This window comes from Lysobacter luteus (genome assembly GCF_907164845.1).
Lineage (GTDB): Bacteria > Pseudomonadota > Gammaproteobacteria > Xanthomonadales > Xanthomonadaceae > Novilysobacter > Novilysobacter luteus.
Genome location: NZ_OU015430.1, coordinates 1,064,195 through 1,121,865, shown reverse-complemented (window position 1 = coordinate 1,121,865; position 57,671 = coordinate 1,064,195). Strand labels below are relative to the sequence as shown.

Genomic DNA, 57,671 nt, shown 5'->3' with positions numbered 1-57,671 from the left:
GCCGACCCGGTGGCCGTGGTCGTCGTTGACCCGTTTGAAACGGTCGACATCGAAGAACACCACCGACAGCGGCGTGCCATTGCGATGCGCTTCGGTCACCGCGGCCGACAGGCGCTCCTGCATCGCCGGGCGGGAAAGTGCGCCGGTGAGTGTGTCGAACGTCGCCAGGCGGCTCACGCGGTCGCGGTCACGGCGCACTTTCTGCAATGCGTCGGTCAATCCGATCATGGTCACCGTCCCGGCGAGTACGAGTGCGGCGGGCAGCGCATAGCCCAGCCACGCCGGTGCCACCCACAGTCCGAGTTCCGCCACACGGCCGGCCACCAATAGCGCGAGCACCGGCAACCAGGCCATCAGCAGGAACCCGGCGGCACGCTCGCGGCGAATCGTGCCGCGGACACAGGCGACGAGCAGTGCCGCGGTGGCAGCCAGCGTCGCCGCGTGGCCGAACGACAGCACGCCGCGGGTGACGCCCGCGACCGTCGCGACGACCAGCAGCAGCAGTACCCCGAGGCATCCGGCCACGATGCGCCACAGCATCGGGTTGCGGTCTCGCAACCGCAGCCCGTGGGCCAGGAAGGCCAGCGTCGCGCCGCTCGCCAGCAGGCCGGTGAGAATCGGGCTGCGCGGATCCTCGCCGAGCAGTCCCGACAGGCCGGGGAGCAACCGGATCTCGCCGCCCTGCGTCGCGAAGAATGCGAGCTGGGCGGCAAGCGTCAGCAACAGATACGCATAGCCCCGCTCACCGATGCCCAGCCAGAACCCCAGCGCAAGCATCATCAGCAGCACGAATCCGACCAGGCTGGCAGCGCGCCACGCGACGTAGGTGAGGTCGCGGTGGTGCAGTTGCGCCAACGGTTCGATGCCGACAGCCATGGCGACCGGGGCCAGCGTGCCGACGCGCAGGTACACCGCATGCCCGGCACGCAGGCCGTCCCGGAGTGGCACCACCGAGGCACGCGACGAGAAACCGGACGGGATATCGACGCCACCGGTCTTGGCTACTACCGGCATCGACGCGCCGGGCAACCAGGCTTCAATGCGCGCCGATTCGGGCGTCCCCAGCACGATGTAGGGCTGGTGCTGCGCGGGGACGGCATGCGTGGACACGAGTCGCCACCAGCCTGCGCGCGGGCCGGTTTCGCGGATGACGCCGCCGGGGACAACGGCGAACCGATGGTCGAGCGCGCCCCCGAGCACCTCGAGCGGAACCGGGTCCGCATCCAGCCGCGACAGCTCCAGGCCGGACGTGGCCAGCGGCGCCGCGCTGCGGGCATGCGACGGCCACACGGCCGCGGCCAACGAGGCGAACGCCAGGCAGCCACAAATCAACAAGATCCACCGTTGCAGGGGCGTCCCCATACCCATCCCGGCCGCACGATCGAACGAGCATACCCCGAACAACCGGCGCGCAAGCGCTACGCAATCGGCACGCGATTCCGGCCATCGGGCCACACCTACGCCGGCGGGAAGCGCCGCCCAGGCGGGCGACAAACATCAGGCTGGGGCGCCGGCTCCGCTCACGCGCGCGACGGCATCGTGCGCATGCAGGCTTTCAAAATGGGCGACGTCGGCATCGAAGCGCTCGATGCGGCGGTCGCCGGACAGCACCGCGGCGACGCGGCGTGCGGCGTCCTCGCAGAACATCAGGTTGGCGGCGTTGAGCCGCGCGAAAGCCTGCTCGTCCTCGCGCTTGACCGCGGTCTGCACAGGGGTCGCGAGCGCCTGTTCCAGTGCATCGATGAGCGCGGTCAGCGGCAACTCGTCGAACGCAGGGCGCAGCTCGACCCGCACATCGGCGCGGCTGCGCTGGGCATGCGGCGTCGCCGCCAGGCCACGCTCCGACGCCAGCCAGTCATGGATGGCGCCCGCCAGCGGACGGGCATCGGCGAAATCTTCGGCGAAACGGTCGGCATTGAGTTGGCGCGACAGCGCCGCCGACGCCGGACAGGTGCTCGAGTATTCGACCGCAAAACGCAGCGCCAGCTTCAGGTGGCCGTCGATGAGGCTCGCATCGATCTCGACCGGGTAGCGCTTCCAGCCGGCGTTGCCACTGGCCAGGGCGGGACGCAGCAGCATCTGGTCATAGCGCAGCACCAGCCGTGCCGCGCCGGACAGCCCCGACTGGGTGTCGACCAGGGTCTGCAGGACGCGGCGAAGGCCGGCCGGTGTGACCACCTCGGTGGCGAAGGCGTGCTGCAGCTCCAGGTAGAGCCGCGACATGTGGATGCCGCGTGCGTCGGGGTCGAGCAGGTCGACCGACACGTCCACCGACGCGGCGACCTGGATCGCCTCGCCGGCGTGGCCAGCGACACGCAGCGGCAGCGCGATGTTGGACATACCGACCCAGTCCAGCGGACGGGCCAGCGCGGCGGCGTCGTGGGCGACGTCGGGCAGGCGGCGGGGCGTGATGGTGGGAGTGTTCACTGGACCGGGGTGGGGGCGCGAAAGCGGGTTTGCAACGCGTACATTCTACCGGCCGCGTCCCTGCACCCTGCCCTGGCCGCTGGAACGCTGCGTCGCAGGGCGTCAGCCACGGGCCGCGCGCCAGCCCGCAAACAGCGCCCGCCAACCGGGCAGCGGGGTGGTGGCGTCCCCACCCGCGAGCCGCCCACGCGCCAGTGCAGCCCACAGTCGGCGCGGACGCGTACCGTCCGCGCCCGGCCACTGCTGCCGCAGGCGCGCCATCCACAGCGGTCGGGAGTCCGCCTCGCCGGCGCGGGCGATGACATCCAGCGGTACCCCGGCATCGCCGGCGATCAGCAGGCGCGCCTGTAGCAGCGTCGCCGCGACGACATCGGTGCCGGAGCGCCGTGCCGCGCCATCGACTGGGGCCGCGGGGGCCAGTGGAGCGGCGGCGTCGGACGTACCAGCAAACAGCACCTGCTCGATGTCCGCGACCGCCCGGGCGAACGGGGCCAGCGCGGCGAATGCTTCCGCCGGGTCGCCCGGACGCTCACGGCTGTTGCCGAGCGACGGCAGCGCGGCCGCCAGCGTCGTCCACGGCGCGGGTTGGCGCTGCAACGCGGTGCCGAGTGGATGCCGCCGCGCACCGCGGGTCCAACCGACCAGCTCTTCCTGCCACCAGCCCAGCTTCGCTTCCCCGGGGATGGGATCGGTCCCGCCCCAGGCCGCGTCGGTGAGCTCCTGCAGCAGCGCCGCCCAGGCCGAAGCGAGCTCGCGCTGCCCGGCGGGGACGAACACTTCCACGACCGCCCACTCCGGCCAGCGTGCGCGCCATTTGTCGATGAAACCCGCCAGCGCGGCGCCGGGTTCCTCGCGCACATCGATCGGCACGGCCCCGGACTCAGACATGGCAGCGAGGCCAGGCCATGGCGTTGCATAGATCGTGCGGGCGGTCGACGAGGACATCGCCCTGCCAGGCGAACGGATCGTCCTCCGACAGGCGGTAGCCCCATAGTGCGACCACCGACGGCATCCCGGCGGCGCGCGCGGCGACGATGTCGCGCTCGTCGTCGCCGACATAGATGCACTGCGCGGGGGCGAATCCGATCCGCTCGGCCGCGACGCGCAGCGGCAGCGGGTCGGGCTTGCGCGCCGGCAGGCTGTCGCCGCCGATCAGCACCCTGCAGCGGTCCTGCCATCCCAGCATGGGCAGCAGGGGCGCGGCCAGGTACTCGGGTTTGTTGGTCACGATGCCCCACACGCAGCCGGCCTGTTCCAGCCGGCCGAGCATGGTTTCGATGCCATCGAACGGGCCGCAGTGCCGCCCCAGCTCACTCTGGTAGACATCGAGGAACTCGGGGATCCAGCCTTCCCACGCCGCGGGGTCGAGGTCCGGGAACGCGGCCTGCACCATCGCCCGCGACCCCTTGGACACATGGGGGCGCAGTTCGGACAGGAGCATCGGCGCAATTCCGCGCGCCGCGCGCATCGTGTTCACGGCCGCGAGCATGTCGGGGGCGCTGTCGAGCAGGGTGCCGTCGAGGTCGAACAGCACCGCGCCGGGGAATCGGTCGGTCATGGAGGGGGATCACTCGGGCTTGCGGGCGCAGGCCAGGTAGTTCACGTCGGCGCGCGGGATCAGCCGCGCGCTGTTGCGCCAGGGCTCGTACATCAGGCCGCTGACGTCCTCGAGCTGCAGCCCGGCGTCACGCAGCCAGCCGGCCAACTCCGACGGGCGGATGAAATCGCGATAGCGATGCGTGCCCTTCGGCAGCAGGCGGGCGATGTACTCGGCGCCGACGATCGCCAGCGCGAACGCCGCCGGGGTGCGGTTGAGCGTCGACAGGTACAACCGACCGCCCGGCCGGAGCAGTTCGGCGCAGGCGCGGATGATCGCCGCCGGGTCGGGCACGTGCTCGAGCATTTCCATGCAGGTGACCGCGTCGAACGATCCCGGGGCTTCCGTGGCCAGCGCTTCGACCGGCTGCTGGCGGTAATCCACCGACACCCCGGTTTCGAGCCCGTGCAGCCGCGCGACCTTCAGCAGCTCCGGCGACAGGTCGATCGCGGTCACCACGGCGCCCTCGCCTGCAAGCGCCTCGCTCAGCAGCCCGCCGCCGCAGCCGACGTCAAGCACGCGTGCGTCGCGCAGCGTGGTCCGACCGGTAACGTAGGCCAATCGGACCGGATTCATCGCGTGGAGCGCCTTCTGCGGCCCCTCCGGGTCCCACCACCGCTGCGCCAGCGCACCGAACTTGTCGAGCTCGGCCTGGCTGAAGTTCTGGTTGGCGAACGGTGCTGCGGTCATGCTGATTCCCCTGCTTCGGGATGCGGTACGGGAGGAAGCGTGGCGTCAGGCGCGGACCGCGGCGATACGGTCGCGCCACTGCCGCGCGTTGGCGATCAGCTGTTCGATGTCCAGGTCGACCAGCTGGCGGTCACTCAGCTTCGCCCGCCCGCCAATCCAGACGTCGGTCACCTGGTGGCGGCCGGTGGCATACACCAGTTGCGAGACCACGTGGAACAGCGGCTGGCTCTCGAGCTGTCCGAGGTCGACACAGGCCAGGTCCGCCTGCTTGCCCGGCTCGATCGAACCGATCGACCGCTCCAGGCCCATCGCCCGGGCACCGCCCAGGGTCGCCGCGCGCAAGGCGCTGGCGGCGCTGAAGGCCGCCGCGTCGCCCGCAACGGCCTTGGCCAGCTGGGCGGCGGTGCGCATCTCGCCGAACATGTCGAGGTCGTTGTTACTGGCGGCGCCGTCGGTCCCGATCGCGATATTGACGCCGGCCTGCTCAAGCCGGCCGACCGGGCAGAACCCCGACGCCAGCTTGAGGTTGGACTCTGGACAGTGCACGACGCTGACGCCGCGCCGGGCGCACAGATCGATCTCGGCGTCGGTCAACGCGGTCATGTGCACCGCCATCAGGCGGTCGTTCACGAGTCCGAGCCGGTCCAGGCGCGCAAGCGGACGCTGGCCGTACTTTTCGCGCGATTCCTCGACCTCGTGGGCGGTCTCGTGGGTATGCAGGTGGACCGGCAGGTCCAGCTGGTCGGCGAGCATGCGGATGCGTTCGAAGCTCGCATCCGACACCGTGTACGGCGCATGCGGCACGAAGGCCATCGTCACCAGCGGGTCGTTGCGCCACTGGTCGTGGACTTCGCAGGCACGGTCGAAGTACTCGTCGTCGGTACTGGCCCACGCGGTCGGGAAGTCGATGACCGGAAGTCCGACAACGGCGCGGAAGCCGTGGCGCTTGTAGGTCGCCGCCTGCGCGTCGGGGAAGAAGTAGTTCTCGTTGGCGCAGGTGGTGCCACCGCGCAGCATCTCGGCGATCGCCAGGGTCACGCCGTCGCTGACGAACTCAGGCCCGATCACGGCCGCTTCCACCGGCCAGATGTGCCCCTGCAGCCACTCCATCAGCGGCAGGTCGTCGGCCACGCCGCGCAGCAGCGACATCGGGTTGTGGGTGTGCGCGTTGACCAGACCGGGGATCAGCGCCGACTGCGGGCGCGACACCGTGCGGGCCGGCTGGAACCGCGCCCGCGCCTCGGCGGTCGGCAGGACCGCGACGATGACCCCGTCGGTCACCGCCACGGCGTGGTCGTCGAGGACCGCGCCGTGCGGCTCGACCGGCACCACCCAGCCCGCCTCGATCAGCAGGTCGCAGGGCTGGGGGTTGGAGGGCGCCATCACTTGACCCGGCTGACGTACTCGCCGGACCGCGTGTCGACCTTGATCACCTCGTCCTGGCCGACGAACAGCGGCACGCGCACGACCGCGCCGGTCTCCAGCGTCGCCGGCTTGCCGCCGCCACCGGAGGTGTCACCACGCACGCCCGGGTCCGTTTCGGTGATCTTGAGTTCGACGAAGTTCGGCGGATTGACGAAGATCGGCACGCCGTTCCACAGCGTCACTACGCACTCTTCCTCTCCCTTGAGCCACTTGGCCGCGTCGCCCACGCCGTTCCGGTCTGCCTGGACCTGCTCGAAGCTGGTCGGGTCCATGAAGTGCCAGTGCTCGCCGTCGGCGTACAGGAACTGCATGTCGGTATCGATGACGTCGGCGGCCTCGACCGAGTCGGTCGCCTTCATGGTGATTTCCTGCACCCGGCCGCTCTTGATGCTGCGGTACTTCATGCGCGTGAACGCCTGACCCTTGCCCGGCTTGACGTACTCGGTGTCGGTGATGATGCACGGGTCGTTGTTGACCAGGATCTTCATCCCGTTCTTGACGTCGTTCATGCCGTAAGTGGCCATGCTGGAGCTCCTGGGTGTAGATGAATGTGTGGAGACGGTGCCGTGCCGCCCGGTGCCTGTCGCGGGCGGCTAGAATGACGGGCTGCCTCCGCTCCGACCGGAGCGCAAGCAGCACAGGACCCGAATGATACCCGCAGCCCCGGCCCGCCCGCAGCCAGTCCCCCTGCCCTCGCCACGCTGGCAACAGCTCTGGCGCGAGGCGGTGCGCGACCCGGCGGAGCTGCTCGCCATCCTCCGGCTGGACCCGGCTGGTCTGGGGGTTTCCGACGCCGCGCTGGCCCAGTTTCCATTGCGGGTGCCGCGCGGCTTCGTCGGCCGGATGCACGTCGGAGACCCGGGCGATCCGCTGTTGCGCCAGGTCCTGCCACTGGACGCGGAGATGCGGCCGATGCCGGGTTTCAGCCTGGACGCGGTCGGCGATGGCGCCGCACGTTCGGGCCACGGGGTGATCCAGAAGTACCGCGGCCGCGCCCTGCTGGTCGCCACCGGCAGTTGTGCGATCAATTGCCGCTACTGCTTCCGGCGCCACTTCCCGTACGCCGAGGAAACCGCCGCGGCCGGCCATTGGCAGCAAGCGATCCGTCTGATCCGCGCCGACACCAGCATTGACGAGGTCATCCTGTCGGGCGGCGACCCGTTGTCGCTGGCGACCACCAAGCTTGCCGAGCTGACCGACGCGCTGGCCGACGCCACCCACCTGCGCCGGTTCCGCATCCACACCCGGCTGCCGGTGGTGCTGCCCGAGCGGGTTGACGATGCGCTGCTGGCGTGGATCGGCGACCTGCCGTGGCCGGTGACGGTGGTGCTGCACGCCAACCACGCCAACGAGTTCGACCCGGCCGTGGACGCCGCGATGGCGCGCCTGCGCGGCACCGGTGCGACCCTGCTGAACCAGGCGGTCCTGCTGCGCGGGGTCAACGATTCGGTCGACGCCCTGTCGGACCTGTCCACGCGTGGCTACGAGGCCGGCGTGCTGCCGTACTACCTGCACCAGTTGGACAGGGTCCAGGGCGCCGCCCATTTCGAAGTCGACGACGATCGCGCCCGCGCCCTCCACGCCGGGCTGGCGGCCAGGCTGTCCGGCTACCTGGTGCCGCGCCTGGTCCGTGAAGTGGCCGGTGACAGCGGCAAACGACCGCTCAGGTGACGGGCCTGGCCGTTTCCCGCCCCACTTGACGTAGCAACCCTTGAAGGGCGTCACGGACCGCTGCCCCGGCAATCTGTCATAAGCAGTAGGGTGGGAGCGCATTCCGGCGCAGCCGGTGGTGGGGACACGCCACGGCAATCGAGGCGTGCCACCGCGACCCGGCGGCACGCAAGGGGGAGAACATGCTTACATATGCACGTGGCGACGCTGCCGTCGCGGACACGTTCATGGCGGCTCCGTCGCGGACCGCCATCCGCCCTGTGCCGTCCGCCCCACCCGCGAATCCGGACGGAGACCTTATGCAATCTGCGAAAGACATGGTGTTGCGGCTGCTGATCGTGGACGACAGCGTGGAGGCGGCCGAAGCCATCGTCAGTGGACTGCGCAATGCCGGCATCGCGGTCCGGCCCAACCGCCCCGAAAGCGAACAGGCGCTGGACGACCTGCTGGCCGGTCCGCCCGTCGAGCTGGTCCTTGCCGCCGAAGATTGCCGCACCCTGCCGCTGGCCGCAGTCATGCAGCGCATCGATGCCACCGGCAAGGACCTGCCGGTGATCCTGCTGGCCGACGCGGTCGACGACACCCTGCTGCTCAACGCCACCGCCGCCGGCGTGGCCGGCATCGCCCTGCGTCGCAGGATCGACCAGGTCGAGGCGGTCGTGCGCAAGGAATGGACCGCGCTCGAAGCACGCCGCGCACTACGCAAGCTCGAGTCGCAGGTGCGCGAGACCGAGCGCCGCTGCGATGCCCTGATCGACTCCTCGCGCGACCCGATCGCCTATGTCCACGAGGGCATGCACATCCGCGCCAACAGCGCGTACCTGGAGCAGTTCGGGTTCGACTCGTTCGAGGACATCGAAGGCATGTCGCTGCTCGACATGGTCGCGCCGCAGCACGTCGACGATTTCAAGCAGCTGCTCAAGCGGCTGAGCAAGGGCGAGGCCCCACCGCCGCGACTGGAGATGGAGGCGCGTACGCTGGATGGCGAGAGCTTCCCGGCGGTGATGGAGTTCGCGGCGGCCAGTTACGAAGGCGAGGCCTGCCAGCAGGTGATCCTGCGCCGGCAGGAGTTCGACCCCGAGCTCGCCCGCGAGGTGGAGGAGCTGCGCCAGCGTGACCAGGTCACCGGACTACTCAACCGCTCGACGTTCCTGCGCCAGCTCGAGGATGCGGTCAGCGACGCCGCCCGCGACGCCGGCCACCACGCCCTGTTGCTGGTCGAGCCCGACCACTACGCCAAGCTTTTGCAGGACTTGGGGCTGCACGCAGCCGACGATCTGATCGCCGCCTGTGCGCGACGCCTGCAGGGTGCGCTGGGGCCGGACGACGTCGCCGCGCGCTTCGCCGAGCACCAGTTCGCGGTACTGCGCCGCGGCAGCGACTACCACGGCACCGTCGCCCTCGCCGAAGCCGTGCGCGCGGCATTCGCCGCCGCGGTGCTCGAAGTCGACGACCGATCGCTCAATGCCACCGCCAGCGTCGGCGGTGTCCAGATCGGCCAGAAGATCGCCAGCGTCACGGCGGTGCTGGCCAAGGCCCACGATGGCGTGCAGTCGGCCGGAGGCGTAGGCGGCAATCGGGTCGAAATCTTCGACCCGGGCGCGGTCGACCGCGCCGAGGAAGAACGCGTCGAGGCGTGGGTCAACCGTATCCGCGATGCCATCGACGGCGACGGCTTCGTCATGCATTACCAGCCGCTGATCGGCCTGCACGGCGCGCCCGACGAGATGTACGACGCCTACCTGCGCATGCAGGGCGAAGGCGGCGAACTGGTCCAGCCGCTGACCTTCCTGCAGATTGCCGAGGAACACGGCCTCCTGTGGGAGATCGATCGCTGGGTGGTGAGTCGCGCCATCGCCGACATCGGCGAGCGGCTGCGCGGCGGCCACCGGACCACCCTGCTGGTGCGCATCAACGAGGTGTCGCTGCAGGACGACAGCCTGCTCCAGCACATCCGCGAGCAGCTGGCCAAGCACGGCGCCGAAGGCCACCTGCTGGTGCTGCAACTGCCCGAGTCGAAAGTGTTCACCCACCTCAAGGCGGCGCAGGCGTTCCAGGAACGTGCCGCCGCGCTGGGCGTCCGGGTCGGCCTGGAGCAGTTTGGCAGCGGCCTGAACTCGTTCCAGCTGCTGAGCCACTTCAATGCGGACATGCTCAAGCTCGACCGCGCCTTTACCGAAGAGCTGGCCACCACCCCCGAGCACCAGGAGCGCATCCGCGAGATCGCCAGCAAGGCCCGCGAGCTGGGCAAGCAGACGATCGCCAACTTCGTCCAGGATGCCAGCAGCATGACGATCCTGTTCGGCGCCGGGATCGACTACGCCCAGGGCCACTTCCTCGCCCAGGCGGGTCCGCAGATGGATTACGACTTCAGCTGAGGCAGTACGCCCGGCAAGAAAAAAGCCCGCCGGATGGCGGGCTTTCTGTTGACGCCGCGACGGTCAGGCCGCGGTGCGTACCGAGTCCGACATCCGGCCCAGCGCGGAGATGCGCTCCTCCAGCGGCGGGTGGCTCATCATCAGCCGGCGCAGGCCGTGGCCGACCGCACCGCTGATGCCAAACGCGGCGACCTGCTTGGGCAGCGTGCTCTCACCGTAGGTCTTCGACAGCCGCTGCAACGCCGCGATCATCTTGTCGCGACCGGCCAGGCTGGCCCCGCCCGCGTCGGCGCGGAACTCCCGGTGCCGCGAGAACCACATCGCGATCATGCTGGCGAACAGGCCGAACACCATGTCCAGCACGAACACGATGATGTAGTAGCCGAAGCCCGGCCCGCCTTCGCGGTTGCCACTGATGTAGCTGTCGATCACGCGGCCGACCACCCGCGCCAGCACGATCACGAACGTGTTGAGCACGCCCTGGATCAGCGCCATGGTGACCATGTCGCCATTGGCGACGTGGCTCACCTCATGGGCGAGCACCGCCTCCGCCTCGTCGCGGTCCATCGCCCGCAACAGCCCGGTCGAGACCGCCACCAGCGAGTTGTTGCGGCTCGGGCCGGTGGCGAACGCGTTGATCTCCGGCGCATCGTAGATGGCGACCTCGGGCATGCGGATCCCCGAGTTCTCGGCCTGGCGGCGGACGGTGTCGACCAGCCACTGCTCGGCCTCGTTGCGCGGCTGCTCGATCACGTGGGCACCGGTGGACCGCTTGGCCATCCACTTGGACAGCATCAGCGAGATCATGGAGCCGCCAAAACCGAACAGGGCAGCCATCACGATCAACGCGCCGTTGTTGCCCAGGCTCACGCCGAACACGCCCTGCAGCACGCTCAGGACGATGCCCAGCAGCACCATCACGGCCAGGTTGGTTGCGAGGAAAAGCGCGACGCGCTTGAACATGTCGTTACCCTTGCGCGCACCATGCGCGATTGGAGTGAAAGTGTGGCAGGCTCGGCGGGAATTCAAGATGACCGGCGGCTGCCGGAATCGGCAAACCGCACCCGCGTCGCGACCGCCACACCGCCCACGTGCCCTCGTCCGACCCCAACGACCACCCCGCCGGCATCGTTCATCGCGGCCGGTTCGCCCCGTCGCCCACTGGCGACCTCCATGCGGGCTCCCTACTGGCCGCGCTCGGCAGCTGGCTGTTCGCGCGCCGCGCCGGAGGCGAATGGCTGGTCCGGATCGAAGACCTGGACCCGCCGCGCGAGGTCGCCGGCGCGGCCGACCGGCAACTCGCCGCGCTGCAGGCGTTCGGGCTCGAACCGGACGGACCGGTGGTCCGTCAGAGCGCCCGCGGAGCGCTGTACCAGGACGCGCTGGAGCGGCTGATGTCATCCGGCCACGCGTTCGAATGCCACTGCAGCCGCACGGACCTGGCCGCGAACGGCGGCATCCACCACCAGTGCGTCGCGACCCGTCGTCGCGCGCGCCCGGCTGTGCGCTTCCGTGTGCCGGCCGGCTCCCGCGTGGCCTTCGACGACCTGGTCCGCGGCCGGCAGGCGCAGGACGTGTGGGCCACGGTGGGCGACTTCGTACTTCGCCGCGCTGACGGCTACTGGGCCTACCAGCTCGCCGTGGTGGTGGACGATGCCGACCAGGGCATCACCGAGGTGGTCCGCGGCGCGGACCTGCTCGATTCCACCGGCCGGCAGATCCTCCTCCAGCGCGCGCTCGGGGTAACCGTGCCCCGCCATGCGCACCTGCCACTGGTGACCGGTGCGGACGGACAGAAGCTGTCCAAGTCCGAGGAGGCGTGGCCCGTCGACCCGGCCGACCCGCTGCCGGCACTGCGGCATGCCTGGGCGAGCCTGGGCCAGGACCCGGCCGTGCTGGCGGAGGCGACCTCGGTCGCGGGGTTGCTGGCCTGCGCACGGGCCGGGTTCCGCCCCCAATCGATCGGCACAAGGCCGGTGGGCCCTGTCGTCGACATTGGCCGAGGTGCTCTCCCGTCCTGACCTCCGCAGCGCGCAACGGACAATTCACAAAGCGGGGCTAGACTGCCTTCGGGCACGGGGAGGGAGAACGACATGCAGTCTCGCGTTGCACTGGTCACCGGTGGCACCGGTGGCATTGGCACCTCGATCGTGAAGCGGCTGGCCGCGATGGGCCACCGCGTCGCGACCAATTACCGCGACGAATCCCGTGGGCGCGAGTGGCAGGCGCGGATGAAGGACGCCGGCGTCGACGTCGCGATGGCGCACGGTGACGTGTCGTCGCCGGAGGACGCCGAGCGGCTCGTCCGCGACATCGAACAGCAACTCGGCACGGTCGAGATCCTCGTCAACAACGCCGGCATCACCCGCGACTCGACCTTCCACAAGATGACGCCCCAGCAGTGGAACGACGTCATCTGCACCAACCTCAATTCCTGCTTCAACGTCACCCGTCCGGTGATCGAAGGGATGCGCGCGCGCAAATGGGGCCGGATCGTCCAGATCAGCTCGATCAACGGCCAGAAGGGCCAGTACGGGCAGGCGAACTACGCCGCGGCGAAAGCCGGCATGCACGGGTTCACGATCTCGCTGGCGCAGGAAAACGCGAAGTTCGGCGTGACCGTCAACACGGTATCGCCGGGCTACATCGGCACCGACATGGTGATGGCGGTACCCGAGGAGGTGCGCAACAAGATCGTCGCGCAGATCCCCACCGGCCGCCTCGGCACGCCCGACGAAATCGCCTACGCCGTGGCGTTCTTCGTGCCCGACGAGGCTGGATGGATCACCGGCGCCAACCTGTCGGCCAATGGCGGCCAGTACATGGGCTGGTAGTGTCGCCACAAGTTGCAAAGCGGCGGCGGCGTGGGCCATGCTGCAGAGCATCATGAGACAGGGCACCCGCTCCATGGGCCAGACGCGCGTCATCAAGAAATACCCCAACCGCCGTCTCTACGACACGGAGATCTCCAGCTACATCACCATCGAGGACGTACGCCAGCTGATCGTCGATGGCGAGGAGTTCGAGGTGCGTGATGCGCGATCGGGCGAGGACCTGACGCGCCAGGTGTTGCTGCAGATCATCGCCGAGCACGAACAGGACGGCGAGCCGATGCTCTCCACCCAGTTGCTCAGCCAGATCATCCGCTTCTACGGCGACTCGCTGCAGGGCTTCATGGGGACCTACCTGGAGCGCTCGATGCAGGTGTTCCTCGACCAGCAGCAGCAGTTCCGCCAGCAGATGGGCGGCATGATCGGCCAGACGCCCTGGACGATGATGAACCAGCTGACCGAGCGCAACCTGTCGATGTGGAAGGAGTTCCAGCAGAACCTGACCGGCGGCGTCGGCCAGAACGCCGCCACCGGCAAGAAGCCCGAAGGCAAGCGCTAGGCCCTACTGCAGCGTCTGTCCCGCGCAATTGCGCTGATGGAACTCGAGCGCCTGCGGCATCAGTGACTGAAGGGTTTGGATGCGGTTGGCCGGATCGGGGTGGGTCGACGCGAACTCGGGCGGCTGCTGGCCGCCACTGGAAGCCGACATCCGCTCCCACAACGGGATCGCCTGCCGCGGGTCGTAGCACGCCGCCGCCGCCAGCATCAGCCCGACCTGGTCGGCCTGGGTTTCGTGGCTGCGCCCATACGGCAGGATGAAACCGTACTGCGCGCCAGCGCCCAGCGCGGCCATGACCGCCTGTTGCTGCTGGGGATCCATCCCGCCGATCGCCATGCCGGCCGCCATTTGCCCCATCTGCACGAGCTCCTGCTGGGCAATTCGCTGCGAACCGTGGCGCAGCAGTGCGTGGGCGATCTCGTGCCCCATCACCACCGCCATCGCATCCTCGGTCTGCGCCACCGGCAGCAGGCCGGTATAGACCGCTATCTTGCCGCCGGGCAGGACGAACGCATTGGCCTGGTCGGACTGGATCACCGCCACGTCCCATCGGAAGTCCTGATGGATGGTCGGCGCTTCCTGCTGGTGCATCGCGGCCAAGTCTGCAGTGACCTGTGGCACTTTCGTGATCAGGCGTTGAGCGATGGCCCTGATCTGCTGGCTCACCTGCGCCTCGGGCGACATCAGCGCACCCTGCGCCTGGGCATCGCCCAGCACCTGCTGGAACGCCTGCGCACCCAGTTGCACCTCCTCCTCCGGGGTGGCGCCGTAGTGCGCGGTCTCGCCCGTGTACGGATCGACCTTGGCGCTGCCGAACCATTGCCAGGCGGCGTAGCCGGCAAACAGCAGCAGGATCCACCAGCGGATGCCGCCACCGCGCCGACGGCCGGTGGCAGGTTGACGGCGACGCAGGCCGCCCAGGGAACCGATCGCCATCTACCGCTCCTCCCATGCCAGCCCGGTGCGGGCGGACGACTGTCCTTCAGATTTCGCGTACGACGCGGAAGCCGACGCGCGCATTCGTGGTGTTGGCATCGCTGCCCAGCCGCCATGCCGAGCGGGTCTGCGCCGGCGAACTGGCCCACGAACCACCCCGCACCACCCGCGTCCTGCAGCCCGGATTGAACCAGGCCCTGCCGTCGGCGGGTGCGCGCCGGTAGCTGTCATGCCAGCAGTCGGCCACCCACTCGCTGACATTGCCCGGCACATCGTGAAGGCCGAATGCATTGGCCCGGTACGAGCGCACCGGCGCAGGACCCCACGCGCCATCGTCGAGTCCCTTGAACGCGTTGCGCCACTGCCGGCCACTGGGCGAGGTGTCGCCGCCACCAGTGAAGTTGCCAGCCCCCTCCGGCGGCGCGCCATCACCCCAGGGAAAGCGGCCCTGGCTGCCGGCGCGGAGCATGTACTCGAACTCGGCCTCGGTCGGCAGCCGGTAGGTGTGGCCGGTCTGTTCCGAAAGCCATCGCGCGTAGGCGTCGGCGTCGTGAGCACTGACGTGCACCACCGGCAGGTGGTCGGCGGCCGGCTTGCCGGCGTAGTCCGAGCGCCAGTCCACGCCGCTGCGCCGGACCAGGTTGCCGCTGCGCTCGTCGTAAGCGGTCGAATAGCCGCGCCGGGTCGCGCGCGGCTCGTAGCCGGTGGCGGTGATGAACTGGCGGAACTCGCCCACCGTGACCTCGTTGCGCGACACCGCAAGGCCCCGCTCGAACCGGATCGTGCGGGTCGGCTGTTCGGCGTCGCTGGCATCGCGTTCGCCGTCGGCGGCGCCCATGCGGAATGCGCCGTGGGGAATCACCACCATCTCCGGTCCGCGACCCGCCCGGTCGAGCGCTTCGGTGAATGCCTGGCCGGGCCGGAACAGACCGTAGTGCGTGGCCATCTCGATCCGCTCACGCAGGTCGACCGCCGCCGAATCGCCCGGTGGCGCGATGCGCAACAGTTCTGCCAGGTGTTCGCGCGCGGTGCCGATGTCGGCGCCGTTGGCTAGTGCCGCCACGCCGAGGTCACGCAGCTCACGCACGCGGGCGCCGCGATGCCTGGCCAAACGCAGGCGCGCCTGGTCGACGGTCTCCAGCCCGGGCCGGACCTGTGCGGCGCGATCCAGCCACCGGGTCGCCGCGTCGTAGTCATCCCGCTCGGCCGCCAATTCGGCCTGCCGGATGATCGCGCTTTCGGTCGCTGCCAGCCCTTGCTGCGCACGGGCGTCCCCTGGCCTGAGCTCGAGTGCGGCCCGGAACTGCGCGACCGCACCATCGCTGTCACCGCCACCATCAACGTCGATACCGAACCGGCGCTGGTTGAGCGCTTGCTCGCCGCGCAGGTTGGCCTGTTCGGCCTGCACCGCCTGCTCGACCGTGGCGAGGTAGGTTTCCACCGCGGGATCGGAAGGCGCGAGTTCGCGCGCGACCGCGCCGACCTGACGGGCATGCCCCAGCGCCTCGCGGTCCTCGTCGATCGCCGCGAGTGCGGCGTTGCCCTGCTCGATCAGGACACCACGGGCGCGTTCGAGCCCGGTCGCCACGTCCGGGTCGTCCGGCAGGTGGCGAGACAATGCCAGGTACAACGGGATCGCGTCGTCGGCATCGCCGAACAGGTCGCCGGCCTCCAGCGCCTCGGCGGCCCGGGCCTTCGTTGCTTCGACGTCGCTATCGTCAACCTCGACCGCCGGCGATTCCCACTCGGGCACCGGCGCGACCTCCTGCCTGGGACCCACCGCAACGATCGGGGCACGCTCGCCACCGGCTTGCGCGGCGACGTCCGGCTCTGCCGCGTCGTCGCCGTGATCCCCCGAGCATGCGACCAGCAGGACCAGCCACGCAGCCACCAGCGCGCACCGCAGGCCTGCGCCCGGGCGCGTTCGTCCGGCGAAACGCCTTGCTGGAGCTGGTGCGCGCAATCGTCCTCCTGCTGGCGGTCGGCACCCTGAAGGGCCCGCCGAAAGTAGGCTATTGTCGCCCGCCGGGGCAACTTCGTCCGTTTCCGACCCGTACCCACGTGCCAAACCCAGATTCGACCGCCCACCCCACGCCCGAGTGGGTCACCGACCCTGCCGTTCTCGCCGCCCGCTTCTCCCCACGCCCGCGCCGCATCGCGATGGACACCGAGTTCATCCGGGAGCGGACGTACTGGCCGCAATTGGCACTGGTGCAGATCGCCCTGGAAGGCGACGCGGGGCTGGAAATCCTGCTGGTCGATACCCTCGCCCCGGGCATCACCGATGCGTTGGCACCGATCCTGGCCGACACGTCGATCCTCAAGGTGATGCACAGCCCGAGCGAGGACCTGGTCGCCTTCAAGCGCGCGTGCAATGTCGTCCCGAAGCCGCTTTTCGACACCCAGCTCGCGGCCGCGCTCGCGGGCGTCGGCGGCGGTCTGGGCTACCAGAAGCTGGTCGAGCAACTCACCGGCGTTGCCCTCGCCAAGGGCGAAACCCGCTCCGACTGGCTGCGTCGACCGCTCTCCCCCGCCCAGCTGGAATATGCCGCCGACGACGTGCGGCACCTGTTCGAAATGCACGACGTGCTCGACGGCATGCTGGGCCAGCTGGACCGGCGCGGCTGGCTGGAAGACGACGCGACCCGCACCGTGGCGAACGCGGAGAACGAGAGCGCCGAGCGTTGGCCGCACCTGTCGATGCGTACCGCCCAGTTCCTCGACCTCGACGGCCAGCGCCGGTTGATCCGGTTGCTGCGCTGGCGCGATGCCCACGCCCGCGACAGCGACCGGCCGCGCAGCTGGATCCTCGACAACGAGCTGGCGATCGCCTTGGCACGCAATGCCCCGGTCGACCGGGCCACGCTGCAGTCGCAACTCGATGCCCACCCCAAGGCCCCGCGAAAGCTTGGGGATGCCATCTGGCGCGCGCTGACCACGCCCCTTGACGACGAAGCCCACGCTCCCGACAGCCGCATTGCCGAGAAGCGGGACAAGGAGCGCGTACGCCAGTTGCAGAGCGCCGTCGCCGCACGCAGCGCCGAGCTGGGCCTGCCCGATGGCCTGCTGGCCTCGCGCCGCTACCTGGAAGCCCTGCTCGATCACGGTGAGTGGCCCGATGCGTTGTCGGGCTGGCGCCGCGAGTTGCTGGAGCCGACGCTGGCACCCTTGCTCGACCATTGACCGCCGGCCCGGGGGCTGGCGCGGCTGCGTCCGGGCCGCTAGAATTGCCGCCTCGTGGGGCGGTAGCTCAGCTGGGAGAGCGTCGCGTTCGCATCGCGAAGGTCAGGGGTTCGATCCCCCTCCGCTCCACCACGACATCCTGAAAAAGCCCCGCCTCGTTCGGGGCTTTTTCGTGGGCAGCGACAATGGTGTCCGGACGCAAGTCGTAGTCGCTCCCGTACGCATATTCGCGGACGAGCGCAGCAGCGATGCGTTGAAACCGACCCCATCACCGGCGTGGCAATACCGGCAACTGGACAGTGGCCCCTGCTCCACCCTTCATCGGCACCTGCCCCGCCTTCACGGTGAAGGTGCCTGGGCATTTGAAGGTGATGTCGCCGCCGTCGAGCACGATTTCCGCCTGACCCGCCTGGAGGACGATGCGGCTCTTGGCGAGGACATCGATCCGGTCGTCGTTGGCGGTCAGCGTGACGCTGCTGTCGGCGAGCACCTCCAAGGGGCCGTCGTGGGCCTGGAGGCTCAACGGGCCGTTGCCCGCGATGGCCTTGATCGGGCCGCGCTGTGCAAAGAGGGCGACGTTGCCGCCGCTGACGCCGGCGATCGTGTGGCCGGCGGCGAGGTGGGCGTCCTGCTGGGCGGTCAGGTGGGTATGGCCGCCGGCGTAGGCAACCGCACTGGCCGGAGTTGCAAGCGCGACGGCGTCGGGCGATTCGGCGATCAGGACGGGCGCGGCGAACCGCTCGACGGGGTCGCCGCCGTCACGCTGGCCGTTCGCCGGCTTGGTGGCAGGCTGGCCGTTGACGGTGGCAGCGTGTCGACCGTCCTGCTGCGGGTCGATGAGGCGGATCAGGTCGGCCTGGCACGCGTTCGTGTCCGACGTCTCGATGCCGGCTGCTTCCGCGGCGTCGCCCAGTCGCTGCGCGGTGCGAACGGCACCCTTCAGCTGGCTGACGGCCTCGGCGATGTCGAGCTGGGTCGAGGTCGCGGCCGGTCGCGCCGTCGTCGACAGCAGCATGCCCTCGCCCGCCCGCAAGTTGGCCCAACCCAGGGTGGCCAGGTCGAAACCTTCGCCGCGGAAGCGGCCCCGCGAATCGTTGCGGTGCTCGACCAGATAGCCGAGCTCCAGACGGCTGTCGGTCAAGCTGGTATGCAGGCGCTGGCGCAGCTGGCCGGTGGCGTCGTCGATCACCCATTGCTGGGTGCCGCTGCCATCGTGCGACTGGCTGTGCAGTCCCGACAGGCTACCGCGGTGGTTGCTGCCCTCGGCGAGCGCGAACGGTGGGGCGACCTCGCCGTTGTAGAGCTGGCCGGTGATGACGGGCTGATCGATGTCGCCGTGCATGAATTCGACGAGGACTTCGCTGCCGACCCGCGGCAACAGATGGGAGCCCCAATTGGGGCCGGCCTGCCACTCGGCCACCCGCACCCACGTGCCGGCGGTGTCGTCGCCGGGCGCGTGACCGTCCGGATTCGCGGTGGAACCGGTATCCGTCAGCCCCCCGCGGTTGGGTGCTATGCCGCGCTGCCAGGGAAACTGGATACGGACCTGATGGTCGCGGGTGCTGGTGACGCTGCTGCCCGGTAGCCCGACGACGCGTGCGGTCTGGGCGCCCGGGGCAGTCGGCCGGGGACGCGACACCGGCACGATGGCCGTCCCCAGCGGCACGGCGACGAAACGATTGCGATAACTGCCGCGCTCCAGTTCGGCGTGGCCCAGCAATGGGGCGATACCACTGCCCAGGTTGTTGGCCGCGACGTGCTCGACCGCCAGTGGCACGAACCGCTCGCCGGACAGGCCCGGATGCCCGTCCAGGGTGAATGCCATGCCCGGGGCGAGGCCCCGTCCGCTGCCCGAGCCGTGGTGCAGGACCTGTGGCAGGCGCAGCGCGTCCAGCCGCAGGCCGGCTTCGCGCTCGGCGTCGTCGCGGGTGGCGAATCGCCCACTGCGCGGCACCGTGTAGACCTCCAGCGTCGGGACGTGTGGCCCTGCGGCGTCACCGGATACTGCGGCCGACACCGCCTCGACCTGGGCGGGGTCCCAACTCGCCGTGGTGAACGCGTTGGCGGTGATCTGCCGCTGCGCGGTGAAATGGCTGATCGCGTCCTCCGACTCGGCGATGTCGGTGCGGTGGAAACGCAACACGGCAGGCGTCGCCTCCGGTGCCTCCGCATCGCGATCGAACACCACCAGCGCGTGGCTGGCTTCGCCCGCACCGGCCTCGCCCTGCACGTGGTCGAAGCGCCACGCCAGTCCGGCGTCGGCCAGCAGACGGAACACGAAGGCGTGGTCACTCTCGCGGTACTGCGTGGTGATCGGGCGGACCGGCAGCGACCGGGTCACGTCGACCTTCAGCGCCGCATGCGGGTAGTCATCGAGGATGCGTTCCACCACGCCGAGCGCATCGAGGTCCTGGAAAACCAGCGCATTGCGCCGCAGCCGCAGCAGCGCGGTCCAAGGCTCCATCGTGAGCCGGTGCCTCGCCAGCCCGCCATCGCTGCCCAGCGAGGCCACCCGCGTGCAGTAGCCGTGCCAGTATCGGCGCCCGCCGTCGGCCACCTGCAACCGCAGCGACAGCGGTTGGCCGATCAGCGTGGTCGGTTCGAACGCGGCCGACCCGGACAGGCAATCGATCTCGAACCGGAAATCGGCGCAGACCGCCTCATGACCGGTGAATCGTTCGGCCATCAATCGAACGCCCGGCCCAGCGGCGGGCAGGTCGAGTTCGATGAGGCGGGTGTCGTGCACGGGCAGTGCGCGGGCGAGCGCCGGCGGCACGTCGGGGAAAGTCCAGTCCATGGCGGTTCAACCAAATCCGTTTGGTGGTCCTGCATCCATGCCGGCGCGTACAGGCCAGCGGCGCGAGGATACCACCGGCCCGCGCCGTCACGCGGGCCGCCTGCGTCAGTCGCGCAACCAGGGTTCGGCGATGTCCAGCGCCATCCGGTAGGGCTCGGGGTCGTTGCGGTTGGTCAGCACGATCACCGTGAGCCGCTGCTCGGGCCAGCGCACCAGCACGTTGCGGAAGCCCATGGTCTCGCCCGAATGCCACAGGCTCTGGCCGGTAATGCGCCACCCGTAGCCGTATTCAACCGTCGGGTCGTCGGTCGTCGTGGCAGAGGTGAACGCCAGCGCGCGCGAGGTGCGCGAAAGCAGGCGGTCGTCGTACAAGGCCGCGTCCCAGCGGGCGAGGTCCTCGATCGAGGAGTAGATGCCGCCGTCGCCCAGCACCGCGCTGGTCTGGCTCTGGTCGGTGCGTTGCCAGGCGCCGTCGACCAGGCTGTAGCCCCAGGCGCGGTTGGGCACCGGGGGTCCCTCGCGCACGTACGCCAGGGTGTTGGCCATGCCCAGCGGCAGGAAGATCCGCTCGCGCAGGAAGGTCGGGAAATCCTGCCCGGACGCCCGCTCCACGATCAGTGCTAGCAGCGCATAGCCGCTGTTGCTGTACCGGTAGTCGCTGCCGGGCGCGAAATAGGTGCGGTCCTGCGACTCGAGCAGCCTTAGCACGTCGGCGTCGCGCAACTGCCAGGTCATCGATTCCGGGATGACGTCCTCGTAGTCCACCAGCCCGGAGGTGTGGCTCAACAGGTGGTGGATCGTGACCGGTGCGGTGGCTTCGGGTAGCGACGGCAGCCACGTGCGGACCGGATCCTCGATCTCCAGCCGTCCGTCCTCGGCGAGCAGCAGGATCGCCGCGGCCGTGAACTGCTTGCTGACCGATGCAAGCCGGTAGTTGGTCGACGGCGCCGCCTGCATGCCGGACTCGAGGTCGGACATGCCCCAGGCTCGGCGGATCGCGGGCTGGCCGTCATGCAGCACCAGCACCGATGCGCCGGGCACGGTACCGGCGTAACGCTCCATGACCGCGTCGACATGGGCGATACGCTCGGCGGAGGTAGTGCAACCGGCCATCAGGGCGGCGGACGCAAGCAGAGTAAAGGATGCACGCATCGCCCTAGCCTCCACTCGCCGATGGCCCGGCACAGTCACCGGTACGGACGAACGCGAGGTCTTCGTAGTCGTAACTGAAGTCCGCATCGGGATCGACCTTGGCCATCCCCAGCCGGCGGATGCCGGCCTCCTGGCTGAAATCGGCCCAGGCTTCGGCATGGTCGGCGTGCCAGTCGACCAGGTAGCGGTCGCCCACGCGCATCAGGTCGCCGCTCAGGCGCGGCGACTTGGCCGAACGGAACGCCACGCGGTCGTCGACCGCGCAGATCGTGACGTCGCCAAACCACGGGTCGCGCCAGGTGCCGAGCCACGGTGCCATCCCGGCGGCCGAAGCCGGCTGGCGGGACGAGGTGTCAGGCACGACGGCGGCGGCATCGGCGCCTGATTGCCGGGCCTGCAGCGCGGCAACGACCGCGCCGAGGTCCCGCCCTTCCCCATCCGGCGTCAGGTGTTCGACCAGCACCTGGTTCAGCACCGTGCGCGCCTCGTCGGCATCGCCGTTGATCATGAACACGAAGCCGCTGTCGAGGTCAGGCAGCAGGTGCAACTGCGAATACATGCCACCCAGCGTGCCGGTGTGCGACACGCTCCACTCCCCGTCGACATCGGCCAGGCGCCAGCCATAGCCGTAGGCGTAAAAGTGGGTGTCGTCCCAATCGCGGCGTCGCTGGGAGACCGGCATCGGCGTATGCGCCGTCCACAGTGGCAGGCGTTGCTCCGCCGGCAGCCACGCCAGATGCGCAGGCGTCGGCGCCAGCCAGTTGCCGGCCCACGCCAGCATGTCGTCGAGGCTGCAGCGGATGCCCCCGGCGGCCGCCGACGTGATGGCCGGGACCTGGGGCGGGTCGAGCCGCATGGCCACGTTGCCCGCATCGACACGGGTATGCGGCTGGGCCACGTTGCCGGTGGCTTCCCGGTCGAACGCACCCACGCGACATCGCGTCAGGCCCAGCGGCGCGAACACCTCGCGTCGCACCAGCTCCTCGTACGAAGCGCCGCCGGCCGCGGCGGCCACTTCGCCGGCGACCACGTAAAGCAGGTTGTCGTACGCGTAACCCGAACGGAAACTCTGCTGCGGCTGGAGGTGCGCCAGGCCGGCGAGGATGTCGTCGCGGGTGAAGTGGTTCGGCTCGGGCCACAACATCAGGTCGCCGGCGCCTTCGCGCAGGCCGGCGTTGTGGATCAGCAGGTCCCGTACCTGGATCTCGCGGGTGACCCACGCGTCGTGCATGCGGAACTGCGGCAGGTGCTTGACCACCGGGTCGTCCCACGCCAGCTTGCCGGCGTTGACCAGCCGCGCGAGCACCGCGGCGGTCATCGCCTTGGTGTTGGATGCGATCTTGAACAGTGTGTCCGCATCCACCGCTTCGCCGGAACCGGCGACGGTCTCGCCGCGGGTGCCGCGGTAGACCACTTCGCCGTTCTCGATCACGCCCAGCGCCAGCCCGGGCAGGTCGTAGTGCGCCATCACGTCGTCGACCACGCGGTCATAGAACCCCATCGCGCCGCGGGCCTGGCCGAGGTCGGCGGCCTGCTGCCAGACGCGCAGCAGGTTGCCGCCCCACAGCTGCGCGATCTGCGTGTCGTCGAAACCACGTCGACGCAGGCCGTCGGTGACGTTGGCGGTCTCGGTAGCATCCATCCACCCGGTGATGCCACCTCCGCCGTCGAAGTCCGACGCAATCCCGACGTGGTCGATCCCCGCAACATCCACCACGTGCTCGATGTGGTCCAGATAGTCTTCCAGCGTGGCGATCGGGTGCTCCTGTTCGATCCGCGCCACGCCGGCAACGTATGCCGGCAGGTGCTCGTGCAGCTCGCTGTCGAACCCGTCAGCCCCGGCTTCGCGCGCGACCTGCGCCTGCAGTGCCGCCTCGGCCGCTTCGCGGGCCGGGTCGAGCTTCAGGAAGTAGGTGTAGGCGACCACCTGCACCACCCCGCCCTGCGCGCCGATCGCGCGCAGCAGGGAGTCATCGAGGTTGCGCGGATGGTCGGCCAGTGCCCGCGCCGAGGAGTGCGATGCAATCACGGGGGCCGCGGACAACGCCAGAACGTCGCGCACGCACGCATCCGACGCATGCGAGACGTCGACCATCATCCCCAACGCGTTCGCGCGCCGCACCACCTCGCGCCCGAATGGGCTCAGGCCAACGTCGCCCGCTGGAACATCGCCGAACTCCGGTCGGGCACCGGAACTCGTGCACAGGTCGTTGTGACCGGTGTGGGTGAGTCCGATATAACGCGCGCCCCGACGGTAGGCGGCGTCGAGATTGCCGATGTCGAGGCCGAGCGAGTAGCCGTTCTCGATCCCGATCATGGCCGACAGCACGCCGGCCGCGTGGTTGGCGCGCACCTGCGCCGGCGTCGTGGCCAGCCGGATCCGGTCGGGGTAGCGCTCGAGCATCGTCTCAATGGCCGAGTACTTGCGCTCCGCCTGTGCGATCGCCTCGGTGTAACCCTCCGGCGTGCGCGGGCCCTGCTCGACGTAGATCACGAAGAAGGCCGCATCGAGGCCGCCGCGCTCCATCTTGCCCAGGTCCACCTTCAGCGCGGTGTCGGTGCCGACGTCGAAGCGCGCGTCGCGCATGTAGTCGGCCGGGATGTCGACGTGGGTGTCGATGGTCAACGGGTCGGCAGCCCGGGCATCGCATGACAACGCCAGCGCGAGTGCGCACAACGGAAGGAACGGTCTCATCGCAGGCTCGGCCTCCTGGGCGGACCGGCCACGTGGCCGTTGCCCGCGAAAAAAGATGGCGGCCCGCCGCTGCAGGCCGCCAAGGGGGTGAGGCTCAGTACGACAGGGACAGCGTCAGCTGTGCATAGCGCGGGGACTGCAGGAAGCGCTCCTGGCCGAAGTACGGGTCGCGGCTGCCGACGCCGGGCTCAAGCTCCTGGTAGACCCAGATCGGCTTCTGGTCGTTGAGCAGGTTGTAGACCGCCAGCTTGGCCTGGAAGTCGGCCAGGCCGAACGAGCGCTGGTAGGTCACGCTCGCGCCGATATCAACGGTCCACGGCATCCGGCCGGCGTCTCCGCGGGGCGAGTGCTCGAACACGCGGTCTGCGGTGCTCCAGGTATCGCCTTCCTCGGCATCGGTCGGACGGGTGCAGTTCTCAACGCACAGGTAGTAGCTGTGGTAGCTCTTCCAGTTGTACGGGTTGCCGACACCGAACGCGGTGATCGGGCCGCCGGACTTGGCATCGACCGTGGCGCCCACGCGCCAGTTGTCGGTCACCGCGTAGGTGCCGCGGAGCTTGATCTGGTGGCGGTGGTCGTTGGCCAGCGGGCCGTAGCCGTCGAGGTTGACGAACGGGTCGTCGAAGTTCTCGGTGCGACCGGTATCGCCGAAGTTGGTATCGGTGTTGACCGGCCCCTCGGCGTTGCCCTCGTTCCACGACAGCGTGTACGAGCCATTGAACATCCACTTCTCGTCCCACGCGCGGTCGACCTGGAACTCCAGCGCCTTGTAGGTGCGCCGCGGCTTGACCCAGCCGCGCTGGCCGGTCGGCGTGGAGTCGACGTACTCCCATTCGCCGTCGGTGTAGACGTAGTTGTCGGCCTCGGTCCAGTACCCCGCCTGCGCGGTGTCGATGGTGAGGTAACCGTCATCGACGCCGTCGCAGTCGGTGTCGCCCCAGATCGTCAGCTCCTCGCCCGGGTTGGCCATCACCCAGCTGCTGCCGACCCGCCCGCAATGCGTGGCGGTGATGTTGATGTCGTCGATGGCGTTGTTGAGCTTGCGGTAGATGCCGCGCACGCCCCACGACCACGCCTGGCTGAGCTGCTGCTGGAAGCCGAGGATCAGCTCGTCCTGGTAGACCTGGTCCATGTCGGCGTCGACCTCGGCGCGCAGGTCACCGACGGTGCCGTCACCCTGGCTGTTGTCGAAGCCGAACTGCTCGCCAAGGATCGGGAACGCGTACTCAACCCCGTTGTGCTCGCGGATCTCCCAGCCCTCGAAGCCGTAGAACGTCCGCGCGTCGAGCAGCGCGCCACCCTGCTTGATGTTGATGACGTTGGCGACCGGCAGGAAGTAGCGGCCGACGTTGCCGAACAGCTTGGTGGTGCCGTCGCCACGGACGTCCCACGAGAAGCCAAGCCGCGGCGACCACATGTCGTCCATCTCGATGTAGGTCGCGCCCAGGCCGTCCTTGTTGTCGAAGGCCTCGTTGCGGATGCCCATGTTGAGCACCAGGTCGTCGGTGACCGACCAGTTGTCCTCGATGTACCACGCGTTGTTGGTCGACTCGAAGTTGCCGAAGATCTCGTACTGGCGCGCACGGACGTAGGCGAAGTAACCGTCCGGGACGATGCCCGCGTCGGGGATCTGCGCGCCGGGCGTGGTCGCGGTGACGCCGTACTGGATGCCGCCCGGGCCCGAATAGGCCTGGCTGAGGTCGGAGGTGTTGCTCTCGCGGTCCAGGCCGAAGCGGAGGCGGTGGTCGCCCAGCGACCATTCGAAGTCCACGCGCGTCTGCTCGCGCTCGTCGAGCCGGTCGTAGATGCTGAGGTTGCTGGTGCAGCCCAGCGGCACACCGGGATCCGGCACGCCGGTGCCGGCGGAGACGAAGTTGCAGGTGGCGTCGTTGGGCGACGCGCCGATGTCCTTGCGCTCGGTCTGGCCGTGCAGGACCTTCATCGACAGGTTGTCGGTGAGGTAGGACGTCCAGGTCAGCGCCCAGTTGGTGCCGCCCGCCTCGGTGTAGCGGTCGCTGATCTTGTCGCCGATCTCATCGGTGTCGAAGTCGTAGGCGTAGGTGCTGCTGTCGAGGCGGTTCTCGTTGGAGAACGCCATCAGGCTGAGCAGGTTGTTGTCGGTGACCTGCCAGTCCATGGTCGCGCCCCAGAACCCGTCGTCGGAGGTCCCGCGGGTGAAGCTGGTGCCGACGTTGTTGGTGCTCTCGGGCTCGACCTGGCGGCCTTCGTACATCGCGAAGAAGAACAGGCGGTCCTGCACCAGCGGCCCAGAGGCCCAGATGTTCATCCGGGTCGAGTCGGTGGTGTCGTGGCTGCGGGTGAGGTAGCGCTCGCCCTCGAAGTAGCTGTCGCGCCGGGAAGACTCCCACTCGCGCGGGCCGAGTACGACCTTGCCGCCGGAATGGAACTCGTTGGTGCCCGACTTGGCGACCGCGTTGACGACACCGCCGGTGGTCCGGCCGAACTCGACCGAGTAGCCGCCGGTCTTGACCTGGAACTCCTCGTAGAAGTCGAACGGCGCCTCGGAGAAGCCGATGCGGTTATAGAAGTCGGTAACGTTGAGGCCGTTGACGTAGAACGCGTTCTCCGCCACGGACGAGCCGCCGAACGAGATGCCGCCGAAGCCGGCGCTGCCACCGGCCACGCCCGGCGCCAGCAGTGCCACCGAGCTGACGTTGCGCTCGACCGGCAGCCGCTCGATCTGTTCGGCGGTGACGTTGGTGGCCGATTCGGTGGAACTGACGTCGACCGCATTGATGACCCGCGACCCGATCACCTGCACCGCGCCGAGGCTGGTGACGTCGTCGCTGGCGCCGACGTAGGTCGCACTGCCGAGGCCGACGCGCACCTGCACCGGTTCGCCGACGGGCTCGCCATTGGCGCTGGCCTGCAACTCGTACGTTCCCACCGGCAGGTACGAGAACCGGTAGTTGCCGCTGGCATCGGCGGTGACCGTGCGGCTGAAGCCGGTCTGGGGATTGCGCACGGTGACCTGGGCGCCCGCCTCGGACACGCCCACCACCGCGCCGTCCTGGGCCATCGCCACCGGCGTCAGTGCCGCGAGGCAGAGCCCCATGGCGATCGAAAGCGCGCTTCTGTGCAGGTTCCTGTTCTTCATGCCCCCTCCGGCGTTCTGGTCGGTGATCGGCCTGCGCTTGGCAGGGCCGTCGCGTGGATTGATCGAAGTGATTCAGTCGTTGCTGCGCGCCGTCCTGGCGGTGTCGGGCAGGATCCGTGCTTCGAAGTCGTAGTCCCACTGGTCGAAGTACAGGTTGCCGCCGTCCCACTCGACCTCGCCCCGCTGGGAGTCGACGGTCTCGGAACGGAAATGCTGCTTGGCCGGGACAAACCCGGTGCCGTAGTCATCGTTGAAGGCGATCCGGTAAGCATCCAGGCCACCCAGGTAGAACCATTCCAGGTCGGCACCACTGTCGGCGGTCGCGCCTTCGAACCGGCCGGTGGTCACGTCCATCGGCACCCAGCCGTACGGCGCCAGGTACATCCAGCCCCAGTCGTGCAGGTTCCAGTAGTCGCCTTCGGAATAGACCATGCCCGACTGCCAGCGCGCCGGGATGCCGTTGAGGCGCAGCAATGCCATCAGCAGCAGCGTCTGCTGGCCGCAGTCGGCGTGGCCGGCGTGCAGCGCGTAGTCGCTGATGTTGGTGATCGTCGAGTACTCGCGCGCACCGGCCCAAGGAATGTCGTCGACCGCGGCGAACAGCTTCTGCGCGATCCGGTACGGGTTGGTCTCGCCGTTAACGAACTTCTCGGAGAACGCACGCAGCGCCGGGGTGAACACGATGTGCGGCGGGCGCTCGCCCAGGTGCGCGGCCAGCTCGGCGGTCGCCGGGGCCGGGACCACCTTGTCCGGGTCGATGGCGTGGCGCTGGGCCAACAGCGTCAGTTCGTAGTCGATGGAGAACTCGGTCGGCTCGCCCGCGCGAGCCACCTGTTCCATGTAAACGGTACGTTGCGCGGTCGGCTCAGGTGCGACGGTGGCTTCTGCCGGGATGCTTCCAAGCAGGCGGATGTCCTGCTGCTGGCCGGGGATGTCGCGCGGAAACGGGATCCACGCCCGGACCGTCTCGCCGGCGGGCACCGCGTCCGCGTCGACCGTGATCGACTGGGTGACCTGCACCCGCCGCGGCAGCACGCTGGCCTGCCCCGTCTCGCGGGCGGCCTCGACGACAGCCGCGTGGTGGGCATTGGGAGACTCCATCGGCCCTTCGCTGAAGGGTGCCGGATCGGCGCGGCGCGCGGCCGCTTCAGGGCTGAGGCGGAACAGGTTGGGCACCGCGCGCGCGAAATACAGCGTGCGCCCGTCGATCACCCGGTGTTCAATCAGGTTGGCCGCCTTCCAGCGGGCGAACTCCGCGTCGCCCAGGTCGGGGATCGCCTTGCGCAGCCGGGAGAGCACTTCGGCCTCGTCGAGCCGGAAGTCGATCAGGATGCGACGCATGCGCTCGCGTTGGAACAGCAGCGCATCGCGGTCAGCGACAGTGAGTGCCGGGTCGGCAAGTGCGGCGTCGATCGCGGTTTCGGCCGCCTTGAACCTGTCGCTATCCACCATCGACACGACGGAATCCAGCCGCTGGTTCCCAGCGGGAGTGTCCGGTTCGGCCGCGACCGATCCGAACGCCAGCACCGCTGCCACGAACGCGGCGCAGGCGATCAGCCCGCGTCCCGCGCGGGGTCTGATGTGTTTTGCGGCGGTGACGTCCCGAACCCAGTCCACCCGTTGCTTCCCCTACGGATAACCATTCGTGAACGGTGTGTAGCACGCGACTTGGATCGGGTCAATAAATTATTCCTGTTTGCTGTGATATAAGAATCGCGTATTCCGCAGCGCACAAACGACCGACATGGGGGAAGACGTCTTGGGGACCGGACCCACCCACCCGCGCGACCGGGCCCTCGCCTTCACCGGCGAGGCAGCCCCGTATCCTGTTGGCAGCCCTTCGCACCTGGGCGGCGCGCGCCGCCGACATTCCATGAAGAATCGCCTGCACCCGTTCCTCGCGGCCCTCGCGCTTGCGTTGCTGGTTGCCCAGCCGCTCGCCGCCAGGGAGCCGGTCACCGCCATCCCGGCACACGGCGTGGTCGGCATCCAGCCGGCGCACCTGACCCCGGCGTTCTGGCTGGAGCGGCTGGAAACGCCCGATGCCGTGCTGATGGACCGCAACGCGATCCAGGCCCAGAACACCCGCCTATGGGCGTTGGACGGCTCGATGCACGACCTGCGTGCACTGCCCGGGACGTTGGATGCCGGCACCGTGCGCGCCTTGATCGAGGACCTGTCCGAGCGTCCCAGCAGCGGACGGTGGGACGTCGAAGGCCGGCCGGTGCCGGACACGGTGCTGGATGCGATGGTCGACAACCTCGCGCTCGACGCCATCCCCGCGAGCCAGCCGACGCGCCACGGCCTCGTGGTGCACCGCGCCGCACTGCGCACTTTCCCGACCGCGCAGCGCATGTTCAGCCGCGCGGGCGAGACCGATATCGACCGGCTGCAGGAAAGCGCGCTGTTCCCCGGCACCCCGGTGGTGATCGCGCACGAAAGCGCCGACGGCGACTGGCTGTTCGTCGTCAGCCCGCGCTACGCCGCATGGATCGAGAAACGACACGTGGCCGAAGGCAGCGCCGAGGCAGTGTTCGGCCACGTCGACGCGTCGCCCTACCGCGTCATTACCGGCGCCACCGAACACACTGTTTTTACCCGCGAGGAGCCGCGCGTCTCGCAGCTGCAACTCGACATGGGCGTGCGCGTGCCGCTGGCTGACACCCTGCCCGACCAGCCGGTCAACGGCCAGCACCCCTACACGGCGCACGTCCTCCGCTTGCCGGTGCGCGAGGCGGACGGCAGCCTCGGCTTCGCGCCGGCGCTGTTGCCGCGCATCGCCGACAGCAGCGCCGACTACCTGCCACTGACCCGTGCCAACCTGGTCGCGCAGTCGTTCAAGTTCCTCGGTGAACGCTACGGCTGGGGCCATGCGTACAACGCGCGCGACTGCAGCGGGTTCGTCTCCGAGATCTACCGCAGCATGGGCGTCCAGCTGCCGCGCAACACCAGTGCGCAGGCTGTCAGCCCCGCGCTCGAACACGTGACGTTCGACGCCGACGACCGTGCCACCCGGATGGCGGCGGTCGACCAGCTGCAGGTCGGCGACCTGGTCTACATCCCCGGCCACGTGATGATGGTCATCGGCCGCGTCGACGGTGCCCCGTATGTCATCCACGACACCAACGGTGGCAGCGTGCTCGACGCCGACGGCGGCCTGCGCAGCATGGCGCTCAACGGGGTCTCGGTCACGCCGCTGCTGCCGATGATGTTCAACCGGACCGAAAGCTACGTGGACCGCATGACCAGCATCGTGCGCCCGCACGTGCCGCCCGCGTCTTCCCGCTGATCGCGTCGCCAACAGGACACGACACACGACCCATGAAGATCACCGACATCCAATTCGGCATGCTGCGGGTACCGCTCAAGACGCCGTTCAAGACCGCGCTGCGTACCGTCGAGCGGGTCGAGGACATCGTGGTCATGGTGCACACCGACTCAGGCCAGGTCGGCTATGGCGAGGCACCGGCCACCGCCGTGATCACCGGCGACACCCACGGCTCCATCGTCGACGCGATCCGGCACTACATCTCGCCGCGGCTCATCGGCGAGGACATCGCCGACCTCAACCGCATCACCCGGCTGATCCAGACCTCGATGGAGAAGAACTCCAGCGCCAAGGCGGCGGTGGAGATCGCGGTGTACGACCTGTGGGGCCAGCTCTACAACGCGCCGCTGTACAAGATGCTCGGCGGCGGCGACCCGGTCATCACCACCGATATCACCATCAGCGTGGACACCATCGACAAGATGGTGGCCGATTCCATCAGCGCGGTGGAGCGCGGCTTCGACTCGCTGAAGATCAAGGTGGGCAAGGACATCGGCGTCGACGTCGAGCGCATCAAGGCGATCTACGCCGCGGTGGAGAGCCGCGCCCTGCTCCGCCTCGACGCCAACCAGGGCTGGACCGCCAAGCAGGCGGTCTACGCGATCACCACCCTGGAGGACGCCGGCGTGCGGCTGGAGCTGGTGGAGCAACCGGTCAAGGCCCGCGACCTCGAGGGCATGCGCTACGTCACCGAGCGGGTGCACACCCCGATCATGGCCGACGAGAGCGTGTTCGGCCCGATGGAGGTGATCGAGCTGATCAACCTGCGCGCGGCCGACATCATCAATATCAAGCTGATGAAGACCGGCGGTATTTCGAACGCGATCCGGATCGCCGACATCGCCGCGCTGCACCAGGTCGAGTGCATGATCGGCTGCATGCTCGAATCGAGCATCAGCGTCGCCGCAGCGGTACACGTAGCGGTGGCCAAGGCCGACGTGATCACCAAGATCGACCTGGACGGCCCGTCGCTGTGCCAGTTCGATCCGGTCGAGGGCGGGGTCACGTTCAACGAGTCGGAGATCTCGGTCAGCGAGGCGCCTGGGCTGGGCATCCGTGAGATCCGCGGGCTCGAGCCGATACCGGGCAGCGCGGCCGCCTGACGTGTCCGCACTGCTGAAGATCCGCGCCGAGCGCGACCGCATGTCGGCGATCGAGCGCCGCATCGCCGACTTCGTGCTCGACAACGCGCAGCTGCTGCGCGACTACTCGTCGCAGCAATTGGCCAACGCGCTGGGCATCAGCCAGTCCAGCGTCGTCAAGTTCTGCCAGAAGTTGGGCTTCAAGGGCTATCCCGACCTCAAATATTCGGTCGGCGAGGCGATTGCACGCGCCGACAATGGCGAAGACACCCGCGACACAGGCGCTCCGCCCGCGCCGCCGCCGGACGCCGGCATGGAGCTGTGGCTGCGCAAAAGCCAGGCCGAGGAGGAAACCCGCTCGATCAATCCGCCCGAGCTGCTCGAGGCGGTGGTCGCCGCCCTGCTGGGCGCGTCGGCCGGGGGCAAGGTCTTCATCATCGGCCTCGGCGAGGACGACATCCCCGCCCGTGCGATCGCACTGCGGCTGTCACTGCTGGGCATCCTCACCGTGCACAACTTCGACACCGCACACATGACCGCCAGCGTATCGGCCGCCGGCCCGGGCGACGTCCTGCTGGTGTTTTCCGAGCACGGCAAACAGCCGGCGCTGTGCCAGATCGGACGGCTGTTCCGCGAGCGTGGCGGGACGGTGGTGACCATCACCCGCCATAACTCAAACCCCCTGCGCGCCCACGCCGACCTCTCGCTGCTGGTCTCGGCCCATGACGACCGCGCCCACATCGAACCGCTGCTGTACCGCTCGGCCCTGCAGCACCTGCTGGACCGGATGTTCGTGCGGCTGTGCGAATCGGGCCACATGGCGCGGCTGCAGGCCACCATGGAGCGCATCCAGCCGATGCTCGAAGGCTGACGGGGTCCCGCCGGAAGCGCCGTCCGGGCGCCGACGGGGCCATTGCGGGGAGGTCTTCAGGGCCTGTCTCTGCGATAATCGTGCGGATGGCCCCGTAGCTCAGCTGGATAGAGCGTCCCCCTCCTAAGGGGAAGGTCACACGTTCGAATCGTGTCGGGGTCGCCATTCATTCGTTTCGCAAGGAGTTTTTTGATGACCCACCCCGTCCTCACCGCACTCGGCCTGAGCGGCACCGAATCCGGCACCTACCTCGGCAATGGCGAATGGGCCACGACCGCCGACGCCGGCATCCTCGAGCCGATCAACCCGACCGATGGCGAGGTGCTGGCGCGGGTCCAGGCGTCCTCGCAGGCCGACTACGAGAAGATCGTCGAGCGCGCCCAGGCCGCCTTCAAGGTCTGGCGCAATACCCCGGCCCCGCGCCGCGGCGAGGCCGTGCGCCTGTGCGCCGACGCGCTGCGCGAACACAAGGACGCGCTGGGTTCGCTGGTCGCGCTGGAAATGGGCAAGTCCAAGCCCGAGGGCGACGGTGAAGTCCAGGAGATGATCGACATCGGCGAGTTTGCCGTCGGCCTGTCGCGCCAGCTCTACGGCCTCACCATGCATTCCGAGCGCCCCGGCCACCGGATGTACGAGCAGTGGCACCCGTTGGGCATCGTCGGGATCATCTCGGCCTTCAACTTCCCGGTCGCGGTGTGGGCGTGGAACGCGCTGGTCGCGGCCGCCTGCGGCGACATCTGCATCTGGAAGCCCTCGCCCAAGACCCCGCTGTCGGCCATCGCGTCGGTCCGGATCTGCAACGAGGCGCTGAAGAAGGGCGGCTTCCCGGACATCTTCTTCCTGTTCAACGACGCCGGCACCGACTTGGCCCAGACCTTCGTCGACGACAAGCGCATCGCCCTTGTCAGCTTCACCGGCTCGACCAAGGTCGGCCGCCACGTCGGCGAGCGCGTCGCCAAGCGCATGGGCCGCTCGCTGCTGGAGCTGGGCGGCAACAACGCGATGATCGTCGACGCCACCGCCGACCTGAAGCTGGCGATCCCGGCGATCGTGTTCGGCGCGGTCGGCACCGCCGGCCAGCGCTGCACCACCACCCGCCGCGCCTTCATCCACGAGTCGATCTACGACGACGTGCTGGCCAAGCTGGTCACGGCGTACAAGCAGGTCGAAGGCAAGACCGGCGACCCGATGGACCCGGCCAACCTGATGGGCCCCCTCAACAGCAAGGATGGCGTGCAGGCGTACCTGACCGCGATCGAGAAGGCCAAGGCGGCCGGTGGCAAGGTCGAGACCGGCGGCGCAGCGGTGGATCGCAAGGGCAACTTCGTGCTGCCGACGATCATCACCGGCCTGGCCAACGATTCCGAAGTCGTCCAGACCGAGACCTTCGCGCCGATCCTGTACGTGATGAAGTTCAGCGACCTGGACGAAGCCATCGACATGCAGAACGACGTGCCGCAGGGCCTGTCGTCGGCGATCTTCACCCAGAACCTGAAGGCGGCCGAGCAGTTCCTGTCGGTGCGCGGTTCGGACTGCGGCATCGCCAACGTCAACATCGGCACCTCCGGCGCAGAGATCGGCGGCGCGTTCGGCGGCGAGAAGGAGACCGGCGGCGGCCGCGAGTCGGGCTCGGATGCATGGCGTGCGTACATGCGCCGCCAGACCAACACCATCAACTACTCCGACGAACTGCCGCTGGCCCAGGGCATCAAGTTCGACCTGTAAGGAGAACCGGGCGATGAGCGATCCCACCCCTCCGCCATTGCCCCCACCGCCGCCGGCCGCGCCGGCGGTTGGCCGGCAGACCAGCGTGCTGGCCATCGTCAGCCTGGTCTTCGGCCTGCTGGGGTGGACCCTGCTGCCGCTGGTCGGAAGCCTGGTGGCGGTGATCACCGGACACCTCGCCCGCGCCGAGGTCAGGCGCACAGCCGGTGCCGTCGACGGTGATGGCCTGGCCATCGCCGGGTTGGTGCTCGGCTACTCGATGATGGCGCTGGCGATCATCGGCGTGCTGGCCGCGGTGCTGTTCTTCGGCGGGCTGGTGGCACTGTTGGCCGTCGCCTCGGCCGTGGGCTGAGCATGTACGCACTCGCCCGGCCCTGGCTGTTCCGGCTCGACGCCGAACAGGCGCACGACCTCAGCCTGAAGATGCTCGACAAGGCCCATGCAAGCGGCCTTGGCGCGCTGCTGGCGCGACGCCCCGAGCCGCTCCCGACGCGCGTGTTCGGGCTCGATTTTCCGAACCCGGTCGGCCTGGCTGCCGGGCTCGACAAGGACGGCGCGCACATCGATTCGCTGATGGCGCTCGGCTTCGGCTTCGTCGAGATCGGCACGGTCACCCCGCGCCCGCAGGCGGGCAACCCGAAGCCGCGGATGTTCCGGCTTCCCGCCCAGGAAGGCGTCATCAACCGGCTGGGCTTCAACAATGCCGGGGTCGACGCGCTGGTGCGCAACGTGGAGAAAGCCGAACGACGCGGTGCCCTGCTGGGCATCAACATCGGCAAGAACAGGGAAACGCCCAACGAGATCGCCGAGGGCGACTACATGTACTGCCTGTCGCGGGTGTACCCGCTGGCGGACTACGTGACGGTCAACATCTCCTCGCCCAATACCGCCGGCCTGCGCGAGCTGCAGGAAGAGCAACTGCTGCGGCGCCTGGTCGGCACCCTGCGCGAGGAGCAGGAGCGGCTGGGTGCCAAGCACGGTCGACGCATCCCGATGCTGGTCAAGATCGCGCCCGACCTGTCGGAAGCCGACATCGAGGCGTGCGCGCGGGTGCTGACCGAGCTGGAGGTCGACGGCGTCATCGCGACCAACACCACCGTGTCGCGCGTGGCCATCGAGGGCGCGCCGCACGCGGATGAAACCGGCGGCTTGTCCGGCCGACCGCTGATGGGCCAGTCAACCACGGTGCTGCGGATGATGCGCACGCGCCTGCCGGAGTCGATCCCGCTGATCGGGGTCGGCGGGATCCTGTCGGGCGCCGACGCGGTCACCAAGATGGCCGCCGGCGCGAGCCTGGTGCAGTGCTACTCGGGCCTGGTCTACCGCGGCCCGGGGCTCGTGCGCGAGTGCGTGGAGGCGATCCGCCGCCGCAAGTTCGCGCCCAGCCGTGGCCCGGTTCCGCCGGTCGCATGAGCGAACCGCTCCGCCTCTTCCGCAACGCTCCCCTGCAGGCGCGCAACACGTTCGGCGTTGCCGCGAGCGCGCCGCTGCTGGCCGAGGTCCAGGACGCCAGTGCCCTGCCCGGCCTGTTGTCCGGCCCCGAGTTCGCGGGCCGGTCGCCGCTGGTCCTGGGCGGTGGCAGCAACCTGCTGTTCGTCGCCGACCCGGTCCAGCCGCTGCTGGCGCTGACCGGACGTAACATCCGCGTGGTCGACGACGGCGACCTCGCCATCGTTCGTGCCGATGCCGGCGTCCAGTGGCACGCCTTCGTGCTGGACACACTCGACCGCGGCCTGTGTGGGCTCGAGAACCTCGCCCTGATCCCGGGCACGGTGGGTGCCGCGCCGATCCAGAACATTGGCGCCTACGGCGTGGAAGTGCGCGAGTTCGTCCACGCGGTCGAAGCGTTCGAGCCGGCGACAAGCCGCTGGCTGCGGCTGGACGCCGACGCCTGCGCGTTCGGCTACCGCGACAGCCTGTTCAAGCAGGACCCGGACCGCTTCGTTGTCACCGCCGTCGAGTTCGCCCTGCCGCGCCAGCGCGCGCCGCGGCTCGACTACGCCGGCCTGGGCGACGAGATCGCCGCGAGCGGGATCACCGCCCCCACGTCACGGCAGGTTGCCGACGCGGTCATCGCGATCCGTCGCCGCAAGCTGCCCGACCCGGCCGTGCTCGGCAACGCCGGCAGCTTCTTCAAGAATCCGATCGTGCCGGCCGGGCAGGCCCTGGCACTGGCTGACGCACATCCCCGCCTGCCGGTCTTCGGCGGCGGCGACGATGCCACCCGCAAGCTCTCGGCCGCATGGTTGATCGATGCCTGCGGCTGGAAAGGCCACCGCGACGGTGACGCCGGCGTGGCGGCGTCGCATGCCCTGGTGCTGGTCAACCACGGGGCGGCCAGCGGGCGCCAGCTGTTCGACCTCGCCCGGCGCATCGCCGGCTCGGTACACGAACGCTTCGACATCGCGCTGGAACCGGAGCCTCGCGTGGTGGGCGCACGCTGGTGAGCGGATCCACGCACGCCCGTGCCGCCGCCCTGATGCTGGGGAGCACGGTGTTCTTCGCGTTCATGGTCATCACGATCCGGCTGGCGTCGGAAACGCTGCACACCTTCCAGGTCGCGTTCTTCCGCTGCTTCTTCGGGATGCTCGCCACCGCGCCGCTGGTTTACCGGCACGGCCCGGGCCTGCTGCGCACGCGGCAGCTGCCGCGCTACGTGGTGCGCTGCCTGATCGGCACCCTGTCGATGCTGTGCGGCTTCTGGGCCATCGGCAACCTGCCGCTGGCGCAGGCGGTGTCGCTGTCGTACTCGACCCCGCTGTTCGTCACCATCGCCGCCGTGCTGTGGCTGGGCGAGCAGGTGCGCGCGCGCCGCTGGACCGCCGTCGTGCTGGGTTTCATCGGCGTGCTGGTGATCGTCCGCCCGGGCACGGACGGATTCAGCGCGGGCACCCTGGTCGCGCTGTCGGCGGCCGTGCTCAGCGGCATCGTCTCGATCCAGATCAAGCAGCTGTCAGCGCTGGAACCGGCCGACCGGATCGTGGTGTGGACCACCATCCTGTGGGTGCCGATGTCGCTGGTGCCGGCACTGACGGTCTGGGAATGGCCCGAAGGCATCGCCTGGTTGTGGGTCATCGCGGCGGGCGCGCTGGGTACGGCCGGCCACATGCTCTGGACCCGCGCACTGAAGCTCGGCGAGGTGTCCGCACTGACCCCGATCAGCTTCATGCAGTTGCCGATCGTCGCGCTGCTCGCATTCGTGCTCTTCGGCGAAGGCGTGGACCGCTGGACGGTGCTGGGCGCCTCGATCATCTTCGGCGCCAATGCCTACATCGCGCACCGGGAGGCGACCCTGGCGCGGCGTGCGGCCACCTCGGCACCCTCGACCGGCGCCAAGCCCGGCGAGTAGCCCGCCAAAAGAAGACCCCGGCGCATGGCCGGGGTCCGTGTCGCACTCTACCGGCAGTGTGCCGGCTCAACTCAGAACTGCAAGCTCCACAGGTCGATCTTGCCGGTGTCCTGGGAGTACGCGTCGTTCACCCGCAACTTCCAGGTGCCATTGGCGCTTTCCGACGAGGCATTCACGGTGTAGACCGCGTCGATGTCGTTGGCGCTGCCACCGGAACGGTTGCGCAGCGTGTAGACGCTGCCGTCCGGGGCCACCAGGCTGACGGTGAGATCGCCCACGTAGGTGTGGTCGATGCTCACCGCGACCTTCAGGTCGCTCGGCGCATTGCCGCTGACGCCGGTCACCGTGATCGGGCTCTCCACCGTGGCGCGGTCGCGGATCTGCACGTCGGTACCGTTCTCGAAGTAGCCGCCGCCACCGCCGCCGTCACCGGAGAAGCTGCCGGTCAGGCTGACGCCCGAGAACGCGCTGTAGCCCCGCAGCATCACGTGGTAGGTGCCCGCCTGCGGGTTGCTGAAGCTGCACGACTCGGTGTTGCCGCTGCGGTACGGACGGCAGTCGTAAGAGGACGTGGTCGGCGCGGCACCGAATCGCACATACATGTCCGCGTCGCCGCTGCCACCGGCCATGTTGAACACGAGATTGCTCGCGCCCGCCGGCACTTCCAGCGTCCAGAACTGCTGGCTGCCCTGCGCGCCCGCGATCCCGGTCTCCGGCACGCCGTTCTCGAGTTCGCCACCGCCCGGCGGCGGATCCTCGCCTCCGTCGCAACTCACGCCGACCGCGTTGAACGCGGCCACGACATCGGCCTGCGGGTAGCCCAGCTCGACCGCTCCGGCCTGCACGCCGCACGCCCCCTCGTCATAGCCGGTGCTGGGCTGCCAGTGGAACTGGTTGGCGTAGGCGAAGACCTGGAACGCCTCGCGCGGGTCCCAGCCGCTGGTCTTGGCCAGCAGGCAGTAGGCCTTGTTGTAGACGCCGCTCGAGTAATGCACGTCCAGGCCGTTGTAGTAGTCGTCGGCATGGTCGATCGACCGGCCGTCCTGGGTGGGGTTGCACATGTAGCGCAGCGAACCGCTGCCCTTGAAGATGTCCGCGCCCACCAGGTAGTCGGCGCTGCCGCGGTCGAAGAACTCCGCCGCTTCGCCGGCCATGTCGGAGAAGGCCTCGTTGATGCCGCCCGACTGGTTGCTGTAGATCAGGCCCGAGTTCTGCTCGGTGAATCCGTGGCTGACCTCATGCGCGCTCACGTCCAGCGACACCAGCGGATGGAAGGTGCTGCCGCCGTCGCCGAACGTCATCGACGAGCCGTCCCAGAACGCGTTCTCGTAGCTGTTGCCGTAATGGACGTTCATCTTCAGCCGGAAGGTCAACGGCGGAACGCCGACGTAGGCGTTGTACATGTCGTACACCACGCCACCGAAGTGGTGGGCGTCGTTGAGCGGCGAGTACGCGCCATTGATCTGCTTGACGGTGTTGGTCGGGCAGTTGAACGAGTGAATCGGGCCGCTGGAGCCGTGGTTGAAGTTGTGGGTCTCCACGTTGGTGTTGACCATCGAACAGGTGCTGCCCGACTGCTGCACGTCCAGCGCGGGGTAGTCGGTGCCGTACTGGTACTGGCCGATCTTCTGGTTGCCACCGGGGCCGTAGCCGTCGGCGAAGGTCAGGCCTTCCCACTGGCGGATCACTTCCCCGGAGTTGGCGTCGATGATCGCGGTGGGACGCGAGGGGCTGTCACCGTCGACGAAGAACGACGTCAGGTACACCAGCCGCGCGGGACCCTGCTCGGCATACACGAACAGCTCGGTCTTGCGGTTGCTGACGTTGCCGGCGGCCGCCAAGGCGGCACCGGCGCGGGCGGCCAGCACTGCCTGGGCGCGCTGGGCGCTCAGCCGCGGGGTCACCGATGGAAGCTCGACCTGCACGTCCTGCAGGACCTGGCCCTGCATGCGCAACGCGTTGCCCATGCTGTCCTGCACGACCGCGACGCTGTGTCCCCAGACCGGGACCCCGCGATAGGTCTGCTGCATGCGCACGGTGCGGTTGCCGTTGCGGGTGGGCGCCGAGGTGCGCGCCTTCAACGCCATGTCGCTGCCGAGCCCGAGCTGGGCCGCCACTCGGTTCATCGGGGTGGCACCGAGGCTTTGGCGCTGGACCTGGCGGGTGTCGGCCGCGGTTGCGGTCGACATGGCGGCCATGCCGATGGCGGCCACCAGCAGGTTGAGGCGATACGAACGGAAATAACGTGACATCCCACATCCTCCTTTCCATGAGAACTCCCATCGCGGGGGCGATGGAGCGGATTCAACGATTCCCCCTGTTCCCCGCGCCGCGCATCCGACGGTGTCGGTGGCAACTTTCCGGTTGCATGCGATGCGGGAACCGACGCGGGCCGTGATGGCCGCGACCGGGCGATCCTGGGAATGGCCGGTTCGCGCGTCAAACGCCGTGGGTGGCCCTCACGCAGCGATCACGCACCCGTCACGTCGCCGCTTTATTCCCTGAACTGCAACAAAACGAGACAGCACGGGGGCCGCGGCGTATACAGCCGGACACGGAGGTGGGCTGCCGCACGAAACAATGTTCCAGCCTGCGTGCTGCACTGCACCAGAGATCCCCGCGAGCGAGGTGCTGTCAGCGGCCGGTGCGCCAGGGGTGCATGCGCCAGCGGAAAACGGCCAGGTAGACGATCGCCGCCCAGATGCTGGCCGCCGCCCAGCCGGCGAGGATGTCGGAGGGAAAGTGCACCCCGAGGTAGACCCGCGAACCACCGACCAACAGCACGAACGGCACCGCCAGCAGCAGCACCGGCCAGCGCCAGCGGGTGCGCCAGGCGAGCAGGACCACCACCCACGCCAGCGTCGCCGACCCCATCGCGTGGCCGCTGGGAAAGCTGTAACTCGACTCGGGGGTGATCGATTCCCACAAGGTCGGCCGGTCACGTGCAAAGAGCAACTTGGTACCGACGTTGAGCAGGCCCGACCCGGCCAGCGCGATGCCGGCAAAGGTTGCCTCCCGCGGCCGCCGCAGGCCCATCAGGGTCAGCACCAGCAACACGTCGAACGGGACCACCCCGTGCAGGTAGCCCAGGTCGGTGACGATCACGAAGAACCGGTCCAGCGCCGGCGAGGCAGCGTCGCGGGCGAGAGCCAACATCGGCTCGTCGAACGCGATCGGCTCGCGCTCGCGCACTTCGTCCACCAGCTCGGCAAAACCCCACATCGGCAGCAGCAGTCCGACGAACACCAGCAGCAGTCGCCAACCGTGGCGGTGCAGCAGGCTGCGGAGCAGCGTCCTTTCCAGCCGCAGCGCCGAGGCGAGCGGCAGGCGACGCCGGGCGGGATCAGGCGGCGCCGGCGGCGCCATAGTGGCGGTCGACGTAGGCGTCGATCAGGCCGACGAACTCATCGGCGATGTGCTCGCCGCGCAGGGTGACGGTCTTCTCCCCGTCCTCGAACACCGGGGCCGACGGGGCCTCGCCGGTGCCCGGCAGCGAGATGCCGATGTTGGCGTGGCGGGACTCGCCCGGGCCATTGACCACGCAGCCCATCACCGCCAGGGTCAGGTTCTCCGCGCCGGGATGGGTCACTTTCCACTCCGGCATCCTGGCGCGTACGTGCTCCTGCACCTTCTGCGCGAGCTCCTGGAAGAACGTGCTGGTCGTGCGTCCACAGCCCGGGCACGCGGTGACCATCGGGGTGAACGCGCGCAAACCCATCGTCTGCAACAGCTCCTGGGCGACGATCACTTCGTTGGTGCGCGACTGGCCAGGCTCGGGCGTCAGCGAGATCCGGATCGTGTCGCCAATGCCTTCCTGCAGCAGGATGCCAAGCGCGGCGCTCGAAGCCACGATGCCCTTGCTGCCGATGCCGGCCTCGGTCAAGCCCAGGTGCAGCGCGTAATCGCCGCGCGTGGCCAGCTCGCGGTACACCGCCACCAGCTCCTGCACGCCCGATACCTTGGCGCTGAGCACGATGCGGTCAGCCGGAAGACCGATCTCGACCGCGCGGTCGGCCGAGTCCAGCGCCGAGCGGATCAGCGCCTCGCGCAGCACCCGGCCGGCGTCCCATGGTTCGTCGCGCAGAGCGTTCTCGTCCATCAACTGCCGTGCCAGCGCCTGGTCGAGCGAACCCCAGTTGGCGCCGATCCGGACCGGCTTGCCGTGTTTGATCGCCAGCTCGATCAAGGTCGCGAACTGGCTGTCCTTTTTCTTGCCGAAGCCGACGTTGCCGGGGTTGATGCGGTACTTGGCCAGCGCCTCGGCAGCGGCCGGTTCGGCGGTCAGCAACTGGTGGCCGTTGTAGTGGAAATCGCCGATCAGCGGCACCTCCGCCCCCATCATCGCCAGCCGGTCGCGGATGCGCGGCACGGCCGCGGCGGCCTCGGGCGTGTTGACGGTGATGCGCACCAGCTCCGAGCCGGCGCGCCACAGCTCGGCGACCTGCTTGGCGGTGGACGCGACGTCGGCGGTGTCGGTGTTGGTCATCGACTGCACCACCACCGGCGCCCGTCCACCCACCTGGACGCCGCCAATGGTCACGGCGCGGGTATGGCGGCGAGGTTGCGGCCCGAAAAGCGGAGCAGCGCAGGGGCGATGGGCATCGGAATTCATCCGCGCATTGTACCGCCGCGCAGTGGTCGTCCCGGCGTGACCCGCACCCGCCACTGCGCTACGGTAGCCCGCCACCCGGCCCCTTCCACGATGTCCCTCGACGACCCCAACCACGTCCTGACCCCGAGCCAGCTGAACACGCTGGCGCGGGACATGCTGGAGGGCGCGTTCCCACTGGTATGGATCGAGGCCGAATTGGGCAATGTCGCCCGACCGGCGTCCGGGCACCTGTACCTGACCCTGAAGGACGCCCGCGCCCAGGTCCGGGCGGCGATGTTCAAGCCCAAGAGCAGCTGGCTCAAGTTCGTGCCGCGCGAAGGGATGCGCGTGCTGGCGCGTGGCCGCCTGACGCTGTACGAAGCCCGCGGCGAGTACCAGATGGTGCTCGACCACATGGAAGAGGCTGGCGAAGGCGCACTGCGGCGCGCATTCGAGGAGCTCAAGGCCAAACTGGCCGCCGAAGGCCTGTTCGACGCGGACCGAAAGCGGCCGCTGCCGGCGTTCGCCACGCGCATCGGCGTGATCACCTCGCCCACAGGCGCTGCCGTGCGCGACGTGCTCAGCGTGCTGGGACGGCGCTTCGCGCTGATCCAGGCCGACGTGTTGCCGGTGCAGGTGCAGGGCGCTTCCGCCGCGGCGCAGATCACCCGGATGCTGGAGCGCGCCGCAACCTCCGGGCGATACGACGTGCTGGTGCTCGCGCGTGGCGGTGGCTCGCTTGAAGACCTGTGGGCATTCAACGACGAGGCGCTTGCCCGCGCGATCGCCACCTGCCCGGTGCCGGTCGTGTCGGCCGTCGGGCACGAGACCGATTTCAGCCTGGCCGATTTCGCCGCCGACCTGCGGGCGCCGACGCCGTCGGTCGCCGCGGAACTGCTGGTGCCCGCCCGTGACGACATCGAGCGCCGCCTGCGTGCGCTCGACGGCCGGATGCGGCAATTGCAGGCGCAGCACCTGCGGCAATGGATGCAGCGTGCCGACCGCGCGGCGTTGCGTCTCAACGCCGTGCGCCCGCAGGCGAGACTGGAACTGCTTTGCCGCCGCCAGGCCGAGGGGCTCAGGCGACTGGCCGCGGCGTGGCAGAAGCGGCTCGAGCGCGAGCGCGCCCGCGTGCGCCACGCCGACGCCGTGCTGCGCGCGGCGCACCCGCAGCGGCGCATCGCCCGCCTGCGCGAGCGGCTGGCCGCGGTATCGCCCAGGCCGCGCGCGGCGATCGGGCGCCGGCTGGGCAACGACGCACTCCGCCTGCGGGGACTTGCGCGGTCGCTGGAGGCGGTCAGCCCGCTGGCCACCGTCGCGCGCGGCTACGCGATCCTGCAACACGGCGATGGCCGCGTGGTCCGCAGCGTCCTGGATGCGGCGCCCGGCGATGCGCTCGACGCGCGCCTGGCGGATGGCCAATTGCGTATCCGGGTGGAGTGACACCAGCGCCTGACGGCGGGGCAACATCCGGCGTGCCACTGTCCGCGCATTCCCTGCTGCGTCACCCGCATCGCCCCGGAGCCCGCCATGCCCAGGTTGAAGCCCAGCTACCCCTACTACCTCGCCGGCCGCGCGGTCGCCGCCAACACCGACCTCGAGGTGCGCGACAAGTACACCGGCAAGCGCGCCACGCGCGTCGCGATGGCCAATGCGCGTACCGTCGAAAAGGCGATCGCGGCGGCAGTGGCAGCCCGGCCGGCGATGGCCGACTTCCCGCCCGACGCGCGCCGCGACGTGCTGCTCCACTGCGTCGGGCAGTTCGAGGCGCGGCGCGAGGAGCTCGCGCATGCGCTGTGCATCGAGGCCGGCAAGCCGATCGGTGACGCACGCGGCGAGGTGACCCGGCTGATCGATACCTTCCGCATCGCGGCTGGCGAGGCGACCCGCATCGATGGGGAGGTGGTCGAGCTGCGCATCTCCGAGCGCACCCGTGGCTACCGCGGCATGACGCGGCGCGTCCCGGTCGGTGTCTGCAGCTTCATCACGCCGTTCAACTTCCCCCTCAACCTGGTCGCGCACAAGGTAGCGCCGGCGATCGCTGCGGGCTGCCCGTTCGTACTGAAGCCGGCCGGCAAGACCCCCGTTGGGGCGCTGATCATCGGCGAAGTGCTGGCAGGTACCGCGCTGCCGAAGGGCGCGTTTTCGATCCTGCCGTGCTCCAACGAGGACGCAACGGCGCTGGTCGAGGACGACCGCATCGCGTTGCTGAGCTTTACCGGGGGCCCCATCGGCTGGGAGCTCAAGTCGCGCGCCGGTCGCAAGAAGGTGGTGCTGGAACTCGGCGGCAATGCGGCCTGCATCGTCGATGCCGACCCCGGGCGCGACATGGACGAAGTGGTCGAGCGGCTGGTATCCGGCGCGTACTACCAGTCCGGCCAGAGTTGCATCGCGGTGCAGCGCATCCTCGCCCATGCCGACGTCTACCCTGTCCTGCGCCGGAAGCTGCGCGCGGCGGTCGCGAAGTTGCCGATGGGCGATCCCCGCGACGCCGCCACCTTCATCGGCCCGATGATCGACGAGGACGCCGCCCGACGCGTCGAGGACTGGATTGCCGCGGCGCGCAAGGCAGGCGCGAAGAAGCTCGCCGGCGGTCCACGCAAGGGCAACATGTTGCCGGCGTGGTTGCTGGAAGGCGTGCCGCGTGACGCCGAGCTCTACCGCAATGAAGCCTTCGGCCCGGTCGCGCTGATGGAACCGTTCGACGATTTCGACGCGGCGCTGGCGGCGGTCAATGACAGCGAGTACGGCCTGCAGGCCGGGGTGTTCACCGGGCGCCTCGACCACGCGATGCGCGCCTGGGACCGGCTCGAGGTCGGCGGGGTGGTGGTCGGCGACATCCCCAGCTTCCGCGTCGACAACATGCCCTACGGCGGGGTCAAGGGTTCGGGGCTGGGCCGCGAGGGCGTGCGTTACGCCATCGCCGACATGACCGAGCCGCGGCTGCTGGTGATCCGGGAAGCTTGAGCCCCGCGTAGGCGCGCCAACCCCGTTTCCGCCTGCAGTGCGTTAACCCCCTGCAACGGACCACGGAGACCGCCCATGCACCGCCCGCACGCCCGCACGACCACGCTCGCCACCGCCCTGCTCGCCGCCATCGCCGTGGCCGCCTGCAGCACGACCCATGAGTCGCCGGTGGCCGATGAAACCGGCCGGGTCGCCCAGGGCGAGCGTGCCAGCCAGGCGCAGGACGCGCAGGCCGCGCGCAGGACCCCCGCTCCCCCTGCCCCGGCGTCCCTCCACATGGTGGCCCCCGCCGGCATGCCGGCCTTCGCGCCGCCGCCGGCCAACACCGAGCACTACGCCGGCCTCGACGACAACCCGGTCCACCGCGTGTCCGACCAGCCGGTGTCGACCTTCTCGGTCGACGTCGACACCGGCAGCTACAGCAATGTGCGTCGGATGCTGCTCGACGGTGTGCGCCCGCCCGCGGATGCGGTCCGCGCCGAGGAGTTCATCAACTACTTCGACTACGGCCACCCCGCGCCTTCCGGGACCGACGTGCCGTTCGGGATCACCACCGAGCTGGCGCCGGCGCCGTGGAACGCCGAGCGCCGCCTGTTGATGATCGGCATCAAGGGCTACGACATCCGCCGGGCTGACCTGCCGCCGTCCAACCTGGTCCTGCTCATCGATACCTCGGGCTCGATGAACTCGCCCGACAAGCTGCCGCTGCTCAAGCGCGCCATGGGCATGCTGGTGCGCCAGCTGCGTCCGCAGGACACGGTCTCTATCGTGGTGTATGCCGGCTCGGCCGGACTGGTGCTGCCGCCGACACCGGGCAACCGCCAGGGCGAGATCCTCGCCGCGCTCTCGAAGCTGGAGGCGGGTGGCAGCACCAATGGCGGCGACGGGATCCGGCTCGCCTACGACATGGCCCGGCAGGGCTTCATCGAGGGCGGAACCAACCGCGTGCTGCTGGCCACCGACGGTGACTTCAATGTCGGCACCGTCGACCAGGGCGCGCTGGAGACACTGGTCGCCGACCAGCGCGCCAGCGGCATCGCCTTGACCACGCTCGGCTTCGGCCAGGGCAACTACAACGATGCGCTGGCAGAACGGCTGGCCGACCTCGGCAATGGCAACCACGCCTATATCGACAGCGCGTTGGAAGCGCGGCGGGTGCTGGTCGAGGCCATGGGCTCGACCCTGGCGACCATCGCCAGCGACGTGAAGGTGCAGGTCGAGTTCAACCCCGCGGTGGTCGCCGAGTACCGCCTGGTCGGCTACGAGAACCGGGTGCTGCGCAACGAGGACTTCGCCAACGACAAGGTCGACGCCGGCGACATCGGTGCGGGGCATTCGGTGACCGCCCTGTACGAACTCACCCTCGCCGGTTCGCCGGCGGTCCGCTTGCCCGGGTTGCGCTACGGCGATACCAGTCAGACCACCGCAAGCGACAGCCGCGAGGTCGCCCACGTCCGGCTGCGCTACAAGCAGCCTGGCACCGATACCAGCCGGCTGGTGGAAACCCCGGTGCTGCGCGACCGGCTGCGCGCGCAACCCGGCGAAAGCATGCGCTTCGCCGCAGCGGTCGCCGGCTTTGCCGACCTGCTGCGGGGCGGCGCGCGTACCGATGGCTGGGGTTGGGATGGCGTGCTGGCCACCGCGCGCAGCGCCCAGGGCGGTCCGGGCCAGGGCATGCGTGCGGAGTTCGTGGAACTGGTGGAGCTGGCACGGCCACTGGTCGAGCCGCGACCGGTCGCAAGCGGCGGCCTGGACGCCAGTGACGCGCGCCCTTCTCAGCCGGGCGTTGTCGCGGGCGACTGACCCGACATCTGCTCGGCCGGTCGGCCGAGCAGATAGCCTTGGCCATGTTCGCAGCCCAGGTCGCAGAGCACCGCGGCCTGTTGCTCGTTCTCGATGCCTTCGCCGATCGTGTGGATGCCGAGCGTCCCGGCCAGCGCCTGGATCGCCCGCACCACGGCGACACTCTCGTTCTCGGTGCGGTCCGACAGCCCGGCCACGAAACTGCGGTCGATCTTCAGGCACTCGATCGGGAAACGGTGCAGGTAGGACAGCGCCGAATAGCCGGTGCCGAAATCGTCCAGCTGGGCCAGCACGCCGTGGTCGCGCAGCGTGCGCAGGGTGCGCAGCGCGCGTGACACGTCGTCCAGCAACGCGACCTCGGTGATCTCGATGCGCAGCCGGCGCGGATCGGCGCCCGCGGTGTCGATCATCCGCAGCAGGCGGTCAGCGAAATCGACGGTGCGGAAGTGGCGGGGCGAGACGTTGATGGAGATGTAGCCTTCGCCACCCTGCGCCAGCCGGGCGATCACCTGCCCATACATCAGCCAGTCGACCTCTTCGATCAGGCCGTTGTCCTCGCCCAGGCCGATGAAGTCGCCGGGCAGCAGCAACCCGCGGGTCGGGTGGCGCCAGCGCAGCAACGCCTCGTGGCCGATCACGGCACGGTCGCGCAGCCGCACGATCGGCTGGTAGTGGGCGACGAAGTTGTCACCGTTGATCGCGCGGCGCAGGTCGGCCTCGAGGTCGAGGATGCGCATGGCCTGCTCGCGCATCTCCTCGTCGAACACGGCCCAGCGGTCGCGACCGGCGGCCTTGGCGCGGTACATCGCCGCATCGGCGTCGCGCAGCAGCTCGGCGCCACTGTCGTAACGCGGGTGCCACAACGCGATTCCGAGGCTCGCCGACGGGAACACCTCGCGTCCGGCGATCCAACAGGGCTGTCCCAGCGCCTGCAGCAGCCGCTGCGCCAGTTCCTCGGCCACGTGGGGGCCGTCGATGCCCTCGACCAGGATGGCGAACTCGTCGCCACCCAGCCGCGCCACCGTATCCGTCGCGCGTGCCGTGGCGACGATCCGGCGCCCCGCCTCGACCAGCAGGTCGTCGCCGGCGGAATGGCCCACGCTGTCGTTGATCAGCTTGAACCGGTCCAGGTCGAGGAACAGCACCGCGAAGGTCCGCGCCGGCTCGCCCAGCTCGCGGTGGCGCCAGTCGCTGCGCGCGCGGGTGATGGCCGAAGCCAGCCGGTCGAGCAGCTGGTGCCGGTTGGGCAGGTCGGTCAATGCGTCGTGGCGCGCCTGGTGGGTCAGTTGCTGCTCGGCACGCACGCGCTCGCCGATCTGCTCCAGCAACTCGGCGTTGGCCATCGCCAGTTCGCGCGTGCGCGACTCCACGCGCTGCTCCAGTTCGGCATGGGCGGCGACAAGGCGGTCCTGCCCCTGCTTGCGCGCCAGTCCGATGCTGATGTGGTGGGCGACGAAGGTCAGCAGGTCCTGGTCGCGCGTGGTGAAGATGATCGCCGCGGAGTAGCTCTGCACCGCGATCACTCCGACCACGGCCTCGTCGCGGTACAGCGGCACGCCGAGCCAGCATTGCGACAGCGAGCCGTGGCTGCGCAGCTGGCCCTCGGCCTCCAGCTGGGCGATCCGGTGGCGGTCGGCCAGCAACGCGCGGCCGCTGGCGATCACGTACTCGGTCATGCCGGCGCCAAGCCGGCGGCTGACGCGGGCGACGTCGCGCTCGTCGATGGAGTACGGGAACTCGAGCCGCTCGCCGTCGTCGGACAGCAGCGCGATGTAGAAGTTGCGCGCGTACAGCAGCTCGCCGACGACGTCGTGCACCTGCGCGTAGAAGCGCTCCAGTGTCTCCGAGGTGATCGACAGTTCGGCGATCCGGAACAGCGCGCGTTGCAGCCGCTCGGCCCGCTGGCGTTCGACGATCTCCGCCTGCAGGTCGCGGTTGCTGAGCTGCAGCGCGTAAGTGCGCTCCTCGACCCGGCGCTCGAGCTCTTCGCGCGCCTGGTGCCGGTCGAGCGCGGTCAGGATGTGCTGGGCAACGAACGCGAGCAGCGCCCGCTCCTCGTCGCCGTAGCTGTTGGGCCGGTCGTAGCTCTGCACCACGATCGCGCCACAGACGCGGTCGTCGCGACGCATCGGCACGCCCAGCCAGTCCTGGCTGTCGGGTCCGTGCGAATCGTCGCGGCCGACACCGAGGCGCAGCCGCACCTCGTCGGATGACCCGCGCACCGGCTCGCCGTGGTGCAACAGCGCGCGCGTCAGGCTGTTGGGCATCTCCGAGCCGAGGATCTCGTGGGCCGGGTCGGCCTCGAACGGGTCGATGCGGTCGGCGAAGTAAAGGAACCGGAAGCTGTCGCGCGCATCGTCGAACAGCACGATGTAGAAGTTCTCGGCGTACATCAGGCCGCCGACGACCTCATGGATGCGGCCGAGCATGTCGGCCATCTCCAGGTCCGAACCAGCCAGGTCTGCAATCTCGTACAGCGCCTGCTGCAGGCGCTCGGACTTCTCCAGCGAATCGACGCGCGCACGCGCGGCGCGCAACGCCTCCGTCAGCGCGTCGACGCCCGGGGCCTCCCCGTGCATGCCCGCATCGTCCGCCCCGGCCTCTCGCCCGCCTGTTTCCTGCACCGTCTACCGCCCCCTGGTCCACCGCAGGATAGCCGTCCGCATCGGGCCTTGCGCGCGCCGTCGGAACCACGATCCCGCGTTGCCGACGATACCGGCCCGGAAACCCCGTTGCGCAGCGTCGAACGTTGAACCGACCATGCAAGCCGTCCTCGGCGCGACGACCGCGCCCTGCCCAGCACCATGCCGCAGCCGCTTTGCCACGGCAACGACAGGCCGTACCCTTCATGCGATGAACGGGGCGGCCGATCCGGGCGACGACATGCTGATGCTGGCCTGGGCCGGTGGCGACGTCGCGTCGTTCGAGCTGCTCTACGCCCGGCACCGTGGGCCGCTGTACCGGTTCCTCATGCGCCAGGTGCATGACCCGGCGCTGGCCGACGAGCTGTTCCAGGACATCTGGCAGCGGGTGATCGGCGCGCGCGCGGACTGGACGCCCGAGGCGCTGTTCAGGACCTGGCTGTTCCGGATCGCGCACAACCGGCTGGCCGACCACTGGCGCGCCGCCCGGCACCGCCCGCCGGCACCGGACGACGGCGATGAGCGGGCGGCCCGCCAGCCCGACCCGTCGACACCCGAGCGGGCGCTGTCGGAGTTCGAACAGCGCCGCCGGCTGCAGCGGGCGATCGAGCAGCTGCCCGACGAGCAGCGCACCGTGGTCCTGCTGCGGCTGGAACAGGAACTGAGCCTGGACGAGATCGGCGCGGTGACCGGCGCGGGGCGTGAGACGGTGAAGTCGCGGCTGCGCTACGCGATGGACAAGCTGCGCGCGGAGCTCAATCCATGACCATCCTTCCCAATGATCCGCTGAGCGCCGAGGAGCGCGCGCTGGCCGACCAGCTGGCCCGCAGCGCCCCCGGGCGCCTGCCACCCCCGGCGGTCGATGCGGCGATCCTGCACGCGGCGCACGCGGCCAGCCGACCACGGGCGACGTCGCGTCGACCCCGCTGGCCCGCGGTGGCCGGCATCGCCGCCACGCTGGTGCTCGCCATCGGGATCGCGTGGCAGTTACGACCGCTGTCCGAAGCTCCCGATGTGCAGGAAGAGCACGCCGGTGGGGAGGCGGCGACCCAGGCGCCGGCTCCGACGGTGGCAATGATCGAGCCGGACGAGCCGGCCGCGAGCCGCCGCGAGCCGGGGCCGGCGCAACCCGTGTCCGAACCGCCGCCCGGGTTCGCGCCGCCGCCGGCCGAGCCGCCTCGCGCCGACAACTCACGGCGTGTCTTCGTGCTGCCTACCGGTCAACCGCCTGCGATCGAGCCGCCAGCCCGCGAGTCGCCCGCCGTGGCCCTGCCCGCCCCCGTCGCCCCGTTGTCCGTGCCGGTGCCTTCGCCCGCGCCACCGGCACCACCACCCGCGCCGCCCGCCCCGCCGGTCCCCACTGGCGCATCCGCCCCGTCGACCGCGGCTGCCGCACACGACGCGGCTCGACAGGAGGCCGCGCAGCGCAAGGCGGTTGAACAGGCTTCGAGGATGGAGCGGCGAGCCAGCGCTGCACCCCCGCCCGCACCCCGGGTCGGGGCGGAAGACGCCGCGGCCCGCACCAGCGTGACGGTGGTCGACCTGCCGCCAGCCGACGACGCGGACCTGGCCGCGGACGTCTGGATCGAGCGCATCCGCCAGCGCCGCGATGCCGGCGACCTGGAAGGTGCGCGGGCGAGCCTCCGGCTGCTGCGCGAATCACACCCGGAGTTTTCCCTGCCAGAGGACCTCCACGCGCTTGACGACGGCACGGCCCCGACGGCGCGATGAGCCTGGACACCCTGCCGCACGCGGTCCGACACGAAATCGAGGTCAAGCACAGCCGCTTCCTCGCCATCGCCGGTCCCGCCACGACGCCCGAGGCCGCGCTGGCCTTCATCGCGACGGTCGGGACGGCCGACGCCACGCACAACTGCTGGGCCTACCGGATCGGCGGGTTGTACCGCTCCAGCGACGATGGCGAACCGGCGGGTACCGCGGGCCGGCCGATCCTCGCCGCCATCGATGGCCAGGGCTTCGACCAGGTCGCGGTGGTGGTGACGCGCTGGTACGGCGGCATCAAGCTCGGCGCCGGCGGCCTGGTACGTGCCTACGGCGGCTGTGCCGCCGAATGCCTGCGCACCGCGCCGCGGGAACCATTGGTCGAAACCCGCGAATTGCGCCTGAGCTACCCGTTCGAACACACCGGTGTCGTCCACGCCGCGCTGGCCGCGCACGAGGCCGAAAAGCTCGACGAGACCTTCGATTCCAGCGGCGCGACCCTGACGCTGCGCTTGCCAAGCGGCCGCGTCGATGCGCTGCGCGTCCACCTGCGCGATGCCACCCGTGACCAGGTAAGCGTCGACGACGCCCCGTAATGGCGGACAATGGCGGGATGAATGACGCTTCCACCGCGCCAACCGTGAATGCCGGAGCAGGCGCCAAAGCCGAAAAGGCCCCGATCGGCAGCCTGCGCACCCTCTGGCCGTTCGTCAGCCGGCACCGCGGGCTGTTCATCGCTTGGCTGTTGGCGCTGGCCTGCTCCTCGACGGCGACCCTGAGCCTGCCCCACGCGTTCCGCATCATGATCGACCAGGGGTTCGCCCAGGGCGCCGGCGGCGCGATCGACCGCGCGTTCGCCTTGCTGTTCGTGGTCGCGGTGGCGCTGGCACTGGCGACGGCGGCGCGCTTCTTCTTCGTCTCGCTGCTGGGCGAGCGGGTGGTCGCCGACCTGCGCCGGCAGTTGTACGCGCACCTGATCTCGCTCGATGCCGACTTCTTCGACCGCAACCGCAGCGGCGAGCTGGTGTCGCGACTCACCGCCGATGCCGAGCTGCTGCGCGGCGTCATCGCCACCAGCATGTCGGTGGCCCTGCGCAGCACGGTGACTTTCCTCGGTGGGCTGGTGATGCTGTTCGTGACCGCACCGGCGCTGGCCGCTTACGCCCTGCTCGGCATCCCGCTGGCGGTACTGCCGATCGTCATCGGCGGGCGCCGGCTGCAGAAGATCTCGCGCGCCAGCCAGGATCGCGTTGCCGATGCCAATGCGCTTGCCAACGAGACCCTCGGGGCGGTGCGCACGGTGCAGGCACACGCCCGCGAGCCCTACGAGTTGGGGCGCTTCGTCGAAGCCCTGAAGATCGCCGTGGCGACCGCCCGCCGGCGCATCCAGGCACAGGCGTGGGTCACCGCGATCGCGATCGTGCTGGTATTCGGCGCAATCACGCTCGTGCTGTGGTCTGGCGCCCACGACGTGGCCGAGGGCCGGATGAGCGCGGGCACGCTCGCCCAGTTCGTGCTGTACGCGCTGATCGCCGGCGGTTCGGTCGGCGCGCTGGCGGAGGTCTGGAACGAGCTGCAGCGAGCCGCCGGCGGCATGGGCCGCATCACCGAGCTGCTGGTCGAGCAACCGGGCATCACTGCGCCCGCCGCGCCGCAGGCACTGTCGCTGCCGGTCCGCGGCGAGCTGTCGTTCGAGCGCGTGACCTTCCACTACCCGATGCGCCCCGACCTGCCCGCGCTGGAGGACTTCGACCTGCGCGTGCGCCGGGGGGAGACGGTCGCGCTGGTGGGCCCGTCCGGGGCCGGAAAGAGCACCGTCTTCTCGCTGCTGCTGCGCTTCCACGACCCTGACAGCGGCACACTGCGGGTGGACGGGCACGACATCCGCGGGCTCGACCCGGCGGCGCTGCGCGAGTCCATCGCGCTGGTGCCGCAGCAGGCCGCGATCTTCGCCACCAGCGCACGCGACAACATCCGTTACGGACGCCTGGAAGCCACCGATGCCGAGGTCGACGCCGCCGTGCGCGCGGCCCATGCGACCGACTTCATCGATGCGCTGCCGCAGGGCCTGGACACCGAACTGGGCGAGCGCGGTGCACGCCTGTCGGGCGGCCAGCAACAGCGCATTGCGATCGCGCGCGCATTGCTCAAGGACGCCCCGATCCTGCTGCTGGACGAGGCCACCAGCGCGCTCGACGCGCAGAGCGAGCGCGCCGTGCAGCAGGCGCTGGAGACACTCATGCATGGTCGAACCACGCTGGTCATCGCGCACCGGTTGGCGACCGTGCTGAAGGCCGACCGCATCGTGGTGATGGACCGCGGTCGCATCGTCGCCGAGGGCACGCACGAGCAACTGCTGGCCGAGGGCGGGCTGTACGCGGAGTTGGCGAAGCTGCAGTTCCTCGACTAGCCGACGCTGTCCGCCGGCAGGATCCCGGCACCGGCGCGCGCGATGATCGCGTCGAAGCCGGCATCAACCGGCAAGGTCCCCATCGCAAGTCCGTGGTCTCGTCCTAGCCGGCTGCGGCCGAATGCATCGGCCACCGGGCTCCGGCATTGCAGCAGCAGGCCGGCCTGGAGCGCCAGGGCGAGGTCCTCGACAAACCGCCGCGCGCCGGCCGGATCAATCCGCCCACCCTGCAACGGCTCACGCAGGCGCTGCATCGCATCGCGGTACGCCGCGTCGCCATCGCCGGCGCGCTGCAGTTCGGTCCAGACCGCGGCGCCGGTGGCGGGTTCCTTGTCGAGCGCGCGCAGCACGTCGAGGCACTGGATGTTGCCGCTGCCTTCCCAGATCGAGTTGAGCGGCGCCTGCCGGTACAGCCGCGGCATCAGCGACTCCTCCACGTAGCCGTTGCCACCCAGGCACTCCTGCGCCTCGTTGACGAAGGCCGGCGCGCGCCGGCACAGCCAGTACTTGCCCACGGCGGTGGCGATCCGCGCAAACGCGGCTTCGGCCGGCTCAACCGGCGCGGCATCGACAGCGCGCGCGACCCGCATCGCCAGCACCAGCGCGGCCTCTGCCTCGATTGCCAGGTCCGCCAGCACGTTGCGCATCAGCGGCTGTTCGACCAGCCGCCGGCCGAAAGCGCGCCGGTGGGCGCAGTGGTGCAGCGCCTGCGCCAGCGCCATGCGCATCTGCGCGGCGGCGCCCAGCATGCAATCCAGCCGGGTCAGCATCACCATCTCGATGATGGTCGCCACGCCTCGGCCTTCCCCGCCGACGCGGTGGGCCCATGCACCGCACAATTCGACCTCCGACGAGGCGTTGGACCAGTCGCCCAGCTTGTCCTTGAGCCGGATGATCCGAAATGCGTTGCGACTGCCGTCCTGCATGCACCGCGGCATCAGGAAGCAGGTCAGACCGCCCGGTGCCTGCGCGAGCACCAGGAACCCGTCGCTCATCGGCGCCGACATGAACCACTTGTGCCCGACCAGCCGATAGCCGTCGCCCGCGTCCGGCATGGCCGTGGTGGTGTTGGCCCGCACGTCGCTGCCACCCTGCTTCTCGGTCATGCCCATGCCGAGGGTGATGCCCGCCTTTCCGGCGATCGGCACCTCGCGCGGGTCGTAATCTGGCTCGGCCGCCTTGCTGGCCCATTCGGCCAGCGCCGGCTCGCGCGCGAGCACCGGCACCGCCGCGTGGGTCATCGTCAGCGGACAGCTGGTACCGGGTTCGACCTGGTGGTGCAGGTAGCTCAGCGCGGCGCGGGCGACGTGCGCACCGGGACGCGGGTCGCGCCAGGACAGCCCGGCGACGCCGTGCTCGACCGCGGCCTGCATCAACGCGTGGTAGGCCGGGTGGAACTCGACCCGGTCGACGCGATGGCCGTAGCGGTCGTGGCTGACCAGCCGGGGACGGTCGCGGTGGGCATCGAAGGAGAGCTGGTACAGCGCGCTGCCCGCGAGCGCGCCATAGCGGGCAAGCGTGTCGGCGAAGTCGCCGCCCCCCTCGCGTTGGACCGCCTCGCGCAACCCCGTGTCCACCGACCACAGGTCCAGCGGCGCGAACGGCGGCGGCTGGTTGTCGACGTGGTGGGTCTCGAACGGTGGCAGCGTCACCATGGCCCGCTCCGGTTGCAAGGGGTGGCCCGAATCTATCGCAGCCGCGCGTGTCGCACGCAAAAGAAAACCCCGCCGAAGCGGGGTTTTCCGGGGCACATCGCGTCGGCTTACTCGGCCGGCGTGATGTCGGACGCCTGCGCGCCCTTCGGTCCCTGGGTCAGCTCGTAGCTGACGCGCTGGCCTTCCTGCAGACTGCGGAAGCCCTTGGCGTTGATAGCCGAGAAATGCGCGAACACGTCCGCGCTGCCGTCCTCGGGCGAGATGAATCCGAAGCCCTTGGCGTCGTTGAACCACTTCACAGTGCCGTACTGCATATCCTTGATGACCTCATGCTGGGTGCGGTGCGCTCCGGCGCGGGGGACCTCCGGGCGCGTGGCCGAGTATGCAAACTGAACGACGGCTTGACAATCTCAAGCGCGGGATCATTCCGCAGTTTGGCGAGCCAGCAGCAACGCGATCAGCCCGGGCAGGCCCGAGGACGCGGCAGCGACGTTGTCGAGCACGTCCTGCAGGGTGATGACCTCGTCGGGGTCCGGGCCGGCACCAGCGGCCCAGTTGGCAACGATGGCCAGGCAGGCGTAGTCGAGTCCCATCTCGCGGGCGAGGCCGGCTTCAGGCATGCCGGTCATGCCGACCAGGTCGCAGCCGTCACGGCGCATCCGCGCGATCTCCGCTCGGGTCTCCAGACGCGGTCCCTGGGTGGCGCCGTAGCAGCCGCCATCGACCAGCGCGACGCCAGCCGCCGCCGCCGCGGCAATGACGTCATTCCGGAGCGAGCGCGTGTAGGGCTCGCCGAAATCGACGTGGACGACCTCGGTGCCGGGCTCCTCGCAGATGGTGGAGATGCGACCCCAGGTGTAGTCGATCAGCTGGTCCGGGCAGCCAAGCACTCGGGGGCCAAAGTCGGCGGTGATGCCACCCACGGTATTGAGCGCGAGGACGCGCTTGGCGCCCAGCGCGTGCAGCGCCGCCAGGTTGGCCCGGTAGTTGATCTGGTGTGGCGGCAGCGAGTGGCCCTCGCCATGGCGCGCCAGGAAGGCAACCCGGTGGCCGTCGAGCAGGCCTACCCGGACCGGGCCGGACGGCGCGCCGTAGCGCGTGACCGGCTGGTGGGATTCGACATCCCGAAGGTCGGCCAGCTGGTACAGGCCGGTGCCGCCAATGACGGCCAGTTCGATGGCGCCGGTGTCGTTGGTCATTGCGGGTGCCGCTCCGTCATTTCAGCGCGTAGATCGCCGGCAGGTTGCGACCCTGCTCGTGGTAGTCCATGCCGTAGCCGAACACGTAGCGGTCCGGCACCTCGACGCCGGCGTAGTCGGCGCACATGCCGGGGACGCAGCGGTCGTGCAGCTTCACCGCCAGGGCCGCGATGCGCACGTCGGTGGCGCCCTGCTCCCGGCACCAGGCAACGATGCCGGCCATCGTGTGGCCTTCGTCGAGGATGTCGTCCACCAGCAGCACCCGCCGGCCCTGCAGCGGCGTGGCCGGCCGGTGCTTCCAGACCAGCTCGCCACCGGAGGTTTCGCCGCGGTAGCGGGTCGCGTGCAGGTAGTCGAACTCCAGGTCCAGCCCGCGCTCGCCCAGCGCAAACCCCAGTTGCGCCGCGAACGGCATGCCGCCGTGCATGACCGTCAGGTAGACGGGCACCTCGCCGGCGTAGTCGCCGCTGATCCTCTCGGCCATGCGGCCGATCGCGGCCTCCAGTGTCGCGCGGTCGTGGATCACTTCCGAATTGGCCAGGGCGGCCTGCAGGTCGGCCATCAGGCGAGACCCTCCAGCCGGCCACGGGTGTCGCCGTAGCGGGCGTCGGCCAGCAGCCCGTCCCAGCCCATCGGCCCGCGCCCGATCAGGCCGGCCAGCGCCATCGTGTTGAGCGGACGGTCCTGCACGGCCTTGAGCGATTCCTCGACCAGCTCCGGGTGGCAGACGAGCACCACGTCGCAGCCGGCGTCCAGGTGCAGGTCGACGCGCTGCTTGATGCCGCCGGCGGAGAACGCCGCGGCCATGCCGATGTCGTCGCTGAAGACCACGCCGCGGAAGCCCATTTCGGCGCGCAGGATGTCCTCG

Annotated in this window: 45 protein-coding genes and 2 tRNA genes (2 of these 47 running past the window's edge); 23 read left to right on the top strand and 24 right to left on the bottom strand. The window is 69.6% G+C overall.

All coding sequences use genetic code 11. The features are described 5' to 3' along the window. From KOD61_RS05220 to efp, 7 genes are all read right to left on the bottom strand, one after another. A protein-coding gene (locus KOD61_RS05220; RefSeq protein WP_215219976.1) for a GGDEF domain-containing protein crosses the window boundary here: on the bottom strand, positions 1–1,335 show its 5' portion. Its footprint begins 375 nt before the window's first position; the window shows 1,335 of its 1,710 coding nt (coding positions 1–1,335); its start codon is at positions 1,333–1,335; its stop codon lies off the left edge, out of view. Between the two features lie 162 nt (positions 1,336–1,497). Further along, positions 1,498–2,427 (bottom strand): GTP cyclohydrolase FolE2, encoded by a 930-nt coding sequence (folE2, locus tag KOD61_RS05215; protein ID WP_215219975.1) that lies wholly within the window; start codon positions 2,425–2,427, stop codon positions 1,498–1,500. 102 nt (positions 2,428–2,529) lie between these two features. After that, positions 2,530–3,315 (bottom strand): isoprenoid biosynthesis enzyme family protein, encoded by a 786-nt coding sequence (locus tag KOD61_RS05210; protein ID WP_215219974.1) that lies wholly within the window; start codon positions 3,313–3,315, stop codon positions 2,530–2,532. Then, on the bottom strand, positions 3,308–3,985 hold the full coding sequence (locus tag KOD61_RS05205) for a phosphoglycolate phosphatase (RefSeq protein ID WP_215219973.1): 678 nt from the start codon (positions 3,983–3,985) through the stop codon (positions 3,308–3,310). The genes KOD61_RS05210 and KOD61_RS05205 overlap by 8 nt, the downstream gene beginning before the upstream one ends. Positions 3,986–3,994: 9 nt before the next feature. Further along, on the bottom strand, positions 3,995–4,714 hold the full coding sequence (ubiG, locus tag KOD61_RS05200; protein WP_215219972.1) for a bifunctional 2-polyprenyl-6-hydroxyphenol methylase/3-demethylubiquinol 3-O-methyltransferase UbiG: 720 nt from the start codon (positions 4,712–4,714) through the stop codon (positions 3,995–3,997). Between the two features lie 45 nt (positions 4,715–4,759). Further along, complete coding sequence (locus tag KOD61_RS05195; protein WP_215219971.1) at positions 4,760–6,097, bottom strand: TRZ/ATZ family hydrolase; 1,338 nt, start codon at positions 6,095–6,097, stop codon at positions 4,760–4,762. Then, positions 6,097–6,663 (bottom strand): elongation factor P, encoded by a 567-nt coding sequence (gene efp, locus KOD61_RS05190; protein ID WP_215219970.1) that lies wholly within the window; start codon positions 6,661–6,663, stop codon positions 6,097–6,099. Before efp ends, KOD61_RS05195 begins: the two co-directional genes overlap by 1 nt. 124 nt (positions 6,664–6,787) lie before the next feature. Here efp and epmB point away from each other — a divergent pair, with 124 nt between their 5' ends. Further along, positions 6,788–7,810, top strand: a complete 1,023-nt coding sequence (gene epmB / locus KOD61_RS05185) for an EF-P beta-lysylation protein EpmB (RefSeq protein ID WP_215219969.1) — start codon at positions 6,788–6,790, stop codon at positions 7,808–7,810. A 299-nt stretch (positions 7,811–8,109) separates the two neighbouring features. Next, the gene (locus KOD61_RS05180; protein ID WP_215219968.1) at positions 8,110–10,188 is read left to right on the top strand and encodes an EAL domain-containing response regulator; all 2,079 of its coding nucleotides are present in this window, start codon (positions 8,110–8,112) and stop codon (positions 10,186–10,188) included. Between the two features lie 63 nt (positions 10,189–10,251). On the opposite strand, the gene htpX is transcribed toward KOD61_RS05180, so the two are convergent. Further along, positions 10,252–11,151: a protease HtpX gene (gene htpX, locus KOD61_RS05175; RefSeq protein WP_215219967.1), complete on the bottom strand. Its 900-nt coding sequence runs from the start codon at positions 11,149–11,151 to the stop codon at positions 10,252–10,254. A 128-nt stretch (positions 11,152–11,279) separates the two neighbouring features. Here htpX and gluQRS point away from each other — a divergent pair, with 128 nt between their 5' ends. From gluQRS to phaR, 3 genes are all read left to right on the top strand, one after another. Continuing rightward, positions 11,280–12,209 carry a tRNA glutamyl-Q(34) synthetase GluQRS gene (gene gluQRS / locus KOD61_RS05170; protein WP_215219966.1) on the top strand — a complete coding sequence of 310 codons (930 nt, stop codon included), beginning with the start codon at positions 11,280–11,282 and terminating at the stop codon, positions 12,207–12,209. Positions 12,210–12,281: 72 nt separating this feature from the next. After that, positions 12,282–13,022: an acetoacetyl-CoA reductase gene (gene phbB / locus KOD61_RS05165; RefSeq protein ID WP_215219965.1), complete on the top strand. Its 741-nt coding sequence runs from the start codon at positions 12,282–12,284 to the stop codon at positions 13,020–13,022. A gap of 73 nt (positions 13,023–13,095) precedes the next feature. After that, a complete protein-coding gene (gene phaR / locus KOD61_RS05160; protein WP_215220301.1) occupies positions 13,096–13,578 on the top strand; it encodes a polyhydroxyalkanoate synthesis repressor PhaR in 483 nt (160 codons plus the stop codon). 3 nt (positions 13,579–13,581) lie between these two features. On the opposite strand, the gene KOD61_RS05155 is transcribed toward phaR, so the two are convergent. Next, positions 13,582–14,514 carry a M48 family metallopeptidase gene (locus KOD61_RS05155; protein WP_215219964.1) on the bottom strand — a complete coding sequence of 311 codons (933 nt, stop codon included), beginning with the start codon at positions 14,512–14,514 and terminating at the stop codon, positions 13,582–13,584. A gap of 46 nt (positions 14,515–14,560) precedes the next feature. Next, positions 14,561–16,405 (bottom strand): formylglycine-generating enzyme family protein, encoded by a 1,845-nt coding sequence (locus KOD61_RS05150; RefSeq protein WP_251370668.1) that lies wholly within the window; start codon positions 16,403–16,405, stop codon positions 14,561–14,563. A gap of 170 nt (positions 16,406–16,575) precedes the next feature. Between KOD61_RS05150 and rnd the strand changes: the two genes are divergently transcribed. Both rnd and KOD61_RS05140 read left to right on the top strand, forming a co-directional pair. Continuing rightward, positions 16,576–17,697: a ribonuclease D gene (gene rnd / locus KOD61_RS05145; protein ID WP_215219962.1), complete on the top strand. Its 1,122-nt coding sequence runs from the start codon at positions 16,576–16,578 to the stop codon at positions 17,695–17,697. A 56-nt stretch (positions 17,698–17,753) separates the two neighbouring features. Next, positions 17,754–17,829: transfer RNA gene (locus tag KOD61_RS05140), tRNA-Ala, on the top strand. A gap of 136 nt (positions 17,830–17,965) precedes the next feature. On the opposite strand, the gene KOD61_RS05135 is transcribed toward KOD61_RS05140, so the two are convergent. The 5 genes from KOD61_RS05135 to KOD61_RS05110 all read right to left on the bottom strand — a co-directional run bounded on the left by KOD61_RS05135 (position 17,966) and on the right by KOD61_RS05110 (position 28,911). Continuing rightward, positions 17,966–20,494, bottom strand: a complete 2,529-nt coding sequence (locus KOD61_RS05135) for a type VI secretion system Vgr family protein (protein ID WP_251370667.1) — start codon at positions 20,492–20,494, stop codon at positions 17,966–17,968. 105 nt (positions 20,495–20,599) lie between these two features. Beyond that, the gene (locus tag KOD61_RS05130) at positions 20,600–21,607 is read right to left on the bottom strand and encodes a serine hydrolase domain-containing protein (protein ID WP_251370693.1); all 1,008 of its coding nucleotides are present in this window, start codon (positions 21,605–21,607) and stop codon (positions 20,600–20,602) included. A gap of 43 nt (positions 21,608–21,650) precedes the next feature. Beyond that, the gene (locus KOD61_RS12985; RefSeq protein WP_251370666.1) at positions 21,651–24,341 is read right to left on the bottom strand and encodes a membrane dipeptidase; all 2,691 of its coding nucleotides are present in this window, start codon (positions 24,339–24,341) and stop codon (positions 21,651–21,653) included. 94 nt (positions 24,342–24,435) lie between these two features. Next, on the bottom strand, positions 24,436–27,459 hold the full coding sequence (locus KOD61_RS05115; protein ID WP_215219960.1) for a TonB-dependent receptor: 3,024 nt from the start codon (positions 27,457–27,459) through the stop codon (positions 24,436–24,438). 72 nt (positions 27,460–27,531) lie between these two features. Next, the gene (locus KOD61_RS05110) at positions 27,532–28,911 is read right to left on the bottom strand and encodes a transglutaminase-like domain-containing protein (protein ID WP_215220298.1); all 1,380 of its coding nucleotides are present in this window, start codon (positions 28,909–28,911) and stop codon (positions 27,532–27,534) included. A gap of 421 nt (positions 28,912–29,332) precedes the next feature. Between KOD61_RS05110 and KOD61_RS05105 the strand changes: the two genes are divergently transcribed. The 9 genes from KOD61_RS05105 (at position 29,333) to KOD61_RS05065 (ending at position 37,814) form a co-directional block, all read left to right on the top strand. Then, positions 29,333–30,748, top strand: a complete 1,416-nt coding sequence (locus KOD61_RS05105; RefSeq protein WP_215219959.1) for a C40 family peptidase — start codon at positions 29,333–29,335, stop codon at positions 30,746–30,748. A 32-nt stretch (positions 30,749–30,780) separates the two neighbouring features. Beyond that, positions 30,781–31,890, top strand: a complete 1,110-nt coding sequence (locus KOD61_RS05100; protein ID WP_215219958.1) for a dipeptide epimerase — start codon at positions 30,781–30,783, stop codon at positions 31,888–31,890. Between the two features lies 1 nt (position 31,891). After that, positions 31,892–32,740 (top strand): MurR/RpiR family transcriptional regulator, encoded by an 849-nt coding sequence (locus KOD61_RS05095; RefSeq protein ID WP_215219957.1) that lies wholly within the window; start codon positions 31,892–31,894, stop codon positions 32,738–32,740. A gap of 88 nt (positions 32,741–32,828) precedes the next feature. Further along, positions 32,829–32,905: transfer RNA gene (locus KOD61_RS05090), tRNA-Arg, on the top strand. A 27-nt stretch (positions 32,906–32,932) separates the two neighbouring features. Next, positions 32,933–34,465, top strand: coding sequence for an L-piperidine-6-carboxylate dehydrogenase (gene amaB, locus KOD61_RS05085; protein WP_215219956.1), 1,533 nt, complete (start codon positions 32,933–32,935; stop codon positions 34,463–34,465). 13 nt (positions 34,466–34,478) lie between these two features. After that, positions 34,479–34,817 carry a DUF4190 domain-containing protein gene (locus KOD61_RS05080; RefSeq protein WP_215219955.1) on the top strand — a complete coding sequence of 113 codons (339 nt, stop codon included), beginning with the start codon at positions 34,479–34,481 and terminating at the stop codon, positions 34,815–34,817. A gap of 2 nt (positions 34,818–34,819) precedes the next feature. Beyond that, on the top strand, positions 34,820–35,878 hold the full coding sequence (locus KOD61_RS05075) for a quinone-dependent dihydroorotate dehydrogenase (RefSeq protein WP_215219954.1): 1,059 nt from the start codon (positions 34,820–34,822) through the stop codon (positions 35,876–35,878). Beyond that, positions 35,875–36,912, top strand: a complete 1,038-nt coding sequence (murB, locus tag KOD61_RS05070) for a UDP-N-acetylmuramate dehydrogenase (protein WP_215219953.1) — start codon at positions 35,875–35,877, stop codon at positions 36,910–36,912. The genes KOD61_RS05075 and murB overlap by 4 nt, the downstream gene beginning before the upstream one ends. A gap of 32 nt (positions 36,913–36,944) precedes the next feature. Next, positions 36,945–37,814 (top strand): DMT family transporter, encoded by an 870-nt coding sequence (locus KOD61_RS05065; RefSeq protein WP_215220297.1) that lies wholly within the window; start codon positions 36,945–36,947, stop codon positions 37,812–37,814. A gap of 71 nt (positions 37,815–37,885) precedes the next feature. Here KOD61_RS05065 and KOD61_RS05060 read toward each other — a convergent pair whose 3' ends face one another. The 3 genes from KOD61_RS05060 to ispG all read right to left on the bottom strand — a co-directional run bounded on the left by KOD61_RS05060 (position 37,886) and on the right by ispG (position 42,426). Continuing rightward, positions 37,886–40,066, bottom strand: coding sequence for a M4 family metallopeptidase (locus tag KOD61_RS05060; protein WP_215219952.1), 2,181 nt, complete (start codon positions 40,064–40,066; stop codon positions 37,886–37,888). A 382-nt stretch (positions 40,067–40,448) separates the two neighbouring features. After that, the gene (locus KOD61_RS05055; protein ID WP_215219951.1) at positions 40,449–41,180 is read right to left on the bottom strand and encodes a phosphatase PAP2 family protein; all 732 of its coding nucleotides are present in this window, start codon (positions 41,178–41,180) and stop codon (positions 40,449–40,451) included. Then, on the bottom strand, positions 41,158–42,426 hold the full coding sequence (ispG, locus tag KOD61_RS05050; protein ID WP_215219950.1) for a flavodoxin-dependent (E)-4-hydroxy-3-methylbut-2-enyl-diphosphate synthase: 1,269 nt from the start codon (positions 42,424–42,426) through the stop codon (positions 41,158–41,160). The genes KOD61_RS05055 and ispG overlap by 23 nt, the downstream gene beginning before the upstream one ends. 90 nt (positions 42,427–42,516) lie before the next feature. Between ispG and xseA the strand changes: the two genes are divergently transcribed. The 3 genes from xseA (at position 42,517) to KOD61_RS05035 (ending at position 47,175) form a co-directional block, all read left to right on the top strand. Then, complete coding sequence (gene xseA / locus KOD61_RS05045; protein ID WP_215219949.1) at positions 42,517–43,848, top strand: exodeoxyribonuclease VII large subunit; 1,332 nt, start codon at positions 42,517–42,519, stop codon at positions 43,846–43,848. A gap of 87 nt (positions 43,849–43,935) precedes the next feature. After that, complete coding sequence (locus KOD61_RS05040) at positions 43,936–45,372, top strand: aldehyde dehydrogenase family protein (RefSeq protein ID WP_215219948.1); 1,437 nt, start codon at positions 43,936–43,938, stop codon at positions 45,370–45,372. 75 nt (positions 45,373–45,447) lie between these two features. After that, positions 45,448–47,175: a vWA domain-containing protein gene (locus KOD61_RS05035; protein ID WP_215219947.1), complete on the top strand. Its 1,728-nt coding sequence runs from the start codon at positions 45,448–45,450 to the stop codon at positions 47,173–47,175. On the opposite strand, the gene KOD61_RS05030 is transcribed toward KOD61_RS05035, so the two are convergent. Continuing rightward, a complete protein-coding gene (locus KOD61_RS05030; RefSeq protein WP_215219946.1) occupies positions 47,148–49,754 on the bottom strand; it encodes a bifunctional diguanylate cyclase/phosphodiesterase in 2,607 nt (868 codons plus the stop codon). The genes KOD61_RS05035 and KOD61_RS05030 overlap by 28 nt on opposite strands. A 274-nt stretch (positions 49,755–50,028) precedes the next feature. On the opposite strand from KOD61_RS05030, the gene KOD61_RS05025 reads away from it, so the two are divergent. Genes KOD61_RS05025 through KOD61_RS05010 form a run of 4 tightly spaced genes read left to right on the top strand, consistent with a single transcriptional unit; the run spans position 50,029 to position 53,949 of the window. Then, positions 50,029–50,583 carry an RNA polymerase sigma factor gene (locus KOD61_RS05025; protein WP_215219945.1) on the top strand — a complete coding sequence of 185 codons (555 nt, stop codon included), beginning with the start codon at positions 50,029–50,031 and terminating at the stop codon, positions 50,581–50,583. Further along, positions 50,580–51,548: a hypothetical protein gene (locus KOD61_RS05020; RefSeq protein ID WP_215219944.1), complete on the top strand. Its 969-nt coding sequence runs from the start codon at positions 50,580–50,582 to the stop codon at positions 51,546–51,548. The genes KOD61_RS05025 and KOD61_RS05020 overlap by 4 nt, the downstream gene beginning before the upstream one ends. Further along, positions 51,545–52,135 carry an IMPACT family protein gene (locus KOD61_RS05015; RefSeq protein WP_215219943.1) on the top strand — a complete coding sequence of 197 codons (591 nt, stop codon included), beginning with the start codon at positions 51,545–51,547 and terminating at the stop codon, positions 52,133–52,135. Before KOD61_RS05020 ends, KOD61_RS05015 begins: the two co-directional genes overlap by 4 nt. A 44-nt stretch (positions 52,136–52,179) precedes the next feature. After that, a complete protein-coding gene (locus tag KOD61_RS05010; protein ID WP_407074583.1) occupies positions 52,180–53,949 on the top strand; it encodes an ABC transporter transmembrane domain-containing protein in 1,770 nt (589 codons plus the stop codon). Here the strand turns inward: KOD61_RS05010 and KOD61_RS05005 are convergent. From KOD61_RS05005 to nagZ, 5 genes are all read right to left on the bottom strand, one after another. Beyond that, the gene (locus tag KOD61_RS05005; RefSeq protein WP_215219941.1) at positions 53,946–55,604 is read right to left on the bottom strand and encodes an acyl-CoA dehydrogenase family protein; all 1,659 of its coding nucleotides are present in this window, start codon (positions 55,602–55,604) and stop codon (positions 53,946–53,948) included. The two genes, KOD61_RS05010 and KOD61_RS05005, sit on opposite strands and share 4 nt — an antisense overlap. 107 nt (positions 55,605–55,711) lie before the next feature. Next, the gene (locus KOD61_RS05000) at positions 55,712–55,918 is read right to left on the bottom strand and encodes a cold-shock protein (RefSeq protein ID WP_043957320.1); all 207 of its coding nucleotides are present in this window, start codon (positions 55,916–55,918) and stop codon (positions 55,712–55,714) included. Positions 55,919–56,026: 108 nt separating this feature from the next. Next, positions 56,027–56,803 (bottom strand): S-methyl-5'-thioinosine phosphorylase, encoded by a 777-nt coding sequence (locus tag KOD61_RS04995; protein WP_215219940.1) that lies wholly within the window; start codon positions 56,801–56,803, stop codon positions 56,027–56,029. Positions 56,804–56,819: 16 nt separating this feature from the next. Then, positions 56,820–57,365, bottom strand: a complete 546-nt coding sequence (locus KOD61_RS04990; RefSeq protein ID WP_215219939.1) for a hypoxanthine-guanine phosphoribosyltransferase — start codon at positions 57,363–57,365, stop codon at positions 56,820–56,822. After that, on the bottom strand, positions 57,365–57,671 hold the 3' end of the coding sequence (gene nagZ / locus KOD61_RS04985) for a beta-N-acetylhexosaminidase (RefSeq protein WP_215219938.1). It continues 689 nt past the right edge of the window; 307 of the gene's 996 nt are visible here — the last part of the coding sequence; its start codon lies off the right edge, out of view; the stop codon is at positions 57,365–57,367. The genes KOD61_RS04990 and nagZ overlap by 1 nt, the downstream gene beginning before the upstream one ends.

Bases quoted from the DNA above. Each gene is read 5' to 3' on its own strand.
- KOD61_RS05210 (WP_215219974.1), bottom strand. From the start codon at position 3,315: ATGTCTGAGTCCGGGGCCGTGCCGATCGATGTGCGCGAGGAACCCGGC.
- KOD61_RS05205 (WP_215219973.1), bottom strand. From the start codon at position 3,985: ATGACCGACCGATTCCCCGGCGCGGTGCTGTTCGACCTCGACGGCACC.
- ubiG (WP_215219972.1), bottom strand. From the start codon at position 4,714: ATGACCGCAGCACCGTTCGCCAACCAGAACTTCAGCCAGGCCGAGCTC.
- KOD61_RS05195 (WP_215219971.1), bottom strand. From the start codon at position 6,097: ATGGCGCCCTCCAACCCCCAGCCCTGCGACCTGCTGATCGAGGCGGGC.
- efp (WP_215219970.1), bottom strand. From the start codon at position 6,663: ATGGCCACTTACGGCATGAACGACGTCAAGAACGGGATGAAGATCCTG.
- epmB (WP_215219969.1), top strand. From the start codon at position 6,788: ATGATACCCGCAGCCCCGGCCCGCCCGCAGCCAGTCCCCCTGCCCTCG.
- KOD61_RS05180 (WP_215219968.1), top strand. From the start codon at position 8,110: ATGCAATCTGCGAAAGACATGGTGTTGCGGCTGCTGATCGTGGACGAC.
- htpX (WP_215219967.1), bottom strand. From the start codon at position 11,151: ATGTTCAAGCGCGTCGCGCTTTTCCTCGCAACCAACCTGGCCGTGATG.
- phbB (WP_215219965.1), top strand. From the start codon at position 12,282: ATGCAGTCTCGCGTTGCACTGGTCACCGGTGGCACCGGTGGCATTGGC.
- phaR (WP_215220301.1), top strand. From the start codon at position 13,096: ATGGGCCAGACGCGCGTCATCAAGAAATACCCCAACCGCCGTCTCTAC.
- KOD61_RS05155 (WP_215219964.1), bottom strand. From the start codon at position 14,514: ATGGCGATCGGTTCCCTGGGCGGCCTGCGTCGCCGTCAACCTGCCACC.
- KOD61_RS05135 (WP_251370667.1), bottom strand. From the start codon at position 20,494: ATGGACTGGACTTTCCCCGACGTGCCGCCGGCGCTCGCCCGCGCACTG.
- KOD61_RS05130 (WP_251370693.1), bottom strand. From the start codon at position 21,607: ATGGCCGGTTGCACTACCTCCGCCGAGCGTATCGCCCATGTCGACGCG.
- KOD61_RS12985 (WP_251370666.1), bottom strand. From the start codon at position 24,341: ATGAGACCGTTCCTTCCGTTGTGCGCACTCGCGCTGGCGTTGTCATGC.
- KOD61_RS05115 (WP_215219960.1), bottom strand. From the start codon at position 27,459: ATGAAGAACAGGAACCTGCACAGAAGCGCGCTTTCGATCGCCATGGGG.
- KOD61_RS05110 (WP_215220298.1), bottom strand. From the start codon at position 28,911: ATGGTGGATAGCGACAGGTTCAAGGCGGCCGAAACCGCGATCGACGCC.
- KOD61_RS05105 (WP_215219959.1), top strand. From the start codon at position 29,333: ATGAAGAATCGCCTGCACCCGTTCCTCGCGGCCCTCGCGCTTGCGTTG.
- KOD61_RS05100 (WP_215219958.1), top strand. From the start codon at position 30,781: ATGAAGATCACCGACATCCAATTCGGCATGCTGCGGGTACCGCTCAAG.
- amaB (WP_215219956.1), top strand. From the start codon at position 32,933: ATGACCCACCCCGTCCTCACCGCACTCGGCCTGAGCGGCACCGAATCC.
- KOD61_RS05080 (WP_215219955.1), top strand. From the start codon at position 34,479: ATGAGCGATCCCACCCCTCCGCCATTGCCCCCACCGCCGCCGGCCGCG.
- KOD61_RS05075 (WP_215219954.1), top strand. From the start codon at position 34,820: ATGTACGCACTCGCCCGGCCCTGGCTGTTCCGGCTCGACGCCGAACAG.
- murB (WP_215219953.1), top strand. From the start codon at position 35,875: ATGAGCGAACCGCTCCGCCTCTTCCGCAACGCTCCCCTGCAGGCGCGC.
- KOD61_RS05065 (WP_215220297.1), top strand. From the start codon at position 36,945: ATGCTGGGGAGCACGGTGTTCTTCGCGTTCATGGTCATCACGATCCGG.
- KOD61_RS05060 (WP_215219952.1), bottom strand. From the start codon at position 40,066: ATGTCACGTTATTTCCGTTCGTATCGCCTCAACCTGCTGGTGGCCGCC.
- KOD61_RS05055 (WP_215219951.1), bottom strand. From the start codon at position 41,180: ATGGCGCCGCCGGCGCCGCCTGATCCCGCCCGGCGTCGCCTGCCGCTC.
- ispG (WP_215219950.1), bottom strand. From the start codon at position 42,426: ATGAATTCCGATGCCCATCGCCCCTGCGCTGCTCCGCTTTTCGGGCCG.
- xseA (WP_215219949.1), top strand. From the start codon at position 42,517: ATGTCCCTCGACGACCCCAACCACGTCCTGACCCCGAGCCAGCTGAAC.
- KOD61_RS05040 (WP_215219948.1), top strand. From the start codon at position 43,936: ATGCCCAGGTTGAAGCCCAGCTACCCCTACTACCTCGCCGGCCGCGCG.
- KOD61_RS05035 (WP_215219947.1), top strand. From the start codon at position 45,448: ATGCACCGCCCGCACGCCCGCACGACCACGCTCGCCACCGCCCTGCTC.
- KOD61_RS05030 (WP_215219946.1), bottom strand. From the start codon at position 49,754: ATGCACGGGGAGGCCCCGGGCGTCGACGCGCTGACGGAGGCGTTGCGC.
- KOD61_RS05025 (WP_215219945.1), top strand. From the start codon at position 50,029: ATGAACGGGGCGGCCGATCCGGGCGACGACATGCTGATGCTGGCCTGG.
- KOD61_RS05020 (WP_215219944.1), top strand. From the start codon at position 50,580: ATGACCATCCTTCCCAATGATCCGCTGAGCGCCGAGGAGCGCGCGCTG.
- KOD61_RS05015 (WP_215219943.1), top strand. From the start codon at position 51,545: ATGAGCCTGGACACCCTGCCGCACGCGGTCCGACACGAAATCGAGGTC.
- KOD61_RS05005 (WP_215219941.1), bottom strand. From the start codon at position 55,604: ATGGTGACGCTGCCACCGTTCGAGACCCACCACGTCGACAACCAGCCG.
- KOD61_RS05000 (WP_043957320.1), bottom strand. From the start codon at position 55,918: ATGCAGTACGGCACTGTGAAGTGGTTCAACGACGCCAAGGGCTTCGGA.
- KOD61_RS04995 (WP_215219940.1), bottom strand. From the start codon at position 56,803: ATGACCAACGACACCGGCGCCATCGAACTGGCCGTCATTGGCGGCACC.
- KOD61_RS04990 (WP_215219939.1), bottom strand. From the start codon at position 57,365: ATGGCCGACCTGCAGGCCGCCCTGGCCAATTCGGAAGTGATCCACGAC.